Source organism: Pseudomonas sp. H3(2019), from assembly GCF_007713465.1.
Lineage (GTDB): Bacteria > Pseudomonadota > Gammaproteobacteria > Pseudomonadales > Pseudomonadaceae > Aquipseudomonas.
In genome coordinates, this window is sequence record NZ_VMSG01000007.1 from 1 (window position 1) to 57,671 (window position 57,671).

Annotated in this window: 49 protein-coding genes and 6 pseudogenes (1 of these 55 running past the window's edge); 32 read left to right on the forward strand and 23 right to left on the reverse strand. The window is 54.7% G+C overall.

Going from position 1 to position 57,671, the window contains the following annotated elements; translation table 11 throughout:
- Positions 1 to 298: 298 nt before the first annotated feature.
- Positions 299 to 754, reverse strand: coding sequence for a helix-turn-helix domain-containing protein (locus tag FPT12_RS09050; RefSeq protein ID WP_145015859.1), 456 nt, complete (start codon positions 752 to 754; stop codon positions 299 to 301).
- 223 nt (positions 755 to 977) lie between these two features.
- Here FPT12_RS09050 and FPT12_RS09055 point away from each other — a divergent pair, with 223 nt between their 5' ends.
- The 11 genes from FPT12_RS09055 to FPT12_RS09105 all read left to right on the forward strand — a co-directional run bounded on the left by FPT12_RS09055 (position 978) and on the right by FPT12_RS09105 (position 13,732).
- Positions 978 to 1,709 (forward strand): metallophosphoesterase, encoded by a 732-nt coding sequence (locus FPT12_RS09055; RefSeq protein ID WP_145015861.1) that lies wholly within the window; start codon positions 978 to 980, stop codon positions 1,707 to 1,709.
- 102 nt (positions 1,710 to 1,811) lie between these two features.
- Positions 1,812 to 2,018, forward strand: a complete 207-nt coding sequence (locus FPT12_RS09060; protein ID WP_306108833.1) for a hypothetical protein — start codon at positions 1,812 to 1,814, stop codon at positions 2,016 to 2,018.
- Positions 2,019 to 2,209: 191 nt separating this feature from the next.
- Entirely contained in the window at positions 2,210 to 2,707 is a 498-nt protein-coding gene (locus FPT12_RS09065; RefSeq protein WP_145015865.1) for a hypothetical protein, read from the forward strand.
- A 236-nt stretch (positions 2,708 to 2,943) separates the two neighbouring features.
- The gene (locus FPT12_RS27910) at positions 2,944 to 3,111 is read left to right on the forward strand and encodes an antitoxin Xre/MbcA/ParS toxin-binding domain-containing protein (protein ID WP_256676691.1); all 168 of its coding nucleotides are present in this window, start codon (positions 2,944 to 2,946) and stop codon (positions 3,109 to 3,111) included.
- 262 nt (positions 3,112 to 3,373) lie between these two features.
- Positions 3,374 to 3,973, forward strand: a complete 600-nt coding sequence (locus FPT12_RS09075) for a TIR domain-containing protein (protein ID WP_145015869.1) — start codon at positions 3,374 to 3,376, stop codon at positions 3,971 to 3,973.
- 63 nt (positions 3,974 to 4,036) lie between these two features.
- A complete protein-coding gene (locus tag FPT12_RS09080; protein WP_145015871.1) occupies positions 4,037 to 5,653 on the forward strand; it encodes a CBASS cGAMP-activated phospholipase in 1,617 nt (538 codons plus the stop codon).
- An 81-nt stretch (positions 5,654 to 5,734) separates the two neighbouring features.
- Positions 5,735 to 6,877 (forward strand): toll/interleukin-1 receptor domain-containing protein, encoded by a 1,143-nt coding sequence (locus tag FPT12_RS09085; protein WP_145015873.1) that lies wholly within the window; start codon positions 5,735 to 5,737, stop codon positions 6,875 to 6,877.
- A gap of 2 nt (positions 6,878 to 6,879) precedes the next feature.
- Positions 6,880 to 7,446: a hypothetical protein gene (locus FPT12_RS09090; RefSeq protein WP_145015874.1), complete on the forward strand. Its 567-nt coding sequence runs from the start codon at positions 6,880 to 6,882 to the stop codon at positions 7,444 to 7,446.
- 137 nt (positions 7,447 to 7,583) lie between these two features.
- Positions 7,584 to 8,441: a hypothetical protein gene (locus tag FPT12_RS09095; protein ID WP_145015876.1), complete on the forward strand. Its 858-nt coding sequence runs from the start codon at positions 7,584 to 7,586 to the stop codon at positions 8,439 to 8,441.
- A 125-nt stretch (positions 8,442 to 8,566) separates the two neighbouring features.
- Positions 8,567 to 10,807, forward strand: a complete 2,241-nt coding sequence (locus tag FPT12_RS09100) for a hypothetical protein (RefSeq protein WP_145015878.1) — start codon at positions 8,567 to 8,569, stop codon at positions 10,805 to 10,807.
- Between the two features lie 93 nt (positions 10,808 to 10,900).
- Complete coding sequence (locus FPT12_RS09105) at positions 10,901 to 13,732, forward strand: DEAD/DEAH box helicase (RefSeq protein WP_256676671.1); 2,832 nt, start codon at positions 10,901 to 10,903, stop codon at positions 13,730 to 13,732.
- Between the two features lie 487 nt (positions 13,733 to 14,219).
- Here FPT12_RS09105 and FPT12_RS09110 read toward each other — a convergent pair.
- The 3 genes and pseudogenes from FPT12_RS09110 to FPT12_RS09120 all read right to left on the reverse strand — a co-directional run bounded on the left by FPT12_RS09110 (position 14,220) and on the right by FPT12_RS09120 (position 16,718).
- A pseudogene (locus FPT12_RS09110) lies at positions 14,220 to 14,577 on the reverse strand (histone-like nucleoid-structuring protein, MvaT/MvaU family).
- Between the two features lie 76 nt (positions 14,578 to 14,653).
- Positions 14,654 to 14,941: a LysR family transcriptional regulator gene (locus tag FPT12_RS09115; RefSeq protein WP_256676673.1), complete on the reverse strand. Its 288-nt coding sequence runs from the start codon at positions 14,939 to 14,941 to the stop codon at positions 14,654 to 14,656.
- Positions 14,942 to 14,963: 22 nt separating this feature from the next.
- Entirely contained in the window at positions 14,964 to 16,718 is a 1,755-nt protein-coding gene (locus FPT12_RS09120) for a hypothetical protein (protein WP_145015880.1), read from the reverse strand.
- 217 nt (positions 16,719 to 16,935) lie between these two features.
- On the opposite strand from FPT12_RS09120, the pseudogene FPT12_RS09125 reads away from it, so the two are divergent.
- The 3 genes and pseudogenes from FPT12_RS09125 to FPT12_RS09135 form a co-directional block, all read left to right on the forward strand.
- Positions 16,936 to 17,435: pseudogene (locus FPT12_RS09125) on the forward strand (acetolactate synthase large subunit); the annotation flags it as partial.
- 247 nt (positions 17,436 to 17,682) lie between these two features.
- Complete coding sequence (locus FPT12_RS09130) at positions 17,683 to 18,564, forward strand: toll/interleukin-1 receptor domain-containing protein (RefSeq protein ID WP_145015882.1); 882 nt, start codon at positions 17,683 to 17,685, stop codon at positions 18,562 to 18,564.
- 50 nt (positions 18,565 to 18,614) lie between these two features.
- Positions 18,615 to 19,232, forward strand: coding sequence for a toll/interleukin-1 receptor domain-containing protein (locus FPT12_RS09135; protein WP_145015884.1), 618 nt, complete (start codon positions 18,615 to 18,617; stop codon positions 19,230 to 19,232).
- A gap of 161 nt (positions 19,233 to 19,393) precedes the next feature.
- On the opposite strand, the pseudogene FPT12_RS28205 reads toward FPT12_RS09135, so the two are convergent.
- Positions 19,394 to 19,719 (reverse strand): annotated as a pseudogene (locus tag FPT12_RS28205) (LLM class flavin-dependent oxidoreductase); the annotation flags it as partial.
- Positions 19,720 to 19,754: 35 nt separating this feature from the next.
- Positions 19,755 to 20,705 carry a site-specific integrase gene (locus FPT12_RS09145; RefSeq protein ID WP_145015886.1) on the reverse strand — a complete coding sequence of 317 codons (951 nt, stop codon included), beginning with the start codon at positions 20,703 to 20,705 and terminating at the stop codon, positions 19,755 to 19,757.
- A gap of 179 nt (positions 20,706 to 20,884) precedes the next feature.
- Between FPT12_RS09145 and FPT12_RS09150 the strand changes: the two genes are divergently transcribed.
- Entirely contained in the window at positions 20,885 to 21,922 is a 1,038-nt protein-coding gene (locus FPT12_RS09150) for a DNA-binding protein (RefSeq protein ID WP_051661077.1), read from the forward strand.
- Between the two features lie 394 nt (positions 21,923 to 22,316).
- Here FPT12_RS09150 and FPT12_RS09155 read toward each other — a convergent pair whose 3' ends face one another.
- The 3 genes from FPT12_RS09155 to FPT12_RS09165 form a co-directional block, all read right to left on the reverse strand.
- Entirely contained in the window at positions 22,317 to 23,156 is an 840-nt protein-coding gene (locus tag FPT12_RS09155; RefSeq protein WP_051661080.1) for a toll/interleukin-1 receptor domain-containing protein, read from the reverse strand.
- A gap of 51 nt (positions 23,157 to 23,207) precedes the next feature.
- Positions 23,208 to 23,651 (reverse strand): TIR domain-containing protein, encoded by a 444-nt coding sequence (locus tag FPT12_RS09160; RefSeq protein WP_038450110.1) that lies wholly within the window; start codon positions 23,649 to 23,651, stop codon positions 23,208 to 23,210.
- Positions 23,652 to 23,826: 175 nt separating this feature from the next.
- On the reverse strand, positions 23,827 to 24,324 hold the full coding sequence (locus FPT12_RS09165; protein ID WP_038450113.1) for a toll/interleukin-1 receptor domain-containing protein: 498 nt from the start codon (positions 24,322 to 24,324) through the stop codon (positions 23,827 to 23,829).
- Between the two features lie 322 nt (positions 24,325 to 24,646).
- Between FPT12_RS09165 and FPT12_RS09170 the strand changes: the two genes are divergently transcribed.
- The 10 genes and pseudogenes from FPT12_RS09170 to FPT12_RS09215 all read left to right on the forward strand — a co-directional run bounded on the left by FPT12_RS09170 (position 24,647) and on the right by FPT12_RS09215 (position 36,288).
- On the forward strand, positions 24,647 to 26,551 hold the full coding sequence (locus tag FPT12_RS09170) for an ATP-dependent endonuclease (RefSeq protein WP_038450116.1): 1,905 nt from the start codon (positions 24,647 to 24,649) through the stop codon (positions 26,549 to 26,551).
- 44 nt (positions 26,552 to 26,595) lie between these two features.
- Positions 26,596 to 28,347, forward strand: coding sequence for a UvrD-helicase domain-containing protein (locus tag FPT12_RS09175; protein WP_145016102.1), 1,752 nt, complete (start codon positions 26,596 to 26,598; stop codon positions 28,345 to 28,347).
- A 144-nt stretch (positions 28,348 to 28,491) separates the two neighbouring features.
- Positions 28,492 to 29,910, forward strand: a complete 1,419-nt coding sequence (locus tag FPT12_RS09180; protein WP_038450118.1) for a Shedu immune nuclease family protein — start codon at positions 28,492 to 28,494, stop codon at positions 29,908 to 29,910.
- Positions 29,911 to 29,984: 74 nt separating this feature from the next.
- Positions 29,985 to 30,059: pseudogene (locus tag FPT12_RS28305) on the forward strand (ATP-binding protein); the annotation flags it as partial.
- A gap of 75 nt (positions 30,060 to 30,134) precedes the next feature.
- Positions 30,135 to 30,562: pseudogene (locus FPT12_RS27915) on the forward strand (MFS transporter); the annotation flags it as partial.
- Positions 30,563 to 30,937: 375 nt separating this feature from the next.
- On the forward strand, positions 30,938 to 31,219 hold the full coding sequence (locus tag FPT12_RS09195) for a hypothetical protein (RefSeq protein ID WP_038450121.1): 282 nt from the start codon (positions 30,938 to 30,940) through the stop codon (positions 31,217 to 31,219).
- Positions 31,220 to 31,271: 52 nt separating this feature from the next.
- Complete coding sequence (locus FPT12_RS09200) at positions 31,272 to 32,342, forward strand: ABC-three component system protein (protein WP_038450123.1); 1,071 nt, start codon at positions 31,272 to 31,274, stop codon at positions 32,340 to 32,342.
- 3 nt (positions 32,343 to 32,345) lie between these two features.
- The gene (locus FPT12_RS09205) at positions 32,346 to 32,777 is read left to right on the forward strand and encodes an ABC-three component system middle component 2 (RefSeq protein WP_178098667.1); all 432 of its coding nucleotides are present in this window, start codon (positions 32,346 to 32,348) and stop codon (positions 32,775 to 32,777) included.
- Complete coding sequence (locus FPT12_RS09210) at positions 32,777 to 34,594, forward strand: AAA family ATPase (protein ID WP_038450127.1); 1,818 nt, start codon at positions 32,777 to 32,779, stop codon at positions 34,592 to 34,594. The genes FPT12_RS09205 and FPT12_RS09210 overlap by 1 nt, the downstream gene beginning before the upstream one ends.
- 575 nt (positions 34,595 to 35,169) lie before the next feature.
- Positions 35,170 to 36,288, forward strand: a complete 1,119-nt coding sequence (locus FPT12_RS09215; protein WP_051661082.1) for a hypothetical protein — start codon at positions 35,170 to 35,172, stop codon at positions 36,286 to 36,288.
- Positions 36,289 to 36,749: 461 nt separating this feature from the next.
- Here FPT12_RS09215 and FPT12_RS09220 read toward each other — a convergent pair whose 3' ends face one another.
- Positions 36,750 to 37,064 carry a hypothetical protein gene (locus FPT12_RS09220; RefSeq protein WP_145015890.1) on the reverse strand — a complete coding sequence of 105 codons (315 nt, stop codon included), beginning with the start codon at positions 37,062 to 37,064 and terminating at the stop codon, positions 36,750 to 36,752.
- A 138-nt stretch (positions 37,065 to 37,202) separates the two neighbouring features.
- Between FPT12_RS09220 and FPT12_RS09225 the strand changes: the two genes are divergently transcribed.
- Positions 37,203 to 38,024, forward strand: coding sequence for an NADPH-dependent oxidoreductase (locus FPT12_RS09225; protein ID WP_038450130.1), 822 nt, complete (start codon positions 37,203 to 37,205; stop codon positions 38,022 to 38,024).
- A gap of 107 nt (positions 38,025 to 38,131) precedes the next feature.
- On the opposite strand, the gene FPT12_RS09230 is transcribed toward FPT12_RS09225, so the two are convergent.
- Positions 38,132 to 39,730 (reverse strand): LA2681 family HEPN domain-containing protein, encoded by a 1,599-nt coding sequence (locus FPT12_RS09230; protein WP_145015892.1) that lies wholly within the window; start codon positions 39,728 to 39,730, stop codon positions 38,132 to 38,134.
- A gap of 249 nt (positions 39,731 to 39,979) precedes the next feature.
- Here FPT12_RS09230 and FPT12_RS09235 point away from each other — a divergent pair, with 249 nt between their 5' ends.
- The 4 genes from FPT12_RS09235 to FPT12_RS09250 all read left to right on the forward strand — a co-directional run bounded on the left by FPT12_RS09235 (position 39,980) and on the right by FPT12_RS09250 (position 44,247).
- On the forward strand, positions 39,980 to 41,137 hold the full coding sequence (locus FPT12_RS09235) for a hypothetical protein (RefSeq protein ID WP_145015894.1): 1,158 nt from the start codon (positions 39,980 to 39,982) through the stop codon (positions 41,135 to 41,137).
- 128 nt (positions 41,138 to 41,265) lie between these two features.
- Entirely contained in the window at positions 41,266 to 42,297 is a 1,032-nt protein-coding gene (locus FPT12_RS09240; RefSeq protein ID WP_256200701.1) for a M48 family metallopeptidase, read from the forward strand.
- Between the two features lie 175 nt (positions 42,298 to 42,472).
- Positions 42,473 to 43,315 (forward strand): hypothetical protein, encoded by an 843-nt coding sequence (locus tag FPT12_RS09245; RefSeq protein ID WP_145015896.1) that lies wholly within the window; start codon positions 42,473 to 42,475, stop codon positions 43,313 to 43,315.
- A 695-nt stretch (positions 43,316 to 44,010) separates the two neighbouring features.
- A complete protein-coding gene (locus FPT12_RS09250) occupies positions 44,011 to 44,247 on the forward strand; it encodes a hypothetical protein (protein WP_145015898.1) in 237 nt (78 codons plus the stop codon).
- Positions 44,248 to 44,389: 142 nt separating this feature from the next.
- Here the strand turns inward: FPT12_RS09250 and FPT12_RS27920 are convergent, their stop codons facing one another.
- Complete coding sequence (locus FPT12_RS27920; protein ID WP_256676681.1) at positions 44,390 to 45,031, reverse strand: hypothetical protein; 642 nt, start codon at positions 45,029 to 45,031, stop codon at positions 44,390 to 44,392.
- Positions 45,032 to 45,377: 346 nt separating this feature from the next.
- Positions 45,378 to 47,012, reverse strand: coding sequence for a hypothetical protein (locus FPT12_RS09260; RefSeq protein ID WP_145015901.1), 1,635 nt, complete (start codon positions 47,010 to 47,012; stop codon positions 45,378 to 45,380).
- Positions 47,013 to 47,671: 659 nt separating this feature from the next.
- On the opposite strand from FPT12_RS09260, the gene FPT12_RS09265 reads away from it, so the two are divergent.
- Together FPT12_RS09265 and FPT12_RS27925 are read left to right on the forward strand one after the other, a co-directional pair.
- Positions 47,672 to 48,307: a hypothetical protein gene (locus tag FPT12_RS09265; RefSeq protein ID WP_145015903.1), complete on the forward strand. Its 636-nt coding sequence runs from the start codon at positions 47,672 to 47,674 to the stop codon at positions 48,305 to 48,307.
- 488 nt (positions 48,308 to 48,795) lie between these two features.
- Positions 48,796 to 48,930, forward strand: a pseudogene (locus FPT12_RS27925) (MFS transporter); the annotation flags it as partial.
- Positions 48,931 to 49,024: 94 nt separating this feature from the next.
- On the opposite strand, the gene FPT12_RS27930 reads toward FPT12_RS27925, so the two are convergent.
- From FPT12_RS27930 to FPT12_RS09325, 10 genes are all read right to left on the reverse strand, one after another.
- The gene (locus FPT12_RS27930; RefSeq protein ID WP_256676682.1) at positions 49,025 to 49,153 is read right to left on the reverse strand and encodes a hypothetical protein; all 129 of its coding nucleotides are present in this window, start codon (positions 49,151 to 49,153) and stop codon (positions 49,025 to 49,027) included.
- Positions 49,154 to 49,251: 98 nt separating this feature from the next.
- On the reverse strand, positions 49,252 to 50,202 hold the full coding sequence (locus FPT12_RS09285) for a glyoxylate/hydroxypyruvate reductase A (protein WP_145015904.1): 951 nt from the start codon (positions 50,200 to 50,202) through the stop codon (positions 49,252 to 49,254).
- Positions 50,199 to 50,612, reverse strand: a complete 414-nt coding sequence (locus tag FPT12_RS09290; RefSeq protein ID WP_145015906.1) for a VOC family protein — start codon at positions 50,610 to 50,612, stop codon at positions 50,199 to 50,201. The genes FPT12_RS09285 and FPT12_RS09290 overlap by 4 nt, the downstream gene beginning before the upstream one ends.
- A gap of 31 nt (positions 50,613 to 50,643) precedes the next feature.
- Positions 50,644 to 52,032, reverse strand: coding sequence for an amidase (locus tag FPT12_RS09295; protein WP_218570715.1), 1,389 nt, complete (start codon positions 52,030 to 52,032; stop codon positions 50,644 to 50,646).
- 77 nt (positions 52,033 to 52,109) lie between these two features.
- A complete protein-coding gene (locus FPT12_RS09300) occupies positions 52,110 to 52,934 on the reverse strand; it encodes an aspartate dehydrogenase (protein ID WP_145015908.1) in 825 nt (274 codons plus the stop codon).
- Entirely contained in the window at positions 52,931 to 53,842 is a 912-nt protein-coding gene (locus tag FPT12_RS09305; protein ID WP_145015910.1) for a polysaccharide deacetylase family protein, read from the reverse strand. The genes FPT12_RS09300 and FPT12_RS09305 overlap by 4 nt, the downstream gene beginning before the upstream one ends.
- A gap of 58 nt (positions 53,843 to 53,900) precedes the next feature.
- Positions 53,901 to 54,869 (reverse strand): substrate-binding domain-containing protein, encoded by a 969-nt coding sequence (locus FPT12_RS09310; protein ID WP_145015912.1) that lies wholly within the window; start codon positions 54,867 to 54,869, stop codon positions 53,901 to 53,903.
- Positions 54,869 to 55,837: an ABC transporter permease gene (locus FPT12_RS09315; protein ID WP_145015914.1), complete on the reverse strand. Its 969-nt coding sequence runs from the start codon at positions 55,835 to 55,837 to the stop codon at positions 54,869 to 54,871. Before FPT12_RS09315 ends, FPT12_RS09310 begins: the two co-directional genes overlap by 1 nt.
- On the reverse strand, positions 55,834 to 56,820 hold the full coding sequence (locus tag FPT12_RS09320) for an ABC transporter permease (RefSeq protein ID WP_145015916.1): 987 nt from the start codon (positions 56,818 to 56,820) through the stop codon (positions 55,834 to 55,836). The genes FPT12_RS09315 and FPT12_RS09320 overlap by 4 nt, the downstream gene beginning before the upstream one ends.
- Positions 56,820 to 57,671, reverse strand: the 3' portion of a protein-coding gene (locus tag FPT12_RS09325) for a sugar ABC transporter ATP-binding protein (RefSeq protein ID WP_145015918.1). 639 nt of this gene lie beyond the right edge of the window; 852 of the gene's 1,491 nt are visible here — the last part of the coding sequence; its start codon lies beyond the right edge, outside the window — the gene reads right to left on this strand; its stop codon occupies positions 56,820 to 56,822. The genes FPT12_RS09320 and FPT12_RS09325 overlap by 1 nt, the downstream gene beginning before the upstream one ends.

Consider the following 57,671-nt stretch of genomic DNA (forward strand, 5'->3'; position numbering starts at 1 on the left):
TTCCAAGATAGCCATAGATCCCACCTTTAAAATGTGGGGTTCATGGAGCGCTTACATTCAATCTTCCAAATGTGGTTGATGCTGTTCGCACAGATATCTAAGCGTATAGGTAACGCGATCACATTGTTCGACGCGGCCCTGCGTCTCGGTTTCTTCAATTCTCATGCTCGGTCACCCCACATCACGACCCAGCGGACGTAGAGCTATTTCAGCAACCCTAAGATGGGTTCAAGGAGCTGCTGACCTGGCGACCTTCACGTGTCCGCTCGGGTGATTCGCGCTACGGGTTTCTCAGCGATCAACCCATCTTCTTCAGATGGTTGATTACCGTATGCCTGGATATTCCCAGTCGCTTGGCAATCTCCGTCTGCCCCAGCCCTTGGTCTGCGAGCGCTTTGATTTGTGGTCGCAGCTCTTCTGACGCAGCAACCATAGGATGAGGCGCTTTGGAAGCTTGTAAAGGGATCTCGCTGGTCAACAAGCCCGAAACGGTTAGGTCTTCTCTGAGGTGTTCCAGAATCTGTTGGGGAGTTTCGCCTCGTTCTGAAGCGTAGGTCAGCAAGAGGAGCGTAAGCGGGTCTACTCCAAGGGCTTTCGCAAGATCATCGCTCACTTCAAGCGTGACCGATCGGGCGCCGGATTCGAGCCGGCTGACGTATGATTGATCGGCAGCCTGGCCCAGTTCCTGCTGCAACGAAGCTTGGCGCATCCGAAGGAATTGCAGAGCAGCAGCGAAAGATGTGCGCAGTGACATAAGCGTTCCTGTGTAAACGGAACGATATGCGGCATTTGCTTTGTATAAAACAAATGCCTATAGTCATCCACTCTCTACACTCGGCGAGCCCAGCCCCAGCGTTCGGCCCAGCCAGTCGTTTCCTCAATTTACGTCCAAATCGAAATCCAGCCCTGAAGCAAAGCAAGCCAGATTTTGACCTGGCAAGCCGTGGCCGGGCAGCAAGGCCCTGAGCATCAACATCATGCAGATACTTCTCTACTCTGACCTCCATGTCGAGTTCACACCTTTTCATCCACCAGAGATGGTGGCTGACCTCGTGGTGTTGGCTGGTGATATCAGCCTCCAAAGTCGTGGGGTTTTGTGGGCAAATGAGACCTTCAAAGCTCCAGTCGTGTACTGCGCTGGGAATCATGAGTGCTACAAAGGGCATATCGATCGAACAATCGAGAAGATGCGAGCAGCAGCGGCCCCTCACGTTCACGTGCTTGAAAACGAGTCGTGGGTCTTCGGGAATGTCAGATTCTTGGTGGGTACTGCATGGACGGATTTTTCGGCCACGGGGGATACGGTCGCCGCATCCGTGACCTGCGGCCGGGTGATGAACGACTTCAAAATGATTAGGGCCGACTCGAATTATCGGCGCTTGCGGCCGGCCGACCTCGTAGCCAAGAACCACGCCACGCGGGAGTTTCTTAGCCAGGAGCTGAGCCGGCCATTCACGGGGAAAACATTTGTCGTCACTCACCATGCCCCAATGGCTGAGGTAGCGGGCGATGAGCAGGATGGGCATGTCAGCGCTGCGTACTACAACAGGTGGCACTCCTTGGTGGAGCGGGCCGACTATTGGGCGTTCGGCCATACCCACTTATCCGTCGACACTGTCCTGGGTGGATGCCGTCTGCTGTCAAACCAGCGTGGTTATCCAGGTGAGGACTGCGGATTTGATCCGTTCAAATTAATCGAAATCAATTGAGGGATGGTGAGTAGCGTGAGTGCTTGTGAATTGGTCGGACTTCCACCGCTAGTTGTCCAGGCAGCCGGCATCGATTGGGGAGTCACGGTTGACGCGTACCTCATGAACGCGGCCCGCGTGGGTGATCGCATCACGGCAATGGTCTATTGCGATCTGTCGGGCGTCGGTAGCGATGGCATGACCGTTGTGACCCCGAAACTACGCATGGTGAAGCAGGAGGGTGGTTACACCTTAGTGCAAAGCATGACTGGCCTCGATCATTACGTGATTGTATCTGAGCTATCGGAGCGTTCTCAAATTGGTGCGTGAATTGTCATCGCCTGATTATCCGCTGGGTTTTATCAAAGCTCGGCTGAGCTTTTACCTCGAAAACCTGTGGCTTTGTTAACTGAGTAAGCCTGCCAAGACCGGTGGTATACAACGGTTGAACTAGTTATTCCCGATCGGTGAGCACAGCCCTGCTCACCATGCTCCTTCGCATCCACTACTCAAGGAAAGGTATGTCCGACCTAAAAAAGATGACCCTCACGGTCAAGAACTACAACGTCAAGGCGAGCGGTGATATCGACTCAATCTACGACAATGTACGTTGCGAAGATAGTGAGGGCAAGACGTTCCACTTTAAAGAAGTGGCGATGTTGGACTACTTAAAACGTCATGGCGCCATTGTGACTGACAGCCCGAGAACTTGGTATTACAAAAATTTGAATAAAAAATCAATTGTTCTCGTGGCTTTTGAAAAGGGTAACGGAAAGGTCGAGTATGACCTAGATCATATGCGGCTGGTCGCTAGATCAAGCGTTCTGAAGGGTGTTGTGTTTGGGCTTGCGGCGATCCCCGCGGGTCTGATCATCGCGACCGCCACGTACGGAGTCGGGCTCTTGTTCATCCCTGTCTGCTTTTTCTACAGCTACAGAAGCCTGTTCAAAATCCCCAAAATGCTTCGTCGTAAGACGCTGGTAGACGACCTGGCCACTCACGGCGTTGTCGTTCGTTAGCCATCGGCGGCTACCTGGCTGGCCTGGCGCAGGTCGCCAGGTTCAGGCTTATGGCCACAGCCATCGGGATCAGCGCTACCTGAGCGGTATCGTAAAACCTCAATCGGGGATGATCAAAGGTCTATCGAGGATGGCGGATGAGAGAGCTGAAAATCATCGCGCCCTGCGCTCATTGGTCATTTTCTGGATGGAGTGGTCAGCATCGCTGCTTTAGGAACCGATACAACCAGATCGCGATGATTGCGCTGCAGGTATTCGGAAATTCGAAGATCGCGCAAGACTGGCTGGAGAGGCCTGTGCGTGGGCTAGGCTGTCGAGCCCCCTGCAGCCTGCTGTGCACGCTTTCAGGGTATGACGAGATTTATGACCTACTCATGCGTCTTGACCATGGCATCTTCACCTGAGCGTTAGCTCTGATCGGCACCTGGTCTGCCTAACCTCAAGAGATGGATCATAGCCATCCTCCGCCGCAGCCGCACTACAGCCGCTTGCATGCCTGCTGCCATCATAGTGATGTCAACTCCAGCGCTTGGTGGTAGTCTCCCTGCATTTCAAAGCCTCCGCTGCTGGACGGCCTCGCTTTTGATGGCCACAGCAGCCCCGTATGCAGCCCTTCGCTGAGGCTGGGATGCCGGGGCAGGGGGTGCTAACGAACGGGAGCAAGGGATGGCACGGAGAACGTTTTTTTCCTTCCATTATCAGGAAGACGTGTGGCGATGCTGGAATGTCAGGAATTGCCTGGTGGTCAGCAAGGATCAAGAAGCCCAGGGCTTCTTTGATGGCAGTGTATTCGAGGCCTCCAAGAGGGAAGGCGATGAAGCGCTGAAGACCTTCCTTCGCAACGGTCTCAACAACACTTCTGTAACGTGTGTACTCGCTGGCCAGTACACCGCCGGCAGGCGGTGGGTGCGGTACGAGATCGTGCGCAGTGTCCTGAAGGGCAACGGGCTGCTCATCGTTGATATCCATGGCGTGAGAAACAACGACAAGCAGCTCGGGGTGAAAGGCACAAACCCTCTGGATCAGGTGGGGCTGTATCTCGCCAACGGTAAAATTCTCTTCGCGGAGGTCAAGGGCGGAAAGTGGGTGAGGTATGAGGATTACACCCATGCCATTCCGGCCGCTGATCTCTGGTTCGATGCTCCTACCAGCAACGCGGTAGTCCCCCTTTCCAAGCACTGCATGCGTTACGACTTCGCCGCTCAGAATGGCAGGGACAACATCGCTGGCTGGATCGAAACGGCGGCTGGGCTGGCTGGTCGTTAGAAATATAGTTCTTGGCGCGGTGGCTTACAGCAATCGACATTTCAGATCACTCAGGTATTGCACATGGCAGTTACACAGCGCCTGGCCGGCGTCAGGATCCACCTGTCCGGATCAAATAAAGAATCGAAACCAGAGATCGCTGCTTTCGTACAGAAGCTCGCAGCAAAGGTCTTCAGCGAAGGAGGCTCCATTGTCCATGGAAGTCATCCCTCATTCACTGCGCCCCTGCAGAAGGCAGCAGAAGACTTCATCGAGGCAGGCGGTAGCAAAGGTGCGCTCACGCTTGTTCGAGCGAAAAGCTTCTCGACCGACCAGTACACCGCTGAAATTGAAGCGCAGAGAGCATTTGCTTCTGTTGAAATCGTACCAGCAGATAATAGCAATGGCATCGCAGCAGACGGTCTGACCCCGATGCGTGATTGGATGGCGGATCGTTCTGACGTCGTTGTCTGCGTGGGGGGCGCTTGGTGGGACGTCAACAAAGCAAAAGCGGGCGTTCCCAATGAGCTTGATGCAATGCTTGAGCTCGGTAAGCCTGGCTTTGTTGTGGCTGGCTTCGGCGGGGCAATCGCAGGCTACCTCAAAGAAGACCCTTCGTTGTTATCTCGCCTGCGCAACGGCTTGTCTGAGGATGCCAATAAGGTCATTGCCGAAAGCACGTCCGAAGACCAGGTCGTGGATCTGATTGTCGAACAGCTGAAAAACCTGCCACTGAACCGGCGAAATATTTCGCGGGGTCGCAACTTCCGTATCTTGGCCCTGGACGGAGGAGGGCTCAGAGGTACCTTCACAGCGGCAGTCTTGGCCAAGTGGGACGACATGCTGAAGGCAGGTGGCGGGAACGATCTGATCTCGCACTTCGATCTGGTGGCTGGCACATCCACGGGCGCGATCTTGGCAATAGGGCTCGCCATGGGTTTGAAGCCACGTCAAATACTAGAGTTTTATGAAAAAAAGGGCCCTCAGATTTTTCCGAAGGATCGGAAGCTTCGGCACTGGCTCAAGTCCAAGCATGACTCGGCCACCCTACGCAGTCTGCTGACGGAGGTGTACGGGGACAAAACGCTGGCTGCAGATTCCCGCTGCCGTTTAGTGATTCCGACTGTCAGGGCCAAGCAAGGTCAGGCAGAGGCGATCGTCACCCCGCATAGCCCAGATCGCACCGCTTACCGAGATATCTCAGCCGTTGACGCTGCACTGGCGTCCTCCGCTGCCCCTACCTATTTTGACGAAGTTACCTTCAATGGGCCTGTCGCGTTGGAGACGTTCCTCGATGGTGGCGTATGGGCAAATAACCCCATCCTCCCGGCGCTGGCAGAAGCAGTTCGTTACCTGAAGATCCCTCTGGACAGGATCGATGTGCTTAGCATTGGCACACTCAGCAGTGAAAGCGATTTTACCGAGCAACTCGGAAAGGGCAAGGCAGGTTGGGCACCTCACAGCGTTGATCTCTTTTTCGCCGCCCAGGAGCATGGTGCTCTGGTACTTGCGGAGAGCTTCCTGGGCCCAACACGTCACGTGCGCGTTAACCAACAGACGCCTGACGAAATCAAGATGGATGACGCCGAGGCTATCCAGGAGATGGCGCGACGCGGCAATGAGGCTGGTAAAGATCATTTTGCAGAGGTGCGCTCCAGATTCTTTGACGGCCAGCATGTTGATCCGTGGGAGCTGTTTTAAAACGGCATGGGCGCTTGGGAGATAGTCTCCCGACGCCCGTTTGGTTACTGACGTTTAATCGACCCTGATTGCGAGGCGGTCATGTCATTCATCTATCAGCTTGCTGTTTTGGGAGCGCCATCGGCCGAGCAACTCTCTGAGCTTGAAGCCGCCGTAGCCGATGCGGTTTCAATGTTTGGCTTGGGGTTGGGCCATGAAGTTGGCTGGGAAGTAGCTCCTGCTGCTTTCATTCCTCATCAGCAACGATCGGCCGCAGTCGTATTTTTCGGTGGTGTGGGCGCTGATCATCCCAGCCTGCCAAGCCTACTGCGTGGCGGCGTGCCTGTTGTCCCCGTCGTGTCCGATCTTGGTCGAGTCGCGACGGAAATCCCGGAAATCCTACGGCCATTGAATTGCTTAGCGTACCGCAATGGTGGGGCGAAGCGGGTAGCTGCCGCGCTTTTGGAGTGCGCAGGTCTGCTTCCGAAGCAACGTCGAGTCTTTGTCAGCTATCGGCGCGACGAGGCTCGGCAGGCTGCCCTGCAGATGTTCGACGCGTTGTCTGCCAGGCATTTCGATGTTTTCCTCGATACCCATAGCATCGCGCCGGCTGAAGATTTCCAGACCATGCTATGGCATCGGCTTTGCGACTCTGACGTGCTCTTAATGCTCGACACGCCGGATTACTTCAACAGTCGATGGACGGCTGCCGAATTCGGAAGGGCGCTTGCCAAGGGTATTAGCGTTCTTCGTGTAGGGTGGCCTGAAGCCCAGCGCTCTACACGTCTTGGCACCGCAAGCTTGGCTGAGCTTGATGCGAGTGAGTTGGATGCCGCTTCTGGGCGGATTAGTGATCAGGCCATTGACCGTATCTGTCTTCAGCTCGAAGAGGTACGCAGCAAAAGTCATGCGGTGCGAACCGTTAACCTCGTGAGCAATCTGCGGAACGGCATCGAGCTCATTGGGGGCGAGGTGATTGGCATGGGCACCGGCCGCGGGATCCGGGTACGTCTGCCTGATGACCGAATGGTTGTGGTTTATCCAACAGTCGGAGTGCCGACTTCGACGACTATGCACGAAGCTTCAATGAACTCACCTGACGAATCCGTGGCCATACTCTATGACCATGTAGGGTTGCATCCCCAGTGGATGACTCACCTGGATTGGCTCGGGCAGCACATCCGAGCGACACGCTGGGTTAAGGCCACTGAAGCGGCCTGGCAATTTGCAGACTGGAGTGCATAGAAATGGGTGCGATTTTCCTTTCAGCCAGTATCCCTGTAGTCGGAAGGGGGCAGTATTACGAGACCGCTGATCCATTCCTGATCCAGTGCGCCGTTCGTGAGATGGCCATTGCTACCGTTCGCAAGCACAAGATTGTCTGGGGTGGCCATCCTGCCATTACCCCGATGATTTGGAGTATCTGCGAAGACTTAGGGGTTGAATACACAGAGTCTGTTGTTTTGTATCAAAGCCGCTTTTTCGAAGGCCGCTATCCGGAAGAGAACCAGCGGTTTGATAACGTCGTTTATACCGATCCTGTCCCCGGCGATATTCAAGCTAGCTTGCAATTGATGCGGGAGGAAATGCTCTCTCGTGAGGATTTGATTGGTGCTGTATTCATTGGTGGTATGGATGGTGTTGAGGTCGAATACGAGATCTTTAAGCGGTTCAATCCTGAGGCTTTCGTTCTCCCAGTTGCTGCTCCAGGCGGTGCAGCGCTCAATCTTGCTCGCGACAAAGGTTACTTTGATGGGCCGGCGCTAGATGACATAGATTTTGCCACACTCTTCAATCGTTATTTGCCAGTTTAATCGAAACGGGGGAGAGTTGACCTACGAAAATTGCGACTGGCTCAAGGCGTGTAATCGATATGCCTATGGAAAATGGCAGTGGCCGGTATCTACGCCCATTTGTCATCTGGAATAGCTAAAATTGGTCAAGGAATATCATGTACCTCGGATTTGAACTTGAAGACTACAAGCCACTGGAGCACGTGTCGCAGAAGGAGGTAGATGAATACAAAGCGCGCGCACGCAACCTCAATATCCAGGATCTGGCAGAATTCGTAGTGACTCGACTACAAGGCCATGATGTTCTCGATGCCAAGGGACTCGCGGACATACTATTTCCAGCGAAGCAGGCTCACATTTTTCTCTCTCATTCCCATAGGGATGAAGACAACGCGATAAAGTTCGCTATCGCTATGGAAAGGCGAGACGTCAAGGTCTTCATTGACTCATGCGTGTGGGGATCTGTGGACGCTGTTTTAGACGTTGTGAATGAGAAATACTCTGACTCCGAAGTCGTTGGCGATCAGAAATATTTCTCGCACAGAAAGTGTGATTTGGCGTCAGCAGCTGTGCATATGCTGCTGACGACTGAGCTTAATAGAATGATCGATGATACCGAGTGCTTCGTGTTTTTTAATACGAAGCAATCTGTTCCGATAAGGCAGCAAGGGCAGGAGAATGGCAGGATGCTAACACTGTCTCCTTGGATCTATTCGGAACTGTCTTTCAGTGCGCGGGTGCGTAGTAGAAAGCCCTCTAGAAAACGGTTGCCGAAGCCCAGTAAGTTTCGTGTTGCTGAAGATTGCATGCAGAGTGTATTTCATCTTGCGAGATCCGCTGTCTTTGGATTCGACGCAGACTCCGATCATCTTCCCACGATCACAGGTGAAGAGTTAAGGACGCACTTCCGGCATACGCGTTATCGAGGAAGTTTTTATCTTGACTCACTCTATTACCAATACGAGCTTGAGGAAGCGTTTTCCGAAAGGGCAGTTGACTCTGCATTAATAGATTAGCCTTGAGGCGAGCGTGAGGGGTAGCTGGATCCTTATGGTATTATTCGTTTAAACTGATCTGCTAAGATCGGCTAAAGTGAGCCGTGCATCCCAGTTTTCTGCTGCGATAGAGTGGGAATTGAGCAATGGATTGCGATCAACTGGTAAACGACCTCCGGGACTACATGGCTTCTGAGCAAGGTTCTCGCGAAGCTGCAATCCAGTCGCTATTCGAAGGGCTTGTTAGAGACAGTGAGCTAGTAGGGCTCGCCGCACATCTTCAATTGTCTGACGATACGGCCTTAAAGTCAGTGATCAGGGAAATCTCTGGGCGACAAGGCGTAATCAATCGGCTTCAGGAGCGCCTCCGGAAGCTGCGCAACGAGCGGCAGGTTAGCCAGGCGGTACCAATGCGACCAGGCAAGAACAAGGGCTCGCTTTTGAGAGAGCTCACCACTCTTGTCGCCGCTGCTGACCTGCAAGCTGCGGAGCGCTTGCTTCTGACTGCGCTGGAAGAGGGGCAAGACCCGGATTATTTGACCCTGTTGGGGCGGGTCTACACACTCCAGCATCGTCCCGTAGAAGGGGCTAGGGCCATACAATCAGCTGATGCAATTCGGCGTCAACAAGGTGCGTTCGTCCTTGATCGCACTATGAGCCCAGACCATCACAACCCAAGCGCAGCCGATTTGGATTTCGTCCAAGAGAATGCGCGCCAATTCGCTCCTCTGGAAGACGAGACCTTTGAGTTTCGGCATTTTCAGACTGACAGCGCTAGTGTCCGGGTGGAGCCGACCGCTAGACCGAATGATCGTGATGCGGATGGCGCCGGCAGCGGGGAACAGCCGCATCGAGCGAATTGCACGAAGGAGCCCAAACGCCGGCTTAGCTTAAACCCAGCGGGGGTTAACTCGCTTAATCGCGATGCTAGTACACAGACCCACAGCGCGAGCGTCCGGGTGGACTCGGCCATTCGACCAAATGGCCGTGAAGTAGATGGTGCCGACAACGCACAACAGCTGCATCGAGCAACTGGCACGAAGGAGCCCAAGCGACGGCTCAGCTTAAATCCAGCGCGGGTTAACTCGCCTAAAAGCGATGCCAGTACACAAACCCACAACGCGGGCATCCGGGTGGATGGCAGTAAACAAGCTCACACTCTCGGCACGCCGGATCCTTCCCCGTGGTCGACTTCATCAGTCGACAGCACCCAAAAAGCACATATAGATCTCTCTGCGGAGCCAGCCCCGGAGGTCGAGGTAGACGTCTCCGCAAAGATATTGAGCCGTTTCCTGGCCGACGAACCGGTGCCTGGTGCGTTGTCTGATTCCCGCGACGTTGATGCGTTCTACCTCGACCAAATTGAAGATGATGGCTCTATAGGTATGGGGGACATACCGTACTCGGAGGATGCCGACTTCGACCCAAACCTCGCAGCGGAATTGGCTGAGCTAGAACTGTACGGCACCACGAGAGCGCGTGAAGACAAATCCCAAAGGGACAGTGAGTACCTGAAGGACGCTGATGACGAGTTCGCTTTCTATGCATTCGATCCAGACACTGTATTCGACAATGACAAGTATCAGGTCGAGCCCGTTGGGGGCAATTCAGAGAATCGGATAACGCGTGAGGAGCGTGCGAAGCAAAAGGCCGTAGAACTTGTGTACAGGTACGATTGGCCGCATGGAACGCTTCCCCTGATTCAACAGATTTACATCATGAGCGGATGGGGCGCGACCCGGGTTGCATTGGAACGAGCGATCGATGAAGGGCTGACTCCTGAGGAGCTCGTGCTCGCTGCGCACATCAAGGTCATCTGGGCTGACAATGATTTGTATTGGATCGCATTCGACAGTACTGGCAGCACCCGCCTGTCCTACCATGCGTTGTCTTGGCGCACGGCGCTGATGATTGTCCGTTCATTTGAGTCGATACCACAGGTGGAGGAGATCGATGTGCTCTTGGAGCAGCTTTTTGAGTATTGGTACGAAAACGCCACGCTGAGGCGTGTATTCAAAGCCTTCGCGAGGTACCTGTGGTACCGGTTTGGTGATATCGACGGTGCCCTTCCCGCACGTCAGATGGGCGATTTTGACTCGCCCTATCAGCGCCCTGGAGAAGAGTACAGCGACCTTGGTATTCCGAATGATCTTGAGACAGCAAGTCTTCGGGAACTTCAGGCATATGGCGTACCGCAGATCAAAGACCCGCAAGAACCGAGCTGCTATTTCAGCGATCTCCCCGGTGGTACGGAAGAAGGTGAAGACGTCGCGTCGACTAAACAGCAAAACGATCAGCCAGCTGAACTGAATGGCGGCGAGGTTCGCTCCGATGCCCAGGTAGACACTCCTACCTCGGAGCTGGCCGGGGAAGACAATCGCGGATGACCAAGACAGCAATGGTCAGCTGCGCTACGCAAACAGACGATACAGGCTTGTCCTGCCCGACCACTCGTAAATTGGACTCACAGGGAGTACCGCATGAAGCCGCTTAAACTTACTCACGTACAGGGTTGTTGGGTTAAGCGCTTAAGCCCCGGTGGCCAAGAGGAGATTGGTGTCGTCAAGATGGCAATCCCTGAGACTGGAAAGACTCAAGTTCACTGGATTCGAGCGGGTAGTGCGAGCATCGTTGATTCTGATGCCCTGAAATCGGGATTTGTGAATGGCCAAGACGTTCTGGACGCGATGCCCGGGACAGGTGTTCGCTCGCTAGGCCTAGGCGCGATCATGCAGCTCAGAGACTTAGCTGGGAGCGAGCAGGCGCTCGTGGATTTCCCTGAAAAGGGAGAGCGACACTGGTTGCCGTACCAATACCTACGTCAGGTTAAGGGCGTCAGGCATCGGTTTGTGACCGCTCAGATGGGGGGCGAGCCTGACGCTGAGCGTGTGCGACTGCGGTTGCTCGCTCACGCCATCAAAGTATGGAATGAGAATACGGGATCCCTGTCTCACCTGGAAATTGACCCGCTGCCGCATCAAATCAACTTGGTGCATCACATCCTCGCGTCGAACAATCTGAGTTGGTTGATCGCCGATGATGTTGGTCTGGGCAAAACGATTGAAACGGGCATGTTGCTCCACGCGCTGATCCAGCGAAAGCGTGTGAAGCGCATTCTCCTGATCACGCCCGCGGGGTTAACCAAACAATGGCAAGATGAGCTGTACTACAAATTCAAGCTCGAAGACTTTGAAATCTATCATGAGGATTTCTTCGTCAACGAGCCGCGCCAGTGGAAGATGCACGACTGCGTAATTGGGTCGTTGGATCGCCTCAAGCAGCCTGATCACCTCGAAAGTCTGCTCCAAGCAGAGCCTTGGGATTTGGTCATCTTCGATGAAGGTCACCGTCTCAGTCGTCGCCAGTACGGCCTGAAGTACGAAAGTTCTGAGCGCTACGATCTCGCCAAAGCGCTTCGGAGTCGCACAGAGCACATGCTGCTTCTCAGTGCGACTCCTCACCAGGGTATGCAGGACAAGTTCGTAGCGTTGCTTGAGTTGCTGCGTCCGGAACGGCGAGAAGAGCTTCAAATGCTCAGACTCAAGCCCGAAATTCTGCGTGACATGGTTTACCGCAATCACAAGGCAGACGTTACCGATGCTGAGGGACGCTTCATTTTTGAAGGAAAAATTACCTCTGCGCTGCAGGTATCCAGCAGCCAGGAATCGATTGACTTCGACCATACCCTGCAGCACTACCTGCGCAAAGGGTATGCCGCAGGCGAGGCTTTAGGTCAGACGGGGAACGCTATTGGCTTTGTGATGACGGTGTACCGCAAACTCGCCGTGTCTAGTGCAGCTGCGATCCACCAGGCTCTTCGGAATCGACTTCAGCGATTGCTGGACAACTTTGGTGAAGACAGAATATCCAGTGCACCGGCTGATCAGCGCTATATAGGTGAGTGGGAAGAGCAGGTCAGTGGTGAGGCAGAAGAGTTCTTCGCAGGGGAGATTCAGCTCCTCAAGCAGCTCATCGATGACGCTGCGCTGCTCATGGCGAATGATTTGAAACTCACGGAGTTTCTCGACAAGGTCATCGGGGCAATCAATGCGAAGAACCTTGAAGAGAAGGTGTTGATCTTCACCGAGTATCGAACCACACAGCGCTATCTCAGGGATGCACTGGCGGCCCGGTTTGGTGGGGACAAAGTCGCGCTCATCAATGGCTCCATGCAGCACGTGGAGCGTCGAGAAGCGATCGCTCAATTTGAGACGCAGGGTCGGTTCCTTATTTCCACCGAGGCGGGTGGTGAGGGTATCAACCTACAGAGACAGTGCCACATGATGGTGAACTATGACCTGCCCTGGAACCCCATGCGCCTTGTCCAGCGGATTGGTAGGTTGTATCGCTACGGGCAGAAGATGAAGGTCGTTGTGTTCAACATCCAGCAGTCCGATAGCCTTGATCAGGAGATCGTTGACCTGATGTACCAGCGGATCGATAGCGTTGTTGATGACTTGGCCGAGGTTCAGCATCATGAATTCAACGAAGGTCTGAAGGACGAAATACTCGGCGAATTGGTGGATCTAATCGATGTGGATGACATCCTTCAGCAAGCAACGAAGCTAGGTATCGAGCGTACCAGCGAACGCATTGACGCTGCCCTGGAGGAGGCCAAGCGGGCTGCTGAGAAGCAGAGGGAAATCTTCGCCCACGCCGCGACAAATGACATCAACGAATTGGGGGATCAAGTGGCAATTACCATCGATCATCTCCAAAGCTTCGTCACAGGCATGTTCGGCCAGCTCGGTGTTGAAATTTCTGTTCCTAGCAACGAGCCGCGGCTCTTGCGAATTCGCTTGCCAGACCTGGTCATGCAAGAGCTGGGACGCAGCAGAAAAACTTCGTCGCGTATGGATGTCACCGTTGACAGGGAGCTCGCTGCTCGTCGCCCAGAGATCCAGATGTTGGATTTGACCTCGCAATTGATGCAGTACCTGCTTGCCAAAGCATGTTTGTATGACTTTGACGGCCTGGCAGGATCTGTTTGCTCACCAAGCCTAGGGAGGGAAGATGGCGCATTGCTAGGAGCGATGCTTCGCTGGCAAGGCCCGCAGGGAAATCGTGTGCGCCAGGAGTTTGTAACTATTTTGGCCGGGCAGGGGGAAATCAAGGTCAACTCTCCAGAGGCCAGTAATTGGCTGATGACGCCCGCGCGTTTCAGTGCACAAACGACATCAGCACCCTTATCGAAAGCTCTTTTTAATGCAGCCGATGAGGTGGCCAACAAACGGCTGGCCGAGCTAAGCAATCAGTTCCTGATACCTGAAAACCTCGATTGGGCAGGAGCGGCCTGGACGTTTCCCCGCTGAATGCAGGAGCCCATGTCCCGCGCAATCCTACGAACTGGGTGCCGGCGGTTTCAAGGTGCCGGCACGCCAATTCCAGTCGCTACTCGCTCACATGAAACCTCGGCCGATTGACTTGGGAAGTGCAGTCTGTTAACACCTTGGCCAGCAAGAGTTTGAGGGCAAAAGAAAGCCCGCTGCTAGGCGGGCAAGGTCTATCACACGTAGGGATGACTTTAGGTTCACTCGCGCACCGTGAAAATTAAGTGGAAGAGAAGTCCCTGGAATGTGATGGTCGCATCGCTAAGGCGGTTCGTTACTGAACCATTCGTGCAGGTGAAATGGGTGGCCTTGCAGAGCAAGGCAGCAGGTCTGTTAAGAAAGCAGATTTTGGATAGAGCCAAGCAGGGCGCTGAGGGCAGAGGTTGACGCTGGGCGTAGCATCAGTTTGAAGGGGAGCAGACCATGCTGCCCTCCGAGCTGCAGCCAGAGAAGCTCGCAGTGATAGAAATCAGGACACCCAGGACTCAACGGTCTCTGCGCCGTAATCCGATTTCCATTCCTTCAGTGTCTTGTGGTTCCCGCCCTTGGTTTCTACCCGCTCGCCGGTGTGGTTTTTTTTGCAGACTTTGAGCTGGCGAGGCTTACGTGTAGCTTTCTCCACAACTGGGGCAGAGCGGCGTGAAGCAGGCGGATCCAGCAGGTCAATCACATTGCGCAGGCCGTAGCCGTACTCGCCGAGCAAATTGCGGAGTTTGGTCTCAAACTCAATCTCTTTTGAGGCCGTCGTCATTCTTAATGCTTTCCAGCTCGGCGAGCTGCTGGGCCAATTGTTGTTCGAGGTTTCTAAATTCTGCGAGAGGGGACATGTCTCACCTCAACAAGAAAAAAGCAGTGTACATAAGGATGACCTAGATTTCCTTCGACTCTGAAGAACAGGGGGGCTCAGCGCTTACACTGATAGCTAATCTCATCACCAATCGACTCTTGTCGGTACTTATCGACCAGTGCCTCAGTCAGTTGAACCTGCTCAAGAATTGATTTCGCATGAGGTAGGAAGGCACGGCCGGCAGGCGTTAGCCTTTGACTGCGGGTGGTACGCTCCAGCAGACAATTGCCCAGATGCGCCTCAAGCTCGCGCACGAGCTTAGCTACCGCCTGAGGGGTACAGCCGAGCGGCGCGGCTGCGGCAATGAAGGATTCGAGTTCGACCGTTTTAACGAACGTCAGCATGCTGGTTAGACGATCTATTTTCCTAACCTTGAGCAGTTTCTGTATCTGGCGAGCTCGCTTGGTCACCGCTAGGTGGAGCATCGACAGATTGAGGCCTTAAGATTTTTCGCCAATCCAATGTTTCGTCACCCGTGAATAACTTCTCGATGGTAAGCAGGCCTGCATGACCAGGAAAGTTGCTGACTGCAGAGCTAAGTAGTGCGCGGCTTTGCTCGACGTTAGCCAATTTTCGATAGCGCTCGGCGAGAGTGAGACTGATGGCTGCCTCGAAAAGTCTTGGCACTCGCAGACCACTTGGCTTCGATCTTTTTTTGAAGAAGTCGTCGTGGGCTTGGTGGTGAACCTGAAGATCCCAATGTTCGGCAGGGTCGATAGCGTAAGAGAGCAGCACAAGCGCTTCACCTGACGGCGTTTCCAAGTACTTCTGCATCGTCTGGTGTACCGCCTCGTAGTAGGGAGTGCGGCATTCTTCGGGAACGTTAATGTTGAATAGAATATGCAGGGCTGCCATCGCTGGGAGATCGTTCTTCGAGGCTTGCGGTATGAGGCGTTCGATCTCCAGCAGCACTGGACGTAGGTCGGTAAGCTGGGCTCCTTCACTACGTGTTTCGATGGCGGCTAACTGCACAATGAATCCCTCAAGGCGTTTACGCGACTCACTGGCAGATCCTAAAGGATTTGCAACCCAGTACTCTGGTGCCAGCGGCATCACAACTACACCAGCTCGCTCCAGGCGGTAGTCATAGATTTCCCGATCAAGCTTGGTGCTTTGATTAATGAAGGATCTGATGACATGGCGGGTCAGACGGGCTAGACCTTGGAAGGTCAGAGTGGGCTGCCGGTCAACATAACTGACCTCTGCATGGCCATGAGGGAGTGTGAGTTCGTCGGGCAGTTCAAGCACCTGGTGGACGTACTTTGATCGCAAAAAGTAAGCCTGCCGCAAAGCCTCCACAAGGTCGCATTGAGCAATAGCATAACCTACCAATGCGTCACCCGTTCTGTAATAGCTTTCGTCAACATGGCTCAAGACGAACTCTCGATACCGGCGGCCGAGAGCAAGATGTTCCGTCGTCAATATTGCAGCCCTGACCTCCAGTCCCACCTCCGATTCAACGCATTCAAGCGCTTCGTCAATGGGGACGCGTTTGCGCACGTCCACGTCCTCCCATGTCGAGCTGTAGCCATCAAAATCCTGTGCGAGGGATTCTATGGCTGAGACCATCAAGGTGTAAGCAAGGCCTAGATCGTCTCGGATCCGATGGATGCCGGCCACATAGGTCTTGATTGCTCTCATCGCGCCTAGGTAGACCCGGCGTTTAACGCCCACCAGCTGTTCACAAAAGTCGACCAGCTCCTGCGCGTCTAAGTCCGTGATATAGAGCTCAGGGTCAAAGCAGCGTCGAATGAACTGTGAAGGTGGATGATATGAGCTAAGCCCAGGCTCTCCATTAGTCAGTTGAGCAGTGAGCTCTGGATCGGGCGTGACGATCGCATTGAGCGCGAACGAGGCCACGGCTGAAAAGTCTTGTATGTAGGGCTGGACGTTGTGGGAAACCAGTATTCCCGAAGCTTCACCGGCCTGCTCCATATTCTCCAGCAGCTCATACACCAAGGCTTGGCTTCCCTTCCTACCGTCGGTGCTGCGCAGCGTCCCAGCTTTAGTGACGATGTCGTCACGCCAAGGAAGCTTCAAATTTGTGTAGAGCACACCGCGTAGCTGGTTGGTTCTTCCAATGCCCATCGAAAACAGCTTACCGGTGTTGATCTGCAGCATCGAAAGCTCCTAGCAATCCTATGAGGGGCAGTCAGCCCCGGCTCACGCTGATCATACCCTGGCCTCGCGTGTTGGGCTTTGTTTCGATCTGAATACCAGTCCTGTCCGGTTACGCGCATTTATTCGAGCGGTGCGCTTTGGAAGAATGCAATACATGCATCCGTACCTCTGGCCTCCTACGTATTAACGCGGGTGAGCGGGCGGACAGGACTTCCAGAGCAACCGCAAGATGACTGCCAAGGTATTGAGGCAACTGATCGACAAGACTGACATCCCGTGCGTGACCACTCAGATGGGTAAGTCGTAGTGGACGAGCTTCACACTCGCTTCTTGGGTAATGCCGCACTGTCTGCAGGCGACTTCGTTCACCGCGCGGTGGAGGCCGGGGATTTAATCGTCAACATCGGCCACGACGTGATCGAGAAGCCACCGTTCTCCATGATGCGCGGCGGTACTGAGGTCGTTCATGTCAGCTTTCGCTCTGCCGAAGTCGATGCCGTGTACTTTCCCCAGATTGAGGTGGTGGGCGACATCGCCAACGCGGTATGGCAAATCAGCGAAGCGCTGGACGATACATCCCCTTGGGACTTCACCTGCTTGATTACCATTCGTGAGGCCAACGAAGCCCAGATTGTCGAAGGTGCGGACGATGATTGCTACCCTGTCTACCCACAGCGGCTGGTAGCCCACATCCGAAAGGTAGTCATCTCGCTAGGCCAGTAACCCCGCTTGATCAAAAAAGGAAGCGGCCTCGGGGTTGCTTCCTTTTTTGCGTTGAGATCACAAGCTCTGCTCTTCGATCGATTCGGAGGCTGGCCAAGTGCTACTTCTTGGTTGAATTTGAGTATAATCCCCGCCTCTATCGCTGGCTCGTCCAACTGCCACTGAGCCAGACGCATAGCGGTAGCCCTCCGTGATGCAGCGCCGCCGCTTGGCGCTATGAAATTCGATTAAGGATGATTCGATGTACGTAGGTTTTGAGTTAAATAGTTATGAACGTCTGACCGAGCCGTATCAATTTGAAATTGAGAATTTTCGCCGGCAAGCGAAGGGGCGTTACGATGGACTATCCGAATACCTGATTGGTGTATTTAAAAATAAGGACGTCATTGATGCTCAGGCAATAGCTGAGCACATTTTTCCTGATCAGGATGCTGATGTATTCTTGTCTCATTCTCATGGTGATGAGGATAAGGCGATAGAGTTGGCAGTGTCACTGCAAAACAAGGGTTTAAAGGTATTTGTTGACTCTTGCGTCTGGAGGCATTTTCACGAACTACTTGATGACCTCAATCAACACTATGCCGAACCTGTGGTTGATGGAAAGCGAACGGTTTATAGTTATCGTAAGGCAACAGACATGGCGGCGGGGGTGCATATGATGCTGAACGGTGCTCTTCATAAAATGATCGCTCGATCTGAGCTCTTTATTTTTTTGGACACCGAACAGTCAATCCCCCTTGAGGACTATGAGAGCTATGATAGAACGTTTTCTCCGTGGATTTACTCTGAACTGGAATTTAGCTCCCGCGTGAGATATACCACGCCAGAGCGACGCTTCACTCTTTCAGCTGAGTCAGTCAACGGCCTTGAGCATCTCATAAAATCAAGCGCGTCGGCAAAAAAGGATGTTCTGCTCGCATATAAAGCGTTCAATCGCCATCTACCTAAAGTCACAGGAGCTGAACTCCAAAATTGGTATGATCAGCGTGACGTCCAAGTTGAAGAATTGACACGTGCCGAGACGACACTGAATGCCCTGTACGATACGTTAGCCTTGGAAGAGAGGTTTAATGACTTAAAATACAGGATGAAAGAGGAAGAGCAAGCTAGCCGTGAACAGTAAATCTTGCCATAGGCTGGGTGAACGCCGCTCGAGTCACTACGGAGATCGAAATGTCGTATTTCACACAAGCAGAAGCACGGAAGGTCGGACAGCAGGCTCTACGTGGCGGCCGTAGTGCCATTGATGCAATTAAGAATGCCCAGAAGAACTACAAGGTAACGGAACGATTCGACATCTTCCTCTCCCACGCTATGGTGGATGCGGAGCTTGTCCTTGGGATCAAAATTCTGCTGGAGGAGGAAGGTAAGAAGGTCTATGTTGACTGGATTGATGACCAGGCTCTGGATCGCAATCGCGTTACGGCCGACACCGCCGAAGTCCTGCGCCACCGCATGCGGCAGTGTGAAAGCCTTCTCTACCTCGCCACTGAGAACGCTCCTAAATCCAAGTGGATGCCATGGGAACTCGGATACTTCGATGGTTACAAGAATGGCAGTGTATCTGTTCTACCAGTAATTGACGAATCGGACTCCCCCTTTGAAGGCCAGGAGTACCTGGGACTTTATCCAGTTGTCACAAAAGAGATGGTCATACAGAGCAACACGAGGCCTGCCTTAGGTCGCGGAATTCGCCGTCCTTACGGCTCACCTTTAGACGTTGGATTTCCGTTTTCACCTGAATTGCCAGACTTGCCTAACTTTCCCTTTGGAGGGCCCAAGATTTTCTGAGGGAGCTGGTGGGCAGTCGAGCTCGCTAGAGGCTGCAATCAGCAGCCTCTAGCTGGCAACCAGGTAAACAGCGGAAGCACAAACTCGCCGAGCTCCTCCATGGTTTCTTTCACAGGCCGGCTCGACACCCGCATGTTTAAGGCGACATGCGAAAAGCCATCGCGCAGAGGGAGCACGATACCTGCGGTACTGATCGCAATGTATCGCGTCGCCGCGGCAAGCCAGCCGGCATAGACACAGGATCATAGATCTGGCCCACATCGCCGAAAGCAGGATCCCGGAAGGGCACATCTCTGAGCCAAAGCGCCGCAAACCGAGCTCATCAGCCAGTGTGGCCAGCGCAGTGAGGTTTCGCATCGTCGGGGTGTCGCTGCGCGGGTAGCCTTCAAGGGGGGGTAAGCAAGCCCAAGGTCAGCTCACCTGGCTTGAATACCTTGTCGAATACGCTAGCTGCCGGCGTAGCCGCGAAATTTGAATAGTCGAGCATGGGCTTACGTCTTGAATGTGTTCAGCGCAACCCGCTTACGTTTTTTCAAGGGTATCGATCGTTTGGGATTGTGCTGCCAAGCTGCCGAACGAGTTACTGGCGTCCACATACCTCAACGCAGATTTCATATCCCGCCATCCTACATAGCTCATCAGGCCTTTGATGTCCCAGCCGTTCGCCGATGCCCAGGTTGCAAAACCCCTGCGCATCGAGTGGCTGCTGTAGGTCGAGGCAGGGATGCCCGCAGCTTCCAGAATTCGTCGCAGTAGAGGAATCATGCTACTGGCCCTGAAGCCTGTATCAGAAAGGTTTCCCCAGCGATCAAGCTTGCGGAACACAGGCCCATCCGCAATGCCTGCAACGGTGATCCAGTTGATATAAGCCTCAACTGGGCAGAGCTGCTTCAGCGCCGGCGTATGGAAGGTGCTGCCATGATGTTCGCGATCGGTCTTGGAATAGGGCAAGTAGAACGTGATCCCCACGCCGGCTTCTGCCTGGGTCGTCTCGACTCGCAGCCTTGCCAGCTCATCGCTACGAAAGCCCCGCCAAAAGCCAATAAGCAGTAATGCGGTATCGCGACGGTGCCGCATCAGGCTGCGGTAATCACCTGCCTCAACTGCCAGGCCGGCTTGCTTATCCAGCCAGTTAACCGCTTTCTGCAGATGGCGCAGTTGCAGGGGAGCGGCCTGCTTCTGCTGCGCAGGATGAACGACGCGAATACCTTTGAGCATCTGCCGAACCTGAGGCGACTTGGTCGGGTCGGGGAAGCCTTGTGTGATGTGCCATTGAGCCAGGGCGGCAAGTCGCTGCCTCAACGTGCTGAGCGCGAGCGTCTCCGCATACTCCGCCAGATAACGAACGATCCCCTCGGATGTTGCCGGCAGAAAGCCGCTCCACGTTGATTCGTAGTGCTCTACCGCTGCTCTATAGCTTTTGCGGGTGTTATCCCGCGTACCCGCCGTCAGGTATCGCTGAGCCTTGTCCATCTGTCATACCTGCCATTCGCACCCCGCCTAGGCACGATTCTGAGCTATTTCATCCAATAAGAACACATAACTATCCATTATTTACTCTTGAATTTTAGATTTATGTTGATCATAAGATGAGCTAAGATGTCATGTATGAACGTGTTATGTAACACGATTACGAAATCGTAGGAGAGACCATGGCCCGCGGCGGCATTAACAAGGCTCTAGTGCAGAAGGCGCGCGCTGCGCTGCTTGCCCGCGGGGTAAATCCAAGCATCGACGCAGTGCGCGTCGAACTTGGCAATACAGGGTCGAAAACCACTATTTCGCGGTATATGCAGGAGCTGGAGTCCACAGATGTGCGCCCCCAGTCTCATCCAGACCGTCTGAGTGACGAGCTATCTGCAATGGTCAGCCAGCTCCTAAAACGCGTGCTGGAGGAGGGCAATGTGGCCCTGGCGCAGGAGAGGCTGATTCATGAGCAGAGCATCGCCGCCACAGATCAGCGTGTTAGCGAGTTGGAAGCTGAGCTCAAGAAAACCAGGCAGGTCGTAGCTAGCCGAGACGTGGCATTGGCGGCCCAGGCTGAAGAATTAAAAACGTCCCAGTCTTCACTCCAAGCGGAAATCACACGAAACGCTCGTATCAGTCAAAGCTGCGCCGATCTGGAGCTGCGGATACAAGAGAAGGATGAGCAGATACGGTCACTGGAGGAAAAGCACGCACATGCCCGTGATGCGATGGAGCATTACCGCTCTGCGATCAAGGAGCAGCGCGAACAGGATCAGCGCCGTCATGAAACCCAGCTACAGCAATTGCAGCATGAGACCCTGCAACTCCAGCAGACCCTGATGGTTCGCCAAGACGAGCTCACTCGGCTCAATCGTGACAATGAGCGTCTTCTTGGCGAGGCGCGCCAGCAAAGCAAGCTGGCGCTGCAAAGCCAAGATGCGATCAAGCAGCTGGAAGGGGGTCTGGGGCTGGCGAATATGGCTACAGCCAGGGCTGAGGGTGCGAAGGAAATGCTCCAGGAGCAGTTCACGGCCGTGAGACGTAGCAACGAAATGCTGTCAACCGAGGTCACCGAGCTTCGAGCCAATGCTGTGGTACTTGGCGAGGAATTGTCTGAGGCTAATAAGGCACTGGAGACTTACCGCAGTCAGGAGGCTAACGTGGCCACACGTCCCGAGCGACCTCAAGGTGAGTCGGGCAGAGAGGGTGATGATTCGGTTTGATTCTGCTGGCGCCTTAATCGCTCGGCGACCGAGAAGACGTTGTCTGCTGGATCCGGACGCTCGCTCTCATAGCTATTGCGCGCCAGGGCTGCAAATGACTCCTCTACGGCCTTTTCTTTTGGATTTCGATCGAGAAAGGATTTCATAGCTCTCGCGCTCACAGGAGTTAATAAACAGCTAATTACATCCTGGCCATCTTGGGTGGGTCACAAACTGTTTCGAAGAGGTAATCAAGTGTGCGCTGAGCAACCTCGCTTGCAAGCGGAGCTGCGGATCCGCGCAGCACCTGGCTCACCTCCCCAACGGCGAGGTCAGCACCATGGTGGCGGTGCTGATTATGCCTGGGGTCGATTATCCGGCAATGGATCACTATGAGCCATCCATACGGGGCTGTTCATGAGGAAGCGAAAATACCTAGAGACTCACGTCGCCGCCGGTATTCACTCGCTAAGTTGAACTGGCTATAGAGCGAGTCCAGTGCAGCTTCACCTTGTACTTTCGTAGGCAGGCTAGTGATCCAACCGTGCAGACGATCGCCCGGAACGGGAGGCAAGTGCTCGTTAAACGCCCTGAAGGCCATAAGGTGCTGCATGCTCTCAAGGCTCATGTTGTTGAACCCTTTGACGTTGTCCAACGTAGCGCCCTGTAGCCTATCTCGAATTCGTTTCGGAGTGGCATGCTGAACCTGAAAGCTGAATTGCAGCTCCGAGAACAACCAAGGAGACAAGGTTCTGGCCTTGTCACCGAAACTCAAGGGAACAGATTTTTCCGATCGGACGAACACGAACATTTCGGCTTGTGCAATGGTGCGGTGAAGGGCTCCCGCCAGCATCATATGAACATCCGCATGGACGCGACTGACGTGTTCTTCCGTTGTTTCTTCATCCAACGGGCGTGTCTGGGAGATGATTTTTCGCACCAATTGACCGTAGAAGCCCCAGACAGTCGAGTCTACGAAGACTTTCAGCCCGTGCTTTTCAAGCGCCAGCGCTAGATCGACAGCGTTACGCTGATCGGCGTGCGAGTGGGAGAGAAAAACGTCGTAGTGCGCTTCAGGGAAGATGGTAGAAGCCAGCGCCTCAGCGTCCAGAACGCTAGAGCGATTGTAGGTTCCCACGATGAAACCTGCGAGATCATCGATCCGCTTCTCAGCGTCGCGAAGATACAAGTGCGCATAGAAATCAAGGAAATAGCTGACCGGTTGGTACTGTTCGACTTCGAAACCTAGGTACATCAGAGAATCCCTATTCTGAAAACAGAGGCGCCATTCGGCGCCTCGCCGGTGTTACGCCTTGCCTGCCGCCTTCGCAGCAGCTTCGACCCACGTGCCTAGATTTTCACGCCCGTTATCTTTGTACCAAAGGTAATGAGTTTTACCAGGAACACGCAGGCTGCAGCACGTCGTCGTCTTCCCGTTGAGATCGGAAATTTGGCTGATGTCGATGGTCAGGATGCCATTGCCACGCGCGATGCTCTGATCGATCTCGTACTTCACATACTTGCTCTCGTTCGTGGTTGCCCCGACGAGAACAACAGTAACGCTCGTGCCGTGAAGCTGATCATCAATCCATTTCCTGATAGCGGCCTCACCCTTACGTTCGACCTCCTCGAAGTCAGCCTTGTCGATGAAACCCACCTTTTGATCCGAGGCGATGACGTTGCTGTTACGCACGTTCATCGCGCGATGCACGTCCTCGTACTGAAAGCTGAAAAATACCTTTCTTGCCATGACGATCTTCCTTTAGATGAGTGGCAGCAGGTTTGGGATGACGACTTGCGCCCGCGTCAGGTTGGTACCTGCCGCGCCAAGTTCCTGCAGCAGTGGGGTGAATTTCTTGCCGTGTTCATACCTCGTCTCTTTATCGACTGCTATCACCTTTCCTCTTGCGCTACCGGACTTTGAGCTAGAGGTTCCGTACCCACGTGCCATTGCCTCTGGTATCAAAGAGCGCAAGGCCATAGCCGTGTTTGTCGAAATCAATTTTGTTGTAAAGGCTCAGGTACTCGTTGCCATGAAAGTGGCCCTGATTGTCCGAGGTAGGAATGATGGCGATGCGGTCATGGGCATTTTTCCCGTCAGCGAAACCGATTTCCCAAGGGCACCATCTCGACGCCATGGAGTTCTGGGTCGCCAAGAAGAGAAACCAGTCAGCTCGAACGATTGCGACCTTGATGTTAAACGCGGTTTCACCGTCCGGGATCGCAGGCATCGTGTTGTCCTGCCAATCGATGTAAACGTCCCATCCCGCTTTTTTGAGCATTTCCTGTAGTCCCAAGGCAAGCTGTGCGTCCTGATGGCTGTGGCTCAGGAATGCAGTAGGTTGCCCAGGACGCCGACTGGAGTAGGCTTGGGCAGAGCGACTAAAACTTGTATTGCGCAAATCTGACTGGCGAATCGGCATAAGGCTTCCCTTGCGTTGGCCAGCAAAATGCCATCTTTCTGAAGTTACCTCAAGCATGCGTAGTGGCTGGGTCAGCACTTGAGTAGGCTGAAACATGCAACTAAGCACAGAGGAAAGCCATGTGCTTCGCGGGTTGGCGGCCAGACCACCAGTTGCGGTGATAATCGCCCTGCGACCAAAGTATTAGACCCCACTATCCGCTAGCCTGGTGGGGTCACGAATGCATTCCCCGAACTGATGAACGTAGGCTACATTGCCTACCGTATATCTTTGTCATTTCAACAATCTACCGCCCACGACCACCCATTCTGAAAGGACTCACATGTACCTGCGTAGGCTAGACGTCAGCGGTTTTAAGTGTTTCGGTGAGCCGTTCACCATCGAATTCAACGACGGGTTAAACGTCCTAGTTGGCGAAAACGGCGCAGGGAAGACAGGCGTTATCAGCGCCGTAAGGCAGCTGTTCAACGACTCTGAGTCTGGCAAACGGATGATCAGTGAGCGTGACTTCCATCGCGGCTTTGACGCCGGCGCTGTCGCATCGGAGCAAATCCACATCCAGGCCACTTTTAGCGATCTGGATGCGAATGATGCGGTGGCTTTCGAGGATTGGTGTGGACACCACGACGAAGCGAAGCTGACATTCGAAGCCCGGAACCAGGAGTCCAGGGGGCGTTTCAAGCATCACTCGTACGGTGGTCACGAATATACCAACCCACTACAAACCGAGACACTTGACCTCATACACTGTATCTACCTGCCACCGCTGCGTGACGCTGAAACCAAGCTGAGAGAGGGGCGACAGTCTAGGCTAGCTCGCCTGCTCAAAGCCCTGTGTCGCAAGGATCTGGACGCTGCCCGCAAATCGCAAGAACTTCACCCCTTGGAAAAGCGAGTAGGGGAGTTCAACCGTGAGCTTGCTGAGAGCGACGAATTTGCCATCAAACTTGCCAACCAGCGCATCGGAGAAAGCCTGAAGGCTGCCCTGGGCCTGCACCTGTCCCAGGGAACGGTAATACAGTTCTCGGAGGTGAGCTTCTCGCGAATCGTGGAAGGGTTGCGATTGCTCTACTTCCCGGATCTCACTCAGGTGGATCCTGCACAGTTCCGCTCGCTTGAGGAAAACAGCCTCGGCTACAACAACCTCCTGTACATCGCATCGATTCTGGCAGAGCTGATCCTTGAAGAGGACGAGAGGCAGGGCGAAAAGACCTTCCTGCGGCTGCTACTGATCGAGGAGCCGGAGGCACATTTGCATCCGCAGCTCCAACTGCGCCTGCTTCGACATCTCAAAACCGTCGCAGAGAGACGGGGCATCCAGGTCATCATCACCACCCATTCGACCGTGCTTTCGGCCGCCGTCTCCGTCAATCACATACTCCACATTTCCAACGAGGGCAGACCTCGGGCAGTGTCGCTGCAGGGCTGTGGCCTGCCCGATCCCAGTCGGCGCTTTGTCGATCGGTGGCTGGATGCAACCAAGTCGAATCTGCTGTTCTCCAAAGGCGCGATTCTGGTTGAGGGCATTGCCGAGGCGATTGTCGTGCCAGAGCTCGCACGCTTCGTTCTGCGCCAATACGGCGAAGGCAAGGACTCACTGGACGATTACGGTGTCTCCGTGATCAACCTCGGCGGCATCTATTTCAAGCATTTCATGCAGCTCTTCTGTGACGTCACTGGTGAGCAGCCTGGCGAGAACGTGCCAATCAGGTGTGCCGGACTGACAGACAATGATCCTCCCAAATCCATTGTGTCCATCGATGATGGCAAAGGTGGGAAAAAGGATGTTCCCTACCAGCCTCATGCCGATGATTACCAGCTCGGTGAGAATCCTGCGCTAGGGCTCCAAGCCGTCATCAACGAGTCCGAATTCGGCCGTCTGTTTGCCGGTAAATACAAAACGTTTGAGTACGACATTGCCCTGGAGGGCAACAACCTCCAATGGATGATGCCCGTTGCAGCCAACCTGTGGCCGGTTGCGGACGGGCCAGTGGTCAGGGCGCTCAACAGTGACGCCGAACTTGATTTCAATTCAATGAAGCCAGAAACGAAAGCACCGTATGCGCACGCGCTACTGGGTCGGATTGACACGGACGAAATCGGCAAGGGTGTCTACGCGCAAGCCTTTGCCGACAAGCTTGAAACCCTCGAAGGCGAGTTCGTAGTACCGGATTACATTCGCCAGGCTGTTCTCTGGGTTTGCGGCCTGCAGGAAAGGGTGGAGTAATGACTGTGATCGATGACGGGGGACAGTCCGCAGTTGCTGATGAGTTGAATTTTACGCGCGAGCAACTGGATTACCTTGATGCCCCTCTAGATCGACACGCGTACCTGAAGGCGTGTCCCGGAAGCGGTAAGACCGAGGTGGTTGCTGCCATGGTGTCCAAGGTCGTGAGCGAATGGTCTCACTTCCCCTCGGGTATCGCGGTGCTGACCTTTTCGAACAGTGCAACGGACGAGCTCAAAGCTAGGGTACACAAGCATCTACGCGAGCCCATTGGCTACCCGCATATCATTTCCACCTTCGATAGCTTCGTCTTCACCCGGCTCGTAGGGAAGATCGCACGCGACCTCACTGGCTACAAAGGGAAGGAGGGGGATTACCGGATCCGTATTCTTGAAAAGTCAGCGAAGATTATCCCTACGCGCAACCCTATTTGCGGTCGACGAATCCCTGCGTGCCGGTACAACTATGACCTGGATTCAGCTCGGTTTGTTTTCTCAACCGGGGAGCGAGCGCTGGATCAGCAGCTCAATGGCGTCAACATCGACGAACCTACCCGTAAAGACCTCATAGCTACCAAGAGAAGGCTATGGGAGGCAGGCTTCGCAACCTACGGTGATATCGACATGCTCGCCCTGATGGCGCTGAGGGAGGGCAAGTACGACGCCTATTTCACCCGGGTAGCCCGCAGGTTCCCGTTGGTGATAGTGGATGAATGCCAGGATCTCTCAGAGGAGCAGCTCAGGATCGTCGAAAAGCTCCACGATCGAGGGGTGAAATTTCATTTTGTCGGGGATCTTAATCAGTCGATTTATGGCTTTCGGAGATCAAACCCGGAAAGGGTCGAGAAGCTGATGGCCAGGCTCGACTTTAAGCCGTACGAACTTACAGCGAATTGGCGAAGCGGGCAGGCGATCGTTGACTTATGCAGCAACCTACTTGGGATCGGCCGAATCAAAGGCAACCCTAAGATAGCCTCAATACCCCCGCAAATTCTCGAATACCAGCAATGTCCGTCGGAGCTGCTGCCCACCATTCGCGACCTGACCCGGCAGTACCAGAGAGTCGTGCTGGTTGCCCGCGGGCATAACACCCTCCAGCGTTTACGCAGTGGCGATGCCTTCGAAGGTATCGAGGTACTTGCAGTCTCGTTCATTAGCGCCAGCACCGGATCACTCAAGGACATTAAGGAGAGCCTTCGGACGTTCGCCAAATGGCTGACCGGAAAACTGGAGATGCAGGTAAGCCGGGCAGGGCCTTATTGCCCCGTCGCAATGGAGTCCAAGCTGGCGTGGCGGCAGTTCATCTACGAAAGCCTCAAGTTCATGGCTGCCAATGGAGCAGCCGATCCGGCAATGACATGGTCTGCCTGGGCACGGAATGCCAAGCTTGCGCTGCGCCAGTTACCTGATCAGGCATTCGTGCCCGCAGAGATTCGCGAGGATCTGGAAGGCCTACGTGAGCTGAATATAAGTGCCCGGGCCGGAGAGGGGCAAAACCAGGTCTCAGTTCGCCTTATGAGTCACGAACGCCAGGAGTACCACCCGGACAGCCTACGTTACGAGACCATCCACCAGGTGAAAGGCGAAACTCACGATGTCACGGTGCTCGTTTCATCACAGCAGCCAGGTGTTCATCTCTCGCATTGGCGTGACTGGTTACGCGATCGCAGTACGGAGGCCGCGCGGTTCGCCTACGTTGCCAGTTCGCGGCCACAACACAGATTATTCTGGGCTGTGAAAAAACTAAAACCCAAGGAATGGGAAGCGCTGACACAAATGGGGTTTGAGCTCCCGTAGCCGGAGCGACTGCCGCTCAGGAAGGAATGGGTTCGCAAGCTTAGACCAGATAACAGATGGAGTACAAATATGCTCCAGCGTCTCGAAGCAAGGGATCACCCCAGAGGGGGCGATCCTTCCAGTCACTAACATGAGGAGATAACAATGGCGGACGGTGAGCAGCAGCACCACACCCGTTGGACTGATGATGATGTCCTGACTCCCTCCTTCTATCTCGCTCGACGCCCCAACGAGAATGGTTTCTCGGCCAACCTCTATCTCCAAATCTTCGAGCAGGTGGAAACAGGGTCATGGCGATCCCTGCCGGAGGATCAATGGCATCTGTTGGCCTCCATTGATCCTGGCTGGATCACCATGTACCCGATTTACACGAATCCGCATACTCAGCGCTACCGAAGCCCCAGGCACGGCAACGTACACTGCATCATCTATGAGGCCAGTCATGCTCATAATGTCCCAGATAATATTGATGATGCCCTGCTTCATATCGATCTTAACCTCCCTGGCAAGCTGTTCAACTCATGTGATGAAGGCTTAGGACTAGTAAAGCAACTAGCTCCATTGTGGCGGGGCTTGAGGTTGATTCCCCGCGCCCACACCCTTGTTATTTGCAGTGATGGGGACACATCTGAGGAAGGGGGGGCCGTATTTGTGCGGGAGACCGAGGTCGATCAGTGCCGAAGGGCGTGCATGAGGATCTCCAGGGCCAAGCGCAGAAGTGAAACCTCGGCTCAGCTGCACTGGGTCATGCAGGAGGTCTTCGCTGGCCTTGTCCCTAATCTGATCTTCACCGGCCAGCGTATCGAATCACCGAGCAAAGGAGCCGGGGCGGTTAAAAGCGCTGTGACGTACGCTGCAAGGCAGGAGCGTCGTAGCCAGCTCAACCAGGTCAAGAACAGCGTAGGATTGCTGGCGCAAGAGGCGCCTCGGGAGCTGTATGAGCTGCATGCCGAGATTGAGCGGGTAACCTTGGCCAAGATGATCGAGCGGTATCAGCAAATGCTTGGGCAAGAATTGCCCGAGAGCCACTGGCAGCGTTTCTTCGAAGACAACATGTTCATCCTGAGCATGGTGTTCGCACGCCCTGTTTCGCTTTTGCACACGCAATTTCATGCCCGCGGATCCATGATTCACGGTGCTGGCGCTCACATTGGTGACCTGCTAATAGCGCAAGGCCGTGAACTGGCGATTGTGGAAATCAAAAAGCCGTCAACGCCGCTCATGCAAAGCAGGCCATACCGCAACCAGGACGTTTACGGGCCGCATCTGCAGCTCAGCGGCGCCATCACCCAAGTGCTGCACCAACAGGGCCTCATGCGCTCGAATTGGCTCTCACACCTTCAAGATAGGGCCATGCGCGATCTGCATCCAGACACCGCCAGGTGCGTCGTGATTGCTGGCACCAAACCCACTGAGGAAAGTCGCCGTCACAGCTTTGAGCTGTTCCGCAATGCTTGTAAGGATGTGGAAGTGGTGACATTCGATGAGCTGCTGGGCAAGCTGCAACTGCTCGCTGAGCACCTTGTACCTGCGGGGCCCAAACCAGTCCCAGATGTGTTTTGAACGGGAGCAGGGCTGAGTGCTAACGCCCGGCCCGGGGGCTCAACGCGACGCAGTCCTTTGTACGAACTCATCCATATAGGATCGAACTGAAGGGCGAATCGATGCGCAGGCGTGTGACGAAATTGACGGCGGAAGGGACTTCAGACTAACAATGCAAACCTGCGTCGCTGCGCGACGACTGCCTGTCCGAATGAGCGTGGAACGAGTGTCCGGATGACGTGGAATCCGCAGTTTATCTGGCAGGTATCTACAGCTCCCCCCAGGTTGGTGCTCTCGCTGACAAATACGGCCGCCGCCCCACTTTCGTCGTCTCGATTCTCGTCATGGCAGAAGGGCTATTGCTGACCATGGCGCCGCCAGTCGCGATCATTCTGCCTGGAATGGTGCTGTCACGTTTGGATTCTTCGGCTCCCACTCGGTTGCGAGCAGTTGGATTGGACGTCGGACGGTACGCGCGAATGGTCAGGCCTCACCCCTCTACTTCTTCTCTTACTACGCCGGATCCAGCGTAGTCGGCACCCTGGGCGGTTTTGCTTACCACGCGGGTGGATGGAATGGGGTAGTCCTGTACATAGGGGGGTTCCTATTGCTCGCCATGCTTGTGGCCATGAAGCTCCGGAAGTTGCCGGCCACTTCAACTGATTTGAGCTAGACCGTTTCCATGGTCGGGGCGTACCAGTCCTTCCAATTCAACTTATGACTACCTAGCCACCTGGGATGGTTCGATGAAGGAATAGACTGAACTGGTTAGGAGTACTTATGTACCCCATCGCCAGCACTGGCTGATAATGATCCAGGTTCCCCAAATCCGAGGAAGGCGATATTATTACGCCATCAAACAAGGACGCGACGAGGATTTATCCTCTCGAAAGCAGGGCACGACTGGAGCCTCAGCATGGATCAGCGGAACCACCAATTTTCGATACAGCTAACCAATGGGTTCATCCTGAGTGAGATGCTAGGGGTGGCTTCGTTGCGCCTGAAATTTTATGAGAAAAATTTCTTCTGAACCTCTTAGGAACATCGCATGAGTGAGCGTCAACAGGAATACGCCTTTCACCCCGCTGATTTAGTCGAATATGTGAAGGATAAGCCTATCGGTGCAGCACGCGCTGCATTGACCATGGTGCTGGAGGAAACCGATGTTTATCCAGACGTTATAATCGGTGAACTCTCAGACAACATGGAGTTTAATCAGCGCCTCCTGAAGCAACTTTCTGACGCCTTAAGGAATAACCCAAAAAAGGTTGTCAGCGGTATGTCGAATCGTATAAAGGGTGTTCAATTTGAGCGCGAACTCGGATTATGAATTTCCTTACCTATTTCGTGGGTTCTAGATTATTTGCGGAGGAATGTAGCCAATGTCTATAGGTGAAAACTCCATCGAGCTTCCACCGGAACCGGAGTTCATGCTAACAGCTCTCGACGCTCAGAAGGGAGAACCAATTCAACCCTTAGATCGTCTACTGATTATGTCAGCAGACGAGTGGGAGGTTTTTACCTTAGAGCTGGTCTATCACCTAGGTAAAGACTATGAGGTTGTTACACGCTGCGCTGGCGCGGGGGACAAAGGCCGTGACATCATCGGTCGATTTTCGACTGGCTGGGATAACTACCAGTGCAAGCATTATGGCGACAAACTAAACGTCGCCGATGTTGTGGCTGAACTTGGCAAGTTGGTATATTACAGCTGGAAAGGCGATTACATGCTTCCACGTGAGTATCGCTTCGTAACGCCGAAGGGGTGCAGCTCTGACTGCATTGACATGTTTGCCAACAAATCTCGCATCAAAATAGAGCTCATCAGTCGATGGGATAAAGCCTGCCGAGACAAAATTACCAAGACTCAGTCAATCCCTCTAGAGGGGGAGCTGCTGGATTACATCAACGGAATTGACTTCTCGTTTGTCGATGAAATGTCCTCACTTGACCTCGTGGAGAGGCACTCCAAAACACCTTATCACTCGATGCGCTTTGGTACTTACCATTTAAAGCGCCCTCTGGTTAAAAAGTCCGCCCCGGAAGCGGTCGGCGACAATGAAAGAGTCTACATTGAAGCTCTGTTACACGCATTTTCTGATGTGACGGGCACCAAATACACACTAGCAAACATTAAGGGGGTTGAATACAAAGAAGACCTAGATCGAGCAAGAATAAACTTTTTCAGCGCTGAGTCTCTGGAAATATTCTCGCGCGACGCATTTCCTACCGGGTGCTATGAAGATCTCAAAGATGAATGCTACGAAGGCATTCACAGTGTTATCCGTCAAAAGCACGATCACGGTTATGATAGGTTCCTCGCTGTGAGTTCACAGGCCGCCAGCCTTCCCTACAGCGCTCATCCATTGTTCCACTACATTCAGGCTTCCGACCGAAAAGGCCTGTGTCACCAGCTAGTGAATGATCAGAAGTTTAAGTGGATCAAGAGATAGATTATGAATTCAAAGGATTTGTTTAATAGTCCCGTAGAAAATGGTGCAAGGATCGTTATCCTGCTTGCTGGACTTAATCGTGAGATCGATTTAGACGAACTTATATTTCTGGATTACGCGGCGATTTATAGCGATGACTTCCAGGGCGGCCCAAGCTTGCACCCAATGCTCATGAATCGTCTTGCCGAGCTTGTCCGCAGGCGAGAGGTGTTTCCCGGCGCTATGAAGCTTTTCACGTCAAAAGGGATGATCACCTCCAATGTGAATGAGCAGGGGGTTCGCTATCGTATTACACCAGCGGGACGCGATTTCGCCGAAATGCTATCTACTGATTACCATACAGATTTTCGGCGGCGTGTGTCATGGGTAAGTAACAACATCGACTATCTCACCACCCAACGCCGCACCATCTACAAAGTTGACAGGGCAATCTAATGTTTATTGAGAGTGTTGTCGTTAGCGGCCCTGATCTTCCAGACGCTGCAGTTTACTTTACCAAGGGCGCCAACGTTGTACAGGGCGGTTCTGACACCGGAAAGTCCTACATCGTTCAATGTATTAAGTTTGCGCTCGGGTCGTCGAAGCCCCCAAAACCGATAGAGGTCTCAAAAGGCTACACCACCGTTAGGGTGAAATTCGAGAACGACGACGCAAGCACGTTCACCATCGAAAGACCGCTTGCAGAAAACTCTAAGGCAACACTGATTGACGAACAGGGCAGGGTTTCAGTCCTGGGCACCAAGCACAGTGCCAATAACAAATCGACGCTCTCTAGCCATTTCCTGGACAAGCTAGGACTGGATGGGAAGCTGTTGCTTCTGGGCTCTGAATCGCTGAGAAGCGGCGCTTTCTCTCTTCGTGACCTTGAGAAAGTTTTCCTGATCGATGAGTCGAGGATTGTCGCCGAATACTCTCCACTGGGTACTGGCCAGGTCATGGAAAAGACCAAAGAAAATTCGATTTTGAAGCTGCTGCTAACAGGTCGGGATGATTCAGCAGTTAAGTCAGCCAAAAAAGACTTGGAGTCAAAAGGGGCCCTGAAGCACAAGGTCACGGCTGTCGAAGAAATCATCAGCAAGTTTTACCCAGGCGAGGATGCCTCCCAACTTCTTCAGCTCCAGAAGTTGAATTCGTTTAACCATCAGGTCGCCGGCCGATTGGAGCAGGCAGAGGCAGACCTGAAAAGCGCGTTCCAGTCAAGTAAAGGCCTGTTCCAACAAAAGGCCCTCCATACCTCCGAACTGGAGCTCGTCGACGTTAAGATAGCTGAAGACAAAGCCCTTCTTGGTCGATTCGACATGCTTGGCAAAAAGTATGAATCTGACCGCCAACGCCTTCTCGGAATCGAACAGGCAGCGGTTCTTCTGGATGCATCCGACTCAATGCTTTGCCCAACCTGTGGCAATCACTTCGACTCTGAGTCTTGCACGGCCAATGTTGAAGACATCAAGAAGGGCGTTACCTTTGAGCTGAACCGTATTTCCCAGAACATCCAGGAGCTTGGGGAAGCCCAAGGCGCCTTATCAGCCGCCATAGAGAAAAATACTTCCAGTGCGCTGGCGATCAAGGCAGCCATTGCAGTGTTGGAGAAGCAGATCGCCGCAGAGCTTGAAGAGTCGGTGCAGGCAGTCAGCGACCTTAAAGAGCTCTCATCGAGTATCAGATTCGACCTATCCACCATCGATCAACGAGTCGCTGATAAAGCCAAGCTCAGCGACGAACTGAAACGGCTAGGGGCTTTACTGCTCGAAGAGCAAGCAGGCTACACAGCAGAAAGCTTTGAAGAGGCTGTGACACCTTTGGTGGCGGAAATTCAGTCTATCTTGGAGCGCTGGGGTTTCCCTGGCTACCTCCCAGTCGACTTCGATTTCAAGGCAAGAGACATCACTATCGGTGGCAGCGCCCGTGGTAATTTCGGGAAGGGCTATCGCGCCGTCGCCTTCTCTGCATTCGTGCTGGGCTTGATGAACCTGCTAAAGCTTTCAGGACGCCATCCTGGTTTCGTCGTGTTGGACTCGCCGCTGACTACCTACAAGGAAGGGGATGACCAGCCTGAAGATGAGGCCGATGCCATCACCGGCGACCTGATTTATGGATTCTATCGAGACATTGCAGATAGCTTTAGGGACTCGCAGATCATCATCTTCGAGAACAAAGAGCCGGATCCGTCTGTGATCCCGATGCTCAATTACCAGCATTTCACGAAAAATCGGAACAACGGTCGATATGGTTTCTTCACATTGAGGGACTAAGCACCTTGCTCCCGTAGTGATTGATCACCACGATGCAACGTGGTGGTTGATCCAGGGGCCGAGCAGGCAGACGTCAAGCGGCGCCACCTCTGCCGTCTTCGCGAAATAAGCACAGGGTGGTGTCTTCATGTAGGGGGAATACCTGGATTCCCCATTAAACAGCGTCCTTTCCTTCGCTTTTCAGCCACAGGGTGATCCTTAGCGATCAGCCGTGACGTTTGAAGCGGGGAGGGAAGCCGCAGAATACCGTCCCACTGTATTCTTGAGTCAGTACCCAGCTTGCAGTGCCCGCTGCCCCTTGTTCGCAAACTTCCTTCCTGGATCATCACTCCCTCAACCTACTGCTGCCGCGAATCCTTGAACTGCGACCAAGTGACGTCATAGCGCGTGTGGTAGCCGTGAGAGCGCAATCTACTGAAGGTTTCGGAGTAGGGCGTGAAGTAGTACACCAGCTCCTGGTGATGAGCTTGGTGAACACCGATCCGATAGCCGATATAGGAGCCAAGTACCAATGTACCTTGGTGCGAGTCCAGCTTAGAAATTCTCCTTCTCGTCAGGTCGCTCAAGGAGACCGCATGTATAAGAACGTGAGTTTTACGGCTCGCGAGCTATTCGATCGAGCCTGGTCTACACCGGTTCTGAGGCTGGCGCGGGAGATTGGTGTTTCAGATGTCGCGCTGAGCAAGGCATGCAGGAAGGCTGGCATTTCACTGCCGGCTCGTGGACATTGGGCCAAGCCCGCCGAGAACCGCCCCAGCAAGCCCGCTCCGCCGAACTCTACCGAGCTGATTACGTTTCGCGTATTGGACAGGACGATGCTACCTCCAGCGCCGCCCAAACCACCCAGCACTCCCAAGCTAGAGAAACTCAGTGTGCCGGACAAGTTAATAGACCCCCACCCGCTGGTGCGTAAATGGCTCCAGGCGGTCAGGGCTGCGAAGGATGTTGAAGGACGGGTGGAGCTACGGCGCGAGCGGGTGTTGTATACCCGTATTTCGCGTGACATGGTCGATCGCGCTGCATTGCTTCTGGACGCCTTGATAAAAGACAGCTCAAAACGCGGATGCATTTGGGCGGTGGATGATCACAACCGAACCACGGTAACGTTCGACGGGGAGATGGTTTACGTGACCCTGCGAGAGCGTATTGCAAAAGCAGTGAAACCTCCCCCACCCCCAGAGCCCCAGCCCAAGCGGCGCCGGATGCGTGAGCCGGTGATGTGGTTGGGGCGACGGGAAATCTACGTCTATAGCTCGACTGGAGAATTGACGCTGATTGCTCAAGAAAAGCCAGACGTAGGGTCGCAGAGGAGCTGGACAGACAGTAAGACGGGCCACCTGGAAGACAAACTTCATCAGTTCTGCACAGGTCTCGCCAAAGTAATAGAGCGGATGAGGGCGTATCGGGCGAGCATGGAGGAGTGGCGCCGTCAGCGTGAGAGTGAAGAAGCCATTCGACGCCAAGCCATCATGAAAGCAGAGCACCAGCGAGCGCTGCAGCTGCGTTTAGTGGAGAACATGGAGAAGTGGGAGCAAGCGGTACGCCTGAGAAGGTTCATTGATGCCGTAGCAGCTGGCATTGGCGAGGTCAGCGAGGAGGAGGGGCGTCATGTGAAGGCGTGGGTGGAGTGGGCGAGGGAGCACGTCGATGTACTCGACCCTCTGGGCAAAGACGCCACCACCTCGCTTGACTGAGCAACCCAGAGGGCCGCTGCTCTTTTGAAAGAGCGCTCATAGGTGGCGCCCTCAGGCGGCCGAGCTTGCTCCGCGCCTGGTTAGGATGATTGTCGGAATGGCAAGTCAGATTGACTGTAAACCACTTTTTCACACTGTAAACCAAGCTGGTTAACAGTATAGAAAGCAGGTTTACAGGTCTACGATTGGCTTCGGTTCACGGGTGGCTTGGCTGGCCGGCTAGCATCGCCTATCTGCGAAAGAGCTCCAGTACCGACTCATCGCAATCCGCAGCATCTGGTCGCAAAGCAGTCGACGACAATCAATGCTAGGCACAACCTCATGCCACGAGCTGAGATACAGCCAGAAAGAAGCGATCTTGCACGGCTCGTGCCGGCGAAGGGCAAACACCGATGTTCAAACTCAGGTCGGCGCTGCTACAACACCCGCTAGCGCAGCCTCAGCCGGTCTCCCATGGCCGACTACGCGACGCCCAACAGCTTTTCCAGCTGCGCATGTTCCCAGGTGCTCAGCAGCTCTACAGGATCAGTGCTGTACGACTGCATCGAGTCGAAAACGTAGGCTCGCCCCTCTGGGCTGTAACAGCTGTCGCAATAGTCAAGCGTGTCGCAGTCGTTATAGAACGTGAGCACCCAGCCATCGGCCTCGACTGTCATCAAACCGCAGTAGATTTCAGCCCACGACTGCTGACCTAGTCGTCTTATGCTACGAACCCCGAGAGCGATGTCCCGCAGGATCTGATAAGCCTCGCGGGCTGTCAGTGGTTTTGCTTCCAAAAGAGCGGTACCTGTATCTGGGTGTTGTCGGTCTATCCGTGTCCGACCTGGGCTGACCGAATGGTAAATGAAACCTTGCGTGTTGAGCGTGTTGCGCGGACATCAATTTGGTAGCCTTCGGCCCTTTGGAGCCTACTCATGACAGCCAATGCCCAGTCCAAGCTCAACGCCCGGTACGGCGCCCCTGACATTCCGCCGGTAACGCAATGGAATGAGGTCATTGAGCAACTGCTGGATCACCGGAGCGTCCGGGCATTCACTGATCAACCTCTGCCCGAAGGCACGATCGAGACACTGGTCGCAGCCGCCCAGTCCGCATCGACATCTTCCAATCTCCAGGTCTGGAGTGTCGTCGCCGTTCAAGATGTCGATCGTAAGAAGCGACTGTCAGACCTGGCCGGCAATCAGGCCTATATCCATCAAGCCCCACTGTTCCTAGTATGGCTTGCAGACCTGTCTCGGGTCTCGCGCATCGCGGAGCAGGCAGGGGTAGAGCTGGAGGCGCTGCCGTACCTGGAAAGCTTGCTGCTCGGCACGATCGACGCAGCTTTGGCAGCTCAGAACGCTGTGGTTGCTCTGGAGTCGTTGGGGCTTGGCAGCGTATACATCGGCGGCATCCGTAATGACATCGAAGGTGTCGCCAAAGAGTTGGGGCTGCCGCCACAGGTCTATCCCGTCTTCGGCCTGTGCGTCGGCTATCCATCACCTGACCGTCCTGCAAAGGTAAAGCCGCGGCTGCCGCAGCAAGCCGTACTGCATCATGAAACCTATACGATCGCCGGCGAGGAGGGCGTCCTCTCGGAATACGATGCGCGCCTGGGTGCGTTCTATCAGCGTGAAGGCATGAAGGCCTCGGGCTGGTCGGAGCAAGTGGTCAGCAGACTGCGGAATGTTTCGAGTCTGCATGGGCGTGAGGAGCTTCTGGGTGAGCTGGCGCGGATGGGCTTTGGGCTGCGGTAAAGCTCATCGTAGGCTTGCTGAACCCTTCAGCTGGTGTGCCGCTCGCTAGGTTTTCTGGTGTGGCCGCGAGCGGCTCAAGACGGTTCTTCATCGTATGGGCGCCGGTCTCAGGTTTTGAGGTCGTCCGGGTAGTCTTCAACTGGTAAATGGCCAACCGGGCCGTCAGGCTTATGCTGCGATTCCTCAAAGTGCATTGCCAGGCACAGATAGATCAGCGCAGCCCTGGACAGCTTCAGCATCAACAGGCTCTTCGCGGCGAGGTCATCCCTGTCGAGCACAAATGCCAAGTGATCAGTCCAGAGTTCTGAGGACTCGCCAATCCAATGGCAAGAATCCACGATTTTGGCGTACTTGTGCTCAAGGTGGTTTCTCAATTCATCAAGCGCCTGAGCATCAGGTCGAGCTACATCCTTCAGCTCCTTGGAGTAGATGTCTTGGGATACCCAATAGAGCGCGCGAAGCGGAAGATTCCGGGTGAACATGAATTCATCACGCACAACCCGCGGCTGGAGTAGACGACCATTTTTGTCCGATTTGAACCATACAGTCCGAAAGCCTACCGCCTTTTCGGGTATGCCCAGCTTCCAATAGGCATTGATAAAGTAGGCAACCTTATCCAGCAACGAATAGGCGCTGCGATAGGCAGTCTTGATCTGCTCCAGACCCATGCCATAGAGCGCGTAGTCGCAATTGAAGGCAAGTGCCATGCCCCTGTCTGCTACATGACCGGGTTTGGCGTGTTCTCCTAGGTAAAGACAATGACGGGCGAACCCGTACTCCTGCTTCAGCTGGTTGTAAAAGCCTAGGTACGTGATTCCAGCGTCGGCGTCATGATCGGGTAACCTCAGTACGTCTTGAGCGGCGGCGGGAAACGCTCCCAGGTCGTTCATGGGATTGAGGAATAACTCTTCCTCAAGGCACCATCGCCGGTAAAGCCGCTCCTCCTTCGAGGAACCGAGGCTGTGCTCTAACAGCTCTGCATCATCATCGTCGTCGACGGATTCGGCTAGCCTGGCGTGATGCCATTTGAAAAACTCTATCGCTTCAGGATAGGTAGCGCCATCACGGCCCACTCCACCCGCGATGGCTAACCCCAGATTGCGCCGTGCATGCACAAGGAGCCAATACGTATGACCAGGGTCGTATAGCGCCTTGCCATATTGAGCCAAGCCAAGGCCAAGGTTGCCCAGGGCCATACCCAGGATCGGATTATCCTCCAAGGCCTTGCGCCATTCCCCAAGCGCCTCGATCCATCGTCCACACACCTTGAGCGCATTGCCTAAGTTGCAGTGGATTCTGGAGCGAAGGATTGGTGACAGCTCTTTAAAACCTGTGTGCTGTATAGATGCGCGCAAGAAATAAAGCTGTTTGAGCAGAGCAGGGTGGTCAAGGGTATCGTCCTCCCATGACTGCACCTCCAGCTTCCTCAGCGCGGCCCATGCATTGGAACATGAGTAGAAAACGAGGCATCCGTTCTCCGGCTCGATGCGCGAAGCCACTAATTCCACTAGCTCCGTCGCACGCCGCAAGATACCTTCATCGGCGCCGTCATCTGCAGCATCGATCAATGAGTCATAGAAGCGTAGAAGACGAGGAGAGTCGCCTGGGTTGCGAAGCTGTTCATTCAATGCCTTCAGAAGGTGAGAGCGGTCGTCTGCATGGGGTTCATAACCCTGCTCAGCAAAACGACGGGCGAAATCGTCCATGGGTAATCACCGCGATGAGAAGCTGACTATCTTAGCTGCCTTGAAAACATTCAGCGCCTACAACCGCGTAGTCAAAAGGTTGCCATGTCAGCATTAATTGGATGGCTCATGCACGAGCATCGCTCGTCGAGCAGGACGACCCGCAACATTGATCCTGAGGCGCTCACTGCTTCCACAGTTACCAGCCCCGTTGAGCACCGATCGGCGGGCTAAGATCATTCAACGTGTGAAAAATTAAGAGGCGCAACTATGGCAGTAGTGTTCTTTCTACCCTGGGTGGCTGCTGCCGAAGAGCTGCGAATCGCAGATATGCGCCTGATCCCGTACGAAAGGGGCCGTTTGCCTGGTGAGGTCTTGGGCATCCCGCAAATAGCTTTCGACGGTGTCCTTGGCAATTACGGCGACCGGGGATTCGGATCTCACCCCTCTCAACCGATACATCAGGCGGCACTCATCATCTGGGATGATGACACACCTGGACTGGAGGTTTCAGACTCTCAGATCCAACAGCGATTGCTAGAGAGCTCCTACCTCGCATTCTCTGCCATGGCAGCCCGCTCGCTATGTTCAATGTTCGGGTACTACAACGCCGACACTCTCCAAGTCGTGGCGCAGCGGTTCGATGTCGCCTCACCGGGTCATTCCTGTATGACCACGCGCCGGCGTGACGGTGGAACACAAAACATGTTGGCGGGGAGTGGGGGGCTCAAGTTCATTCGGCCTTACCACGTCGACAATCGCACGCAGATCTCGCTCGACACGCCACTGCTCGAAGCATTACTCAAGCTACCTAATGGGGAGCTTAAGGAACGCATCGACGAGGCGGTGGTTTCCTTCCTCAGAGCAAACACCGATGCCACATCCATGGATGAGCGATCTGAGCTGATCCTGATGAGGATTGCCATAGACACGTTACTCAACGTCCCACATGACAAAGCCGCCTTCCGCAGGGCTATTAACGAACACTTCGATGAGCTACCGAACCCGCCCATTTGGCATAAAGGGAGCCTAGACGAATCGCGGTGGCGCGAGCACTGGGACAAACACGTCAATCGCCCAGTCGACGCTTGGGTTCACGATTTCTGTGCCGCTCGTAACGCCGCAGCTCATGGCCCCGCAAATGGTGAAAAAGGGAGTATCTGGCCCCGCCATAATCACCTCATTTTTTCCGCCTGGTTGCTGCCCCTAATCGTCAAGAAGCTGCTCGCTCAAGCGGGGATTTATAAACTCAGCGCCGAGAACAAGGTCGCCCGGGCGGGATTTGAGGTTTTTCTGGCCCACGACCTGCTGGCTGTCACCGAGGAGGAGGGTACAAACGTTTGGTGGCAAATAGCGGAGTCTGAGCTTTTTCAGCCTCTGCTTGCTGAGCAATTGCAGCAGGCGCTGAGTGAGACGTCTGGAGAGTGAGCGAGCCTTATGGCTCTAGGCCCTAAGCTCTCGCAGTGGTCGTGTGTGGCTAGCCGCTGAGCATCGGGTACACTATTCGGAATGTGCGTCCGCATCCCAGCACGCTCAAATTTCCAAAGGAGTAGGAGATGGGCATTTTCAGCTGGCTGTTCAACAGGCCCAAGGCCGTCAAATCCAATACCGCAGCAAAGCACCAGCCCGCTCAGGCTCAATCCCAGGTCGCTCAGCCAGATCTCCAAGCTATCCCTCAGATCCAACGTGACAAGCATTTCCTCAGAGTCGATTCGCTCAGTTTCTCAGGCGTCTATCAACTGTCTAAGTCCAAGAAGTGGGCGATCGCCTGGAGAGACTCCGATCCGTCAGCGGGTCGGGGAGGTCACAGAGAATCCGGTTTAGGGGCCTACGTGCTTGCAGATGCGAGCAGCGGTACCGTTGCCTGTCATGGGAGTATGCCTAGGCCAAACAATGGCCACGTGTGTGACACCGGCGTGTTTTGCCTGGAAGATTGGCATTTTGGTAGCACCCTGTCTGGGACGTTCAGCGTTTTCGATCCCAGCGGTTCTGTGATCTTAGCTAAAGAGCTGACGGCAAATATTTTCACCAGTGGTATTTCCAGGCACGGGAAATACGCATTCTGCGCAACCGCCAACAGCCCAACCGATCATGGCAACAAGGTGTTCCTGTTTGACCTGGTCAATCGGGTCGAAATGTACAGCGTCACTCCGAAGGCCGGATGGCCTGATAGCTATGAAGTGGACGAGAGTACAGGAGAACTCATGGTGTTGTTCAAGGACATGGGGAGCTTCCGGTACAACGTTCACGGCCAATTCATCGATGCTGATCAGCTCGGCGATGCCAACCTCAATTCCTCCCGTTACGACCGCATCATCCTCGCCGCAGAAAAGATTTTAGGGGAGGGCGACCTGACAGACGAGCGCACGCTGGAAGTCCTGACCGCTGTACGCCGTGCCCGTACACTCGGCGCAGATGAAAACCCTGCCTGGAGGCCCACAGCGCTCAAAGTCCAGGGGCTTGCGCACGAGCAGCTAGGCCAGTACCCCGAAGCAGTCCAAGTCTATGAGGAGTCGCTGGCTTTGAATCCAAAAATTGGCGTTAAGCGCAGGCTGGCATCGGTGACCAAGCGGATCAAGGCTGAGTAGCTGGAGTGAGCCAACTCCTGTAAACCACGGTTTTTAGTTAATCCAAAATATAACCGGCCAGATCAATCCGACTCCATCCCGGAATTTGAGATGGTAAGGCTTGGTCTCTTCTGGGAGAGGTCACTCCTGCTGTCGCTACCATCATCATTCACGAGTCAAATAAGGTTAGAGAGCGTTGAGCATTTCCTACACCAACCCTTCAGATGAAACTAAAGCTAAAGAGTCCGCAGTCCGTGCCTTATTCGGTGTGAGCCTAGTGATCTGCGTTATGTTTGCCATCGCAATCGCATGTAATAACGGTACTGATCCAGAACCCGACAAATTCGCCATTTATATGTGCGGCGTCGTGCTGGGCTCGATTTATGTGTTTTTGGGCTTGGTTGAAGTAACCCTAATGAATCGCCTCATCAATCTGAAGTCTAGTTTGTTGTTATGGGCTTTCTTTGTTGCATGCCTAGGTTACGTCGCCAGGGCAAAGGCATCAGTGGATATCAACACTATATTCCACATGGAAGCCAGTGCTTTTCCGATGACCTTGATGGCGAGCACTCTGTTGCACATGATCAATTTCCTGTTTTTATTTTTCGTCGCCTCAGGCATAGCGTGCTTCGTCTTGGCAGCCCTTTCGGTGATGCAAGGACACCATCATGGTAAAGAGTTCATGCTTATATTCTGCCAAGTTGTAACAGGGCTCACATTTATAATCATAACCCTATTTTCGCATTTCAGGATTGACAAAGATATTCAGAGGCTTCAAATGATCTACAGGATCGCTCAGTCTGTAGATTTCAATGCGCACTCTCCTTGCGCGAATATCGATAGCTCCACAACAACCATGGTATTTCTGGACGCCGATAAACGCTTGGCTCTTGTTGCTCCAACCCTAGATGAGTTTGCAGGGTTCGAGTGGAGAAAAGTGTCTTATCTGCGCTCGGTGGCTATCCCAGAAGGCTTCAAGACCGTTACGTGTGAATATTCGGCCTTAAGCGAAAACCCGACATCAGTTTGGGTTGAATGAATGGCATCAGTCGAGTACTTTTTTTGACTTAAGCCTAGCCGGTCACTGCATCCACGTCCGGCCAAGCCCTAGAGCTTCAGCTCGCTGCAAGCCGGCGGGGGTTAGCCTATTTCATCAGGAGCTCTTGTTGTACCCCTATCAAGGAAAGATTGGAGTAGGGCGCATCTGCCTGGCAGACAACGTTGACCTTCCTTGTAGACCACTGAGCAAAGCACCTGCCTTGCCCAATCCATAGTTCTCCAGCCTGGTTTCAAAAGCAGGCAAAAAAATTGAGCCTCCATCAAAGAATCAACCCCAGGCGGCGCTGCAAGAAGCGCAGAACCTTGGCCGTGCTCATTGTTTTTTTCAATTTATGATTCGACCGTAAAATATTAGCGCTATCACACCATTCAGGCCCTTAGAGATACAACCGCTCAATAGGAATTAAGTACACTTAGTCGACTAATTCTTGTGATGCTTGCCGACTGCTCAGTAATGCATTGATTCCGCAAGAGGATTTAGGGCAATCTATTAAGTGTACTTAGTATACCATTGAGGCAATTAACAATATATTGTCTAAGCCTTAGCCTTGAAAAGTTCCATGCTGCGTTTTTAATTGAGATCACTACCCACTGACGAACGATGAAGAACCACCTTGACAAGCTTAGCCGACGTCCTACTCTCAATCCCACGACGCCAATGAGCAGGTTTGCTACATGGCTTCAATAAAGCGGGGAGAAGATCAGATGAAAAATGACCCCAGAGTTGTGCAGGTGGACTACACGGTCATAGATTGTCTGTTCGCCGACGAAGCCCCCTCTGCAGTAGAGCAGAAATACAAACTGGTTACTTATCAAGACTCCAAAGCTGGCGTCCTCCTTAATTATAACCTGGAGCCTATTAGTCCAGACGACCTGAGCGAAACGGATGATGAAGGGCAGCTGCCCAAATAGCTGCTCAAGTATCCCGTTACTCACCATATGACCTTATCTAACCCTGGAGAGCCGTTCCCGGTTGAAACATCAATCTGGAACGGCTTTGGCTGGATGAAAATCGGCGACCAGTGAGATCTACGACCAGGGCACCGAGGGCAGATCATGCACCACGCCCTTCAGTTTGCTGCCCATCCGAACCAAGTGCAGGTACCTCACTTCCGGTCTTTACCTCGGTGGCAGTCAACATGGACGGAGCTACTTCTGACCAGAATGGGACTACGAAGGCGTAGGTGATCTCCGCATTCAGCTTCACCAGCTTGCATGGACGCTCCGCTCGCTGTTCAGCCGCTTGCAGGCTTTGCTCAATAGCTCGACGAGCCGCGGGACTGATTCTGTAGCTGCGGAATTTGAAGAAGACCTGCTCACTGTCCAGCTGGCGGAAGCCTTCTGGACAGTGAGGGTGTCTGAACAACGGCTCGAAGCAGAACTCAATATCCAGATCATGAGGGAAAAACTTGAGGTGGAGCGCAAACTGCCGCAAATCTTCGTCCGCGACAGGCGCTTCGTTGTAGTGCTCAGCAGCAGCTCTAATAGCCGCGTACGCAGCCCTGTTCCGTTCATTGCTCCCTTCAGCATGAACGCGGGCGTACCAGGTGTCGTGCGACAGTGAGCCGAGCGCAAGTCTCACAACCTCGACAGCGCTTTCCATGTGCGACGAGCTTGCTACGTGATAAACGATCAGGTTGTCGTCGACTCCTCGCTGGAATGGCGGCGCAATGAAGTCGAGCCATGCAAGACCCACGGACTCTTTGAAAGCTTCGTTACTTCGATCGCCCGAGGCGACCGCTTCATCTGCATTCTGATGGTAGCTTTCTGGCCGGAGCTAGGAGATACAGAGCGGCTCGGATGCTTACCCCATGGAGCTATTTTCGTGCAGGGAAGAACGAAGAGGAGGGCGGATGTAACGATCATGCACTCGATTTTTCGTTGGCCGGGGCGTCCAGGTTTAGGGGGGGGGGGCGTCCAGAAGTGGCGAAACGCTGACACCGGCTCTTGGGCACTCAAGGATCATGAAATCAGATGGACTGAGGAGGGCGGTCTTGCTTCGCTGCTTGAGTAGACTTGCGTAGTTTTAAACATCTAACTCCCTAGTCCAGCAAATTAGAGAAAATGTTTATCTTGATTGATTCGATCTTGAGTAATGAATCACAAACGTTATCGCACCAGTCTATGATTCGAGCTGCTCGCACAACCATGTCGTGATCGCCACCGGAGATGCGGACAAATGGAGCCCACTTAGGATTTGGTATCACGCTCTTAATTTCCACATGCAGCCTTGCCTGGGCATACCTAGTCGTCCAGCTAGCAGGCGGCGAAAGACAAAACTCGTAAAACTCCCGACCATCAAGCGGTCTCAAAGAATGAAGGCATTTTTGTTTAACGTAGATTGACCACAAAAGCAGTTTTTCAAGCGCCACTAGCTTTAGCCGATCCGCACTGCACGATCGATACGCTCGAATTACCTCAAACGAGTCCATCGCGACGGTGAAGCATTTTTTAGGAAAGCAGCTTTCGACATAGGCTTGGGCCTGTGGCTTCGTAAAAACTAGTACGTCTCTCTGGTGCATGCCAAATAATGGAGGCGGGCGATTCTGTTTGTGGTAATGCGTGTCCAGATCCGCAGTATCTTGATGATGAATGACTCCGCGTGCTTTCGATAGCTGCTTACGCGTCCATCCCAACCGGTACTGGCGCGACGTTTCGCTGGGTGACGGGCGAATCGGTGCTGGCTGATCGAGCAGAGTGACGCGAAAACCCACGGCTCGATCAAGCAACTCACTCGGAGAACACTCCAAGCCAGGCATTTTGGGGAGTCTCCACATTAACTTATTGAGCAACGCCTCCGTGAGTATTGGATCGACTTCGTCCACTGATGGAATGGCGCTCATACCCAGACCGTGCCTGTATCTGGCTATCGTGTCTATAAGGGTTTGAGGAACGGGGATACTGTAGTCCCGAAGATGACCTCGCATAGTGAAGCGCGGATCGTCCGAGCCTATTGATGAGAAGCACGACATCGAAAAGTGAAGTCGCGCTGAGCGCCACTCCTTGAAGCTGAGGCACAGGTGATAGCAGACCGAGCATACGAACAAACTACGCTCAGAAACCTTGGTGGACGGCGTCAGGTTGGCTAGGTATTGAAGGTACGCCTGGGCTTGGGAGTCGTCTTGCTCACTGAAGGGAATTCGGGGAGCTCTATACAAATCGCAGCTCGCCAGCTTGGGCTGTACACCCAAGTCCATGCTCAAAAACTTAAAAAATCGGTTTAGCACGTACCCAGATTCAGGGTCTGTTATTGGTTGGACGAATGGCTTCCAGTCTTCGCTAAGGCGCTCTGTGCCTTCATTAATGTCGAATCTCGCATCCCGAACGCCAATCCAAGTTTCTGGAGGCCGCGCGGAGAACGCGCTGAAGACCCTGAGATCTGCTGCCGTGAATTCAGCCAGTGGCTTCCTTGCAATGCAAATTGCCCAGAGGACGAATTTTTCTAGGAAGGTCACGATGCGAGGCTTGCTTCGCATGTAGGGAGGAAGGCTTTCGACGTACCGGCAAAAATAATCGTAGGTTTCGATTGCGTGTGTCTTTGCCGGGAATGAGGCTAGGTAGCCGAAGATCAGAGACGACTGGGTTACAAAACGCCCATCGGCTTCGATGACGTTAACGTCGGCTTCAGTACGGCGTGCGGTTTCACCGTGGTCGGTGAGGATTGATCTCGGGAACACCATGACGTCCTTGATGAGACCGATTGGAGCATGTACCAGCCCAATGTAGCTGAGTATCTAGGCTTGGCAAACCTTGAAGACAAACGCCTTGCGCAGCGTATCTTTAATCCGATTTGGCTCTGACAGCGATTAGTTGGAGTGAACAATGCGCTTTAAAGAAAGGCATATATTTCAAAAGGTTAGGTGCGGAGCAGACAGAGGTCTTAACATTTTTCCGTTTTGGTTCCGACAGGCTTGGACACAATAAAAATGACCCCAAACCCCTTACCATTCCGTTCTGGATTCGACAGTGGTCGGCCGTAACTCAGGTTGCGCATGAACTGTCGAGGGCAAGGCATTGGGAAAGGGCTGTTTCCGGTGACGCGACAGAATTCCGTTTTTGTTTCAACGCTCACAGGAGCGATGGTCAGAGTGGACGGTTGAGATTTGAGATGGAGGAAAGTTCCGCTCAGACACATTATTTAACATAATATACATTATGCGTAGCTTCGTATCCTTACGTGGGAGGCAGTGGCGGTCAGATTGAGCGCAGTGTTTCTCAAAAACCAGCCCTGTTTTCAGTTGCATTGCTCACGGCTGATCGCATCTAATCCGTCTCCGGCATTCGCTGGGTACTCAGTCGGATGGCGTTCGTATTAAGCAATCAAGGACGTAACGTGATGGACAGGAAGATTGTATCTCTGACAATTCTGCTCGCAGCGCTGGCCGGCTGCTCCGATCCCAAGAAAGCCAACGAAGAAAACTTCGAAAAAGCTGCTCAGACTTATTTGGACACTCAGTACCCTCAGTGCTTCGTGGTCACTGAGTTCCCGACTGAAACCAAGGACTTTGACATTACCGGCAACAACAAGGCCCTGCATGCTCTGGCCCAGGTCGGCATCATCAAAGAAGTCGAATTGTCTCGGAAAGAGATTCCCAAGAGCCTCTGGCAAGAACAACGAACCGACATTCGTTACTCGTTCGATCTAACTGATGAAGGTCGCAAATTCTACAAGAACAACGCGCAAAAACTCATGAACGGAACCACCGCAGGCGGCCTCTGTGTGGGTAAGGCTCAGATTGTCAGTGTTGATCAATTTAGCGAGCCTGGCGATATGATGGGTCAGAAGATCTCTCGGGTGACTTACTCCTATAAGGTCCATGATCTACCGGATTGGGCTCATAACGAGGCGGTCGTAGCTACCATTCGTGGCCTGGCGCCAGTGGTTGCCAGCGAGAAGACTCCCATCAAGGAAACGCGAGCCATGATTCTGACCAACAACGGTTGGGTTCATGAGCGTCTTTTCGGTAAATGATTGAGTTGGAGGGAACCTATTAGCTGTTCCCTGCTCTCTTTTTATGTCTCGAAAATTATAACTAAACCAAATGGCTATTTGGTTTAGTTATATGTAATGAGAAGTCCTCAAGGCCGTTGATAACGCCTGCAGTAACGAACGCTGAAAAAATACCGACGCTGGCCACGTGTGCCAGCCGCCCGCTGCGCTTGCGTCCGTCGCTCTTTAGGGGAGTAATCCAAGCAGCCGACGGCGATTTTCGCGTACGCGAAAACAATGGTTTTCACAGTGAAAACCATCAGCAGGCTCAGGTGGAAAGTTTCCGATTCGGAAACTCGTGCGAAGGCTTAGCCGGAATCCTTCCCTGATTGACGACACAAAGACCAATTATGGGCGTCAGGCGTCTTTAAATCCCGGCAATCCAGATGGAAGCTGTCAATTTAGGGGCTGATGAAGGCCCGCTTTCGCGGGCATTGGAAGAGGCATTGGCCTGAGCCCAGCAACTCAAGTTTGGCGGTACGGCGCAGATCGTCATCACCTGGCTGATCGGCACCACCGGTGACCCGATGTCACCGGTCTGGTACCTGCTGATCGCTAACCTTGTGTGCCTGACCGCCGCCTGGTTCGCCAAGGAAACGCGTCCGTCGCTGCCCGAACGCCCCGCCCGCGAAACCCGGCTTATTGCCTTCATCGACGCTCCTGGCACGCACTTACGAAAGAGTTCGCCTTTGGAGTTCTTCAGGGTTCACGCACCTTGAAGTCATACCCGAGAAAGGTGAAGCTCGTCGCAACATTGTGCCGCTCGAATGTGTCGATGTAGACAATCTTCGACTTTTCTTCGTTGAGGGTCAGACCCACTTCACTCATCCGTCGCGTCCGATTTCGTTAGACCACGACACAAGAGCCCATAAGCCTCCAGAATAATGAACAGCCCCCATGAATCTCACCGGGATGGCGGTGCCGAATCAGTAACCTGTTCGCGTATCGACGCTTGCTGGGATTAAACCGCTGCTGCGAAATGCCTGAATGTTGGATGCGACGATGGCTGATGCGGTTTGATGATGGGTCGGCGCAGAACAATGCGGCAGCACCGTCACCTTTGGATGTGCCCACTGCCATTGGTCTTCGGGTAAGGGTTCAACGGCAAAGACGTCCAGCACCGCATGGCTAATATGGCCGCTGTCCAGTGCACTCAACAGCGCGGCGTCATCGATGATCGGCCCTCTGGCAAAGTTGATCAGGCTGGCGCCCGCCGGTAGCCAGCTGAGGATTTGGGCGTTGAGCAACCCGGTGGTGTGCTCGGTCAATGGCAGCAGACAAATCAGGATGTCAGTCGCGGCGAGCATCGATTGCAATTCTGCAGCGCCGGCGAAGCACTCTACATTCACCAGAGCCTTGCGCTCACGACTCCAGCCTCTGACCTTGAAGTTTGCCGCATGCAAACGCTGTGCAGCCGCTTCGCCCAGCACGCCCAAGCCAAGCAAGCCGACCGTCCGCTCTTGAGCGCGCACGACAGGCAGTGGCTGCCAACGTTTCTGCCGTTGCTGACGGGTATAGCTGGGCATGTCGCGATGCAGATACAGCGTCCAGGCCAGTACGGCTTCGGCCATGGTTTCGGCAAGTTGCGGGTCGATCAGGCGGACGATCTTCAGTTCAGCCTGAGTCTGCTTGAACTCGGCGACAAGGCGTTCGACGCCCGCCCAGACGCTATGCACCCAGCGCAACTCAGGCAACTGCTTCAAGTCCGCGGGGCTGGGATTGGCCACGATGGCCAGAGTGCACGCGGCTTTATCAGCATCATTGAGTTGGCTGAACGTGACAATACGTTCGCCAGGCATCGCCTGTTGCAGGGCTATGATCCATTGTTGCGTCGCCGCATAGCCAGGCGCGGCGAGAAACGGAATCGGCGGATTCATACGGCATACACCTGCTGCAGATCCGCAAAGCCTTTCACTTCAATCGGGTTTCCCGCCGGGTCGAGGAAGAACATCGTCGCCTGCTCGCCCGGCTGGCCGACAAAACGAATGCTCGGTGCCATGACAAATGCAAGCCCCTCCTCTACCAGTCGATCAGCCAGCGCCTGCCAGTCAGGCATTGCGAGAATCACCCCCAGGTGTGGCATCGGTACCCAATGTTCGCCGACGCGTCCGGTATTGGTCACGGCGAAAGGCTCGCCAAGGTGCAATGAGAGCTGGTGACCGAAAAAGTCGATATCGACCCAGGTCTCGGTACTCCGCCCTTCCTTGCATCCCAACAACGTGCAGTAGAAATGACGCGATTCATCGAGGTCCCGAACGTGATAAGCCAGATGAAAAATAGACTGCATGATGTTCTCCAGATAACAACTGAACGTTAGGTCATACGCGGTTTTTGGCACTTCGTAAAAGTCGCTGCACGGACTGAGCCACACTCAGCAATGGCTCATCGCGGCCATGCCGATCAATCAGCATCAACCCCACAGGGGCTGTGCCGGATTCATGGCAAGGGATGGAAACAGAGCAGCCATCAAGAAAGTTGGCGAGCATGGGATTGCGCAGCAACAGCAGATTGAAGTGTTGGAAATCCCTGCTGTCTGCCACTTGGGAAAAGGTCGGTGCTATGATCGGGACCGTGGGGCATATCAACAGATCCACGTCCTGCATGCGCCGTTGCACACGCGTGATCCAGTCCCGGCGAGCGTTACAGGCATCCTCATAATCAGCCTTGCTGTACAACATACCGTTCTCGATACGCGCCCGTACATTGGGGTCGTACTGATCCGCACAGGTGCGCAATATCTCCTGATGCAAGGCATAAGCTTCAACCGCCACAATCGCTCCCCGGCGATTGATCGTGGCCACTTCGGCCAACTCATCAAGCGCCATCTCCCGCAGCTCGGCGCCGGCATCGCGCAAGCGCTTCAAGACTGCCGAATACGTCTGCGCCACGTGCTGATCAAGGCCATCTAGCACCAGGGTCCGGGGCACGCCGAACTTCACTCCACGCAGATTGATTTCGGCAGGCAGGCGGATATCTTTTCCGGCAACGATGCTGTCGATAATCGCACAACAGCTTGCCTCGGGCGCCAGCACACCGACTGAATCGAGGCTCTTGGATAACCCAAACACCCCCCTGCCATTGACCCTCGATGCGCTGGGTTTGAAGCCGCTGATGCCGGTCAAGGCCGCAGGAATCCGGCACGAGCCACCGGTATCGGTACCGAGCCCAGCCGCCGCCATCCCGTCGGTGACAGATATTGCAGCCCCCGAGGACGAGCCCCCGGGGATGCGTTTGAGTGCACGCTCGAAGGGGTTGGCCGGCGTCCCGTAATGGGGGTTGAGACCAATGCCGGTATAGGCAAACTCGCTCATATTGGTTCGGCCGATGATGATCAAACCCGCAGCCTTCAGTCGCGCGACGGCGCAGGCGTCCTCGTGGGCCGGCGGTGCGCTGGATAGAACCTGGGACCCGGCTGCCGTCACCTGCCCCGCTACATCGAACAGATCCTTGACCGACACCGTGAGCCCTGCATAAGGCGACATCTGTTGGCCCTTCTGGCGCCAGGCATCAATCGCATCGGCCCGCAGCCGGGCGCCTCGCACATCAATATGCAAAAAGGTCTGCGCACCTTCACCCTCTGGATCAAGTGCACGTTCCAGGCAGGTTTCGAGCAGCGCGCGGCTGGTGGTTCGACCACACGCCAACTCAATACGCAGCGACTCCAGCGACATCAAGTTCATAACAGAAAATCCTCCATGATCAATCAAGCGATTAGCCTGGGCCGATAGTCCGGTGTCAGCACAGGTTGCAGGCAGCCCGCTCGCAGGCGCGATACGAGTGAGGTTTACGTCCCGATGCGCAGCGGCGCGTTCATCTTGCGCAGCAAGGCCACGACACTCTGTGCGGTAATACGACCGGTCTTGGGGTTGTCCGAGGGGATGTTCTCGATGGTCATGGTCAGGCGCGCCGAATCGGCATCGACCTCGATCAAATGGGTATTGCGGGTCACTGTCGGGTCCGCCCAGATTTCCAGGGTCGTGCGGTCAGGGCCGATCCCTGCCAGCGATAAGGCGACCACCACATTGAGGTTGGCCGGAAACCCGCGAGCAGCCTCGCGTGCACTGCCGCTGAACACGCGCTTGGGCTTGTCGAGCCCTTCGATGCTGATGCAGTTCTCCAGCAGATATGGCGCACCCGCCAGGCCATGAGGTGGCTTGCGCGTGATCATTCGTACAGAGTGAATCACGCCCTCCGCCGCTGCGGTCACTGCATCCAGCCCAAGCAAGGCACCGCTAGGCACAAGAATCTGGCCACCATGCAGACGCGCGAGGTCGATCAGGTGCGGGTTGTCCAACAAGGCGCTGGAACTGAGCACCACCAGCTTTTTACCGGCGCTCAGAACGGGCAGCGCAATCTTCGGCAACAGCGCCGCGGGTGCGCATTCGATGACCACATCGCAGGCCAGCGCCAATTCATCCAGGTCCAGCAGCGCCGGAGGATTCTTCAGGTAGGCCAACACCCCTGCTGCGCGCTCGGGATTGCGTACGGTGACACCCACCAGACGGATGCCGGGGATGCCTGCATCAAAGGCTCGCGCCAACGACACACCGACAGCGCCCAGACCGACGATGCCGATGCGCAAATCGGAAGAATATGGGCTAGTGGTCATGCTTGGGCTCCCTGAGGGCTATCGTTGAAATCCGGCATAATCTGCTGCGCGTAATGCTTGGCAATTTCCCCGGCGGTGGTGAACCAAACGGCATCGTCCCGGCGTTTGATGTGTTCGAGCAGTTTGCGCAAGGCTCGTAGTCGAAACGGCTGACCCATGATGAAGGTGTGCAAGGTCATACCGTAGACGAGGGACTGCTCGGTGGACTGGACCAGCATTTCATCGAAATTGGCGATCGCCATTTCCGCGAAGGCCGGTGCAGTTCCGTGATGCAGAACGACCATAGGTACATCGTTGACTTCATGCGGATACGGCAGGCTCAGCAGCTTGCCTTCACGGGTTTTCATCCATACCGGCTGGTCATCCATCGGCCAGTCCAGAGTGTATAAATAGCCGGCTTCTTGAAGCAGGTCTTCGGTAACAGCGCTGGGGTTGGCACCGGGGCTCATCCAGCCGGCGGGCTGTACGCCGCTGTGTTGCTTGATCGATTCGGTCGCCGAATGGATCAACTGCCATTCCTGTTCCTCTGACAAACCGTTCTGTATTTCGGAGTTGCTGCGCCCATGGGCAACGATTTCCGCTCCGGCGTCTACCAATGCCTGTACCAGCTCAGGGCAGTGCTCATAGCATTCAGTGTTGAGCAACACCGTAAGCGGAATGCCCAACTCCTTGCACAGTGCCAGAATGCGCCAGCCGCCGACGCGATTGCCGTACTCGCGCCAGGCCCAGTTGTAGGTATTGGGTTGAGGAATACCGGGCGAGTAAGACAGCCCGAGCCCGCCGCTGCCGTAGGAAAAATGCTCGACGCAGAGCGCGACATAAAACGCCAGTCGCTTGCCCTCCGGCCATTGGAAATCTGCGCGTGACTCTATGCCTGAATAAGCAAAGCGATTAGGTCCAGGTAGCATGAACAAGTCTCTTTTGATGATGGTTCTTGAAGGCGTGGGAGAAACCGTTAGCCGAGGGTCACGGGGTGTAACTGGCAGGCGCCATGACCTGGTCCAGGTTGATTGTTGCCACGTTCTGGGGCGAGATTTTCAGGGCGGGCAGCGACACGACTTTTTCGACGCTTTGCTTGTGCGCTGCAGCAACGGCCAGGCGCAAGGCGGAACGCCCCTGCTCTACCACCTGTTGCACAGAACTGCACACCACCTCGTTGTTGGCCAACAACTCCCGGGTGGTCGGGCTGAAGTTAGAGGTGGAAACCTTGACTTGCTCCAGACGGCCGGAGGCACGTAGCGCGGCCACGGCACCTGCGGCCATGTCTTCGGTGGCCGAGTAGATACCTTTGAGGTTGGCGAATCGCTGCAACCAGTCTTCGGTGGTGTTGAGCGAGGCGTTGCGGTTGTCTGCCAAGCGCGATTGCGCTACCACGTTGATCCCGGGGAATTTGTCTTTGAGGGTCTCGCGAAAGCCTTGGGCGCGCAGGTCGGACCACGCTTGCCCGGAGGGACCTGCGAGCATTGCCACATCACCCTGTCCTTGCAGCGCCTCACCGAGGCATTCGGCCTGCATGCGGCCCATGTCGTAATGATCGGCGGTGACGATGGAAGTCAGGTGCTGACTGTTGGGCGGCGACGAAATACCAATCACCGCAATCCCCTGGCGCACCGCCTGATCGACCACCGCGCGCACCGCGTCACCGTTGGTTGCTCCGACGACGATGGCCCCGACACGTCGCTGGATCAACGACTGCAACTGGGAGATCTGCTGGGCAACATTGCCATCCCCACCAGCGCTGAGCTTGATCAGTTTGACGCCCTCCTTGCTCGCCTCGTCCTGCGCGCCATAGGCGTTGGATATCCAGAAAGACTGCGACAGGCTTGGTACGGCATAGCCGATCGTCAACTCTTCGGCGCCCGCTCCGGCGACGCACGATAGGGTTACGGCAAGCATTGCAAGTGGCGCACGCCAAGGCTGTATGAACGTTTTCATCATGATTCACCGTATGCGGTAGAGGAGGAAAAAAGCCGCAGGATCAAACGATCCAGGCCGCCAGCAACGAGAATGATCAGGCCCATCACGATCTCCGCGATGAACGGTGACACCCCTTCGATATTCAATGCGGTCTCCAGCGCCTGGATCAGCAGCACGCCGAAAAACACCGGCCAGACGCTTGCCGTCCCGCCCTGCAACGCGGTGCCGCCAATCACGGCCGCGGCCACCGACTGCAGTGCCCAACTGACGCCCTCGGTGGGCAAGCCGGTGCCGGTCTTGCAAAACAGCACGGCGCCAGCCAGGCCCGCCAATGCGCCACAGGCCAGATAGGCGAGGCACGTCACCCGGCGACTGTCGACGCCCACCAGTGACGCGGCCTGCGGGTCGCAGCCGACCATGAACAGGTGCCGCCCGAGGGTGAACTTCTTCAGGATCAGCCCGACCAGCAGCATGCAGATCAAGGCCGGGGCCAGCAGCAGTGGGATCCCTGCGATGTTTTGAAAGGCCAGGTCGGTCAGTGTGCTGGCGTCGGCGGGCACCACCGGTTGACCGTCATCGGAAATCAGCCGCGCCAGGCCTTGAGCCGCGATCATGCTGCACAGTGTCGCGACAATCGGCTGCACCCGAAGGTAGGCAATCAGCAGCCCATTGAGGCCACCGAACAGCAAACCGGCCATCACCGCGAGGGCGATCGAGGGCGTGCCCAGCCAATCCATGGTCAATGCCGCGACGGTGCTGGAACAGGCGGCGACCGCCCCCACCGAAATATCAAATCCGCGCACCAGCATCACCAGCATCTGCCCTAACGCCAACAGCGCGAGGATGGCGGCTTGCGAGCCGATGTTTTGCAGGTTGCCCGGGCTTGCGTAATCGGCAACCAGGACCCCTGCCACCAGCAGGATAAGAAGCAAGGCACCGGGAGCCACCAGAAAACGAGCCTGGCGGTTGATCGTTGATGTCTTCATTGAGTGTTGCCCGTGAGCAGGTGGATGCAGCGTCGACGAACGTTGGGCAATTGCGGCAGCACCACCGCGACAGCGATAACCAGCGCCATCAGCAACTGCTGCCAGGCGGAGGTCAGGTTGAGCAGCACCACCGCGTTATTGAGCATGGCGATGATCAGCGCCCCGCACACCACCTGCACCGCAGAGCCGCGCCCGCCATTCAACGGAATCCCGCCAATGGCACAGACCGCGATGGTGGCGAACGCCAGGTCGGGGTAAAGATTGGGCTGACCGGAGCCGACGCGGCTGGTCAGAATCGCCCCGGCCAGTGCGCAAAACAGCCCGGCGACGACATAGGCCAGCAACACCATGCGCCGTGCCGGCAGACCGGCATTCAGTGCGGCGTTGAAGTTGGTCCCGACCAGATACCAGCTGCGCCCGACCAGCGTGTACCGCAACAGGCCATGCAGGCTCAGTACCGCAAGCAGTGCGAGGATGATCGGCACCGGGATGCCGGCGACATACCCGCTGCCCAGCCACAGGAAGCCCGACGAAAGTGCAGCATCCAGCGGCATTCCGCCGGACAACAGCGAGGCCAGGCCATGCAGGACCATCAACATGCCCAGGGTCACCAGGAAGGCCGGAAGTTTCAGGTACGCGATCAGTAAACCATTGCATAAGCCGACCAGCACCACGACACAGATGCCGCCGGCAAATGCCAGCGCGACACCCTGCTCGGGTGCCAGTATCACGGTGACGACGCTGAGCAACGCGACCGCCGAGCCCATTGAGAAATCAATTCCGCCGACGATCAGGATCCCGGTCTGCCCGCACGCCGCAATCAGCAGAATCGAGCCGACACGCAATACGTTCTGCAGGTTGTCCACGGACAGGAATCTCGGCACGAACAGTACACACAAGGCAAACACCATTAACGGCACGGCAATCACACCGATCCGTGAGCCCAGCGCAATCGCCGGACGCGGTTTGATCAAGATCGTCATCAGCTCGCTCCCGCCATCATTGAAAGGACTGCATCGGTTTGTGCATCGGCCATCATTCGGCCCGCGACCTGATGGGAGGCGACCACCAGCAACTGATGACACAACGTGTTCACCTCCAGCAGATCGGACGACACCACGATGATCGCAATGCCGCGACAGGCCAGTGCGCGAAGCGCTTGATGAATGCTTTCGCGGGCCCCCACATCAACCCCACGGGTCGGCTCCAGCACCACCAGGACCCGCAGGTTCGGCAGCACCAGATTGCGCAGAAACAGCAGTTTTTGTTGATTGCCACCGCTGTAATACGCCGCATCCAGATCCAGCCGTGGCGGGTTGAGATTAAATTGTGCGATCAAGGCGTCAAACGGAGTTGCCTCCTCGCGCAAGCGCAGCACTCCCCAGCTCGAAAAACCACGCAAGACCGATGCCGAGGCGTTTTTCAGCGCGGACAAGCCGAGGAACAAACCATCGGCATGCCGATCCGAGGGCACGTAGCCGATACCGGCGCGCATTGCTGACTGGCGATCACTGACAACCTCCGCCGTTGCATTGAGCGAGACCGACCCGCCGTGGCTGCTGGCCGCACCCGCCAGCACCTCACCCAGACGCAGGGCGCCGGAACCGGCGACACCGACGATGCCGAGCACTTCACCCCGGTGCACGCAAAGCGATAACGGCTGCGCCGTGGGTGTCAGCCGTATGTCCTTGGCCTCAAGCACCACCTCGCCCCGGGAACTCACGCACAGTGCCTGCGGCTCAAAGGTTTGCCCGAGCATGTGCTGGACGATCTGCGCCGCTGAAATATCGTCACGGGCAGCGGCATTTACCACTGTCAGGCCATCGCGCAGAAT

Bases quoted from the DNA above. Each gene is read 5' to 3' on its own strand.
- FPT12_RS09050 (WP_145015859.1), bottom strand. From the start codon at position 754: ATGTCACTGCGCACATCTTTCGCTGCTGCTCTGCAATTCCTTCGGATG.
- FPT12_RS09055 (WP_145015861.1), top strand. From the start codon at position 978: ATGCAGATACTTCTCTACTCTGACCTCCATGTCGAGTTCACACCTTTT.
- FPT12_RS09060 (WP_306108833.1), top strand. From the start codon at position 1,812: ATGAACGCGGCCCGCGTGGGTGATCGCATCACGGCAATGGTCTATTGC.
- FPT12_RS09065 (WP_145015865.1), top strand. From the start codon at position 2,210: ATGTCCGACCTAAAAAAGATGACCCTCACGGTCAAGAACTACAACGTC.
- FPT12_RS27910 (WP_256676691.1), top strand. From the start codon at position 2,944: ATGATTGCGCTGCAGGTATTCGGAAATTCGAAGATCGCGCAAGACTGG.
- FPT12_RS09075 (WP_145015869.1), top strand. From the start codon at position 3,374: ATGGCACGGAGAACGTTTTTTTCCTTCCATTATCAGGAAGACGTGTGG.
- FPT12_RS09080 (WP_145015871.1), top strand. From the start codon at position 4,037: ATGGCAGTTACACAGCGCCTGGCCGGCGTCAGGATCCACCTGTCCGGA.
- FPT12_RS09085 (WP_145015873.1), top strand. From the start codon at position 5,735: ATGTCATTCATCTATCAGCTTGCTGTTTTGGGAGCGCCATCGGCCGAG.
- FPT12_RS09090 (WP_145015874.1), top strand. From the start codon at position 6,880: ATGGGTGCGATTTTCCTTTCAGCCAGTATCCCTGTAGTCGGAAGGGGG.
- FPT12_RS09095 (WP_145015876.1), top strand. From the start codon at position 7,584: ATGTACCTCGGATTTGAACTTGAAGACTACAAGCCACTGGAGCACGTG.
- FPT12_RS09100 (WP_145015878.1), top strand. From the start codon at position 8,567: ATGGATTGCGATCAACTGGTAAACGACCTCCGGGACTACATGGCTTCT.
- FPT12_RS09105 (WP_256676671.1), top strand. From the start codon at position 10,901: ATGAAGCCGCTTAAACTTACTCACGTACAGGGTTGTTGGGTTAAGCGC.
- FPT12_RS09115 (WP_256676673.1), bottom strand. From the start codon at position 14,941: ATGCTGACGTTCGTTAAAACGGTCGAACTCGAATCCTTCATTGCCGCA.
- FPT12_RS09120 (WP_145015880.1), bottom strand. From the start codon at position 16,718: ATGCTGCAGATCAACACCGGTAAGCTGTTTTCGATGGGCATTGGAAGA.
- FPT12_RS09130 (WP_145015882.1), top strand. From the start codon at position 17,683: ATGTACGTAGGTTTTGAGTTAAATAGTTATGAACGTCTGACCGAGCCG.
- FPT12_RS09135 (WP_145015884.1), top strand. From the start codon at position 18,615: ATGTCGTATTTCACACAAGCAGAAGCACGGAAGGTCGGACAGCAGGCT.
- FPT12_RS09145 (WP_145015886.1), bottom strand. From the start codon at position 20,705: ATGGACAAGGCTCAGCGATACCTGACGGCGGGTACGCGGGATAACACC.
- FPT12_RS09150 (WP_051661077.1), top strand. From the start codon at position 20,885: ATGGCCCGCGGCGGCATTAACAAGGCTCTAGTGCAGAAGGCGCGCGCT.
- FPT12_RS09155 (WP_051661080.1), bottom strand. From the start codon at position 23,156: ATGTACCTAGGTTTCGAAGTCGAACAGTACCAACCGGTCAGCTATTTC.
- FPT12_RS09160 (WP_038450110.1), bottom strand. From the start codon at position 23,651: ATGGCAAGAAAGGTATTTTTCAGCTTTCAGTACGAGGACGTGCATCGC.
- FPT12_RS09165 (WP_038450113.1), bottom strand. From the start codon at position 24,324: ATGCCGATTCGCCAGTCAGATTTGCGCAATACAAGTTTTAGTCGCTCT.
- FPT12_RS09170 (WP_038450116.1), top strand. From the start codon at position 24,647: ATGTACCTGCGTAGGCTAGACGTCAGCGGTTTTAAGTGTTTCGGTGAG.
- FPT12_RS09180 (WP_038450118.1), top strand. From the start codon at position 28,492: ATGGCGGACGGTGAGCAGCAGCACCACACCCGTTGGACTGATGATGAT.
- FPT12_RS09195 (WP_038450121.1), top strand. From the start codon at position 30,938: ATGAGTGAGCGTCAACAGGAATACGCCTTTCACCCCGCTGATTTAGTC.
- FPT12_RS09200 (WP_038450123.1), top strand. From the start codon at position 31,272: ATGTCTATAGGTGAAAACTCCATCGAGCTTCCACCGGAACCGGAGTTC.
- FPT12_RS09205 (WP_178098667.1), top strand. From the start codon at position 32,346: ATGAATTCAAAGGATTTGTTTAATAGTCCCGTAGAAAATGGTGCAAGG.
- FPT12_RS09210 (WP_038450127.1), top strand. From the start codon at position 32,777: ATGTTTATTGAGAGTGTTGTCGTTAGCGGCCCTGATCTTCCAGACGCT.
- FPT12_RS09215 (WP_051661082.1), top strand. From the start codon at position 35,170: ATGTATAAGAACGTGAGTTTTACGGCTCGCGAGCTATTCGATCGAGCC.
- FPT12_RS09225 (WP_038450130.1), top strand. From the start codon at position 37,203: ATGACAGCCAATGCCCAGTCCAAGCTCAACGCCCGGTACGGCGCCCCT.
- FPT12_RS09230 (WP_145015892.1), bottom strand. From the start codon at position 39,730: ATGGACGATTTCGCCCGTCGTTTTGCTGAGCAGGGTTATGAACCCCAT.
- FPT12_RS09235 (WP_145015894.1), top strand. From the start codon at position 39,980: ATGGCAGTAGTGTTCTTTCTACCCTGGGTGGCTGCTGCCGAAGAGCTG.
- FPT12_RS09240 (WP_256200701.1), top strand. From the start codon at position 41,266: ATGGGCATTTTCAGCTGGCTGTTCAACAGGCCCAAGGCCGTCAAATCC.
- FPT12_RS09250 (WP_145015898.1), top strand. From the start codon at position 44,011: ATGGCTTCAATAAAGCGGGGAGAAGATCAGATGAAAAATGACCCCAGA.
- FPT12_RS09265 (WP_145015903.1), top strand. From the start codon at position 47,672: ATGGACAGGAAGATTGTATCTCTGACAATTCTGCTCGCAGCGCTGGCC.
- FPT12_RS27930 (WP_256676682.1), bottom strand. From the start codon at position 49,153: ATGAGTGAAGTGGGTCTGACCCTCAACGAAGAAAAGTCGAAGATTGTC.
- FPT12_RS09285 (WP_145015904.1), bottom strand. From the start codon at position 50,202: ATGAATCCGCCGATTCCGTTTCTCGCCGCGCCTGGCTATGCGGCGACG.
- FPT12_RS09290 (WP_145015906.1), bottom strand. From the start codon at position 50,612: ATGCAGTCTATTTTTCATCTGGCTTATCACGTTCGGGACCTCGATGAA.
- FPT12_RS09300 (WP_145015908.1), bottom strand. From the start codon at position 52,934: ATGACCACTAGCCCATATTCTTCCGATTTGCGCATCGGCATCGTCGGT.
- FPT12_RS09305 (WP_145015910.1), bottom strand. From the start codon at position 53,842: ATGCTACCTGGACCTAATCGCTTTGCTTATTCAGGCATAGAGTCACGC.
- FPT12_RS09310 (WP_145015912.1), bottom strand. From the start codon at position 54,869: ATGAAAACGTTCATACAGCCTTGGCGTGCGCCACTTGCAATGCTTGCC.
- FPT12_RS09315 (WP_145015914.1), bottom strand. From the start codon at position 55,837: ATGAAGACATCAACGATCAACCGCCAGGCTCGTTTTCTGGTGGCTCCC.
- FPT12_RS09320 (WP_145015916.1), bottom strand. From the start codon at position 56,820: ATGACGATCTTGATCAAACCGCGTCCGGCGATTGCGCTGGGCTCACGG.